This is a genomic window from Planococcus sp. YIM B11945 (assembly GCF_050864155.1).
GTDB lineage: Bacteria > Bacillota > Bacilli > Bacillales_A > Planococcaceae > Planococcus.
The window spans coordinates 1-57,671 of the sequence record NZ_JBOZWR010000007.1; the positions used below are offsets into that span (position 1 = coordinate 1).

Here is a 57,671-nt window from a genome sequence, read left to right on the forward strand (position 1 = left end):
TGTGGCCGATCACCCTCTCAGGTCGGCTACGCATCGTCGCCTTGGTGGGCCGTTACCCCACCAACTAGCTAATGCGCCGCGGGCCCATCCTGCAGTGACAGCCGAAACCGTCTTTCCGTAAAGCCTCAGGAGAGGCTCTAAACTATTCGGTATTAGCACCGGTTTCCCGGAGTTATCCCGATCTGCAGGGCAGGTTGCCCACGTGTTACTCACCCGTCCGCCGCTAAATCAAAGGAGCAAGCTCCTTCGATTCCGCTCGACTTGCATGTATTAGGCACGCCGCCAGCGTTCGTCCTGAGCCAGGATCAAACTCTCCATTATAGAAGCTTGATTGCTCATGCTGGCACAAGAACCGTTTCGAAAAACGCGTTCTTGCTTGATCTGGGTAACCCCTGATCAGTAATTGTTTGCTCCGGCCGTTTTGCGCGACCTTCGCAGAAATCCGTTTCTCGCGACAAGCGCTTGAAACGTCTTTTGTTGACGTTTTGCTGTTCAGTTTTCAAGGTTCATCATTTCAGGTTGCTTAATTAGCAACTTTATCAATATACCCTAAATCGAATTTGATGTCAACAATTTAATTCTTGTTTTCACCATTTCATTTTGGGGACAGTTATAAATATATCAGCCTTCATTAAACCTGTCAACACTTTAGAGAAAAATAATATAACGAATAAAAAGTTATTAATTTCGCTACTGTTTTTATTATAACAGAATATTCTAAAATTAAAATTACAAAAGTGTTACAAAAATGAAAGGGAGATTTTTCTTTACATTGCATCTGCTTCCGTTTTAAGGTTCCCTTCGCCTTACCCTCCTCCCAATCTGCTTGATTATCTTTTTCTTCTATATAAACTGCATTAAAGAAACCAGCTCTTCAACACCCCTTTAAATATTTCCTTACCGCTGGTGTTGGATAATTATTACGAAGCTTGCTTCGAGATACAAAAGGCATTGAAGCGCTATGCAAGTATCTGCGAGTATCGATACCGCTTGGAGGACAGAAAAAGTGTGAGCCATCCAAATCTTAGCCCAAATAAAAAACCCGCCAATATATTGGCGGGTTAACTATTTAAATTAAGAAGATAAAATACAAAACAAAAATTACAAACAATCCGTACATGATCGGATGAACTTGCTTTGCTTTGCCAGCGGTAATCATCGTTATTGGATAGAAGATAAAACCGATGGCAATTCCTGTTGCTATACTGTAGCCAAGAGGCATCGTAATCATTGTCAAGAAGGCTGGAACTGCAATTTCAAATTTCGTCCAATCGATTTGGCCTAAAGCTGAAACCATTAGCACTCCAACAATAATCAAGGCTGGGGCTGTTACTGCGCTTGTAATAACTTCTAATAAGGGATAGAACAAAATAGATACCAGGAAAAGCACTCCTGTAACAACTGCGGCAAATCCAGAACGCGCTCCTGCTGCCACCCCTGCACTTGATTCAATATAAGTATTTGTGGTGGACGTTCCAAAGATTGCCCCGCCTACTGTAGCGATTGCATCTGCAAGCAAGGCTTTACCGGCTCGAGGAAGCTTGCCATCTTTCAATAGTTTCGCTTGATTTGCTATAGCCACCAATGTACCAGCTGTGTCGAAAAAACCGACAAAAAGAAAAGTTAAAACGACTATTAGAAATTCTATATTCACCAGTGAAGCTGGGTCATTTAGAATCGGTTCGAGTGCTACGCCAAATGTTGGCGCAATGCTCGGAACACTGAAATCGACAATGGCACTTGGAAGATTAACGACGTTGAAGATCATTCCAACGATAGCAGCTCCCAACATCCCAAAGAAGATTCCGCCTTTAACACGTCTTACCATTAAAATTACTGTAACAAATAATCCAAAGATGGCAAGCAATGTTGCGCTGGCAGATAAATCACCAAGCCCAACCATAGTAGCAGGGTTTGCGACAATAATTCCGGCATTTTGTAAACCAATGAAAGTGATATACAACCCGATTCCTGCTCCCACTGCTAGTTTCAAATCCATCGGAATGGCATTAATGATTGTTTCACGAATCCCCGACAATGAAAGTACAATAAAAATAATGCCAGAAACCAAAACTCCTGTTAACGCTGTTTGCCAAGGAATGCCGTAAGTTAAAATTACCGTATAAGCAAAAAATGCATTTAAACCCATTCCTGGAGCGAGCGCAATTGGATACTTGGCAATTATACCCATCAAAAAACATCCGACTGCAGCGGCTAAGGCAGTCGCAATAAATACCGAACCATAATCCATTCTTAAGGATGCCTCAAGATCGGGAACCGAATCCAAGGTCAATGTCAATGGATTAACCACTAAAATATACGCCATGGCCAAAAATGTTGTTAAGCCACCAATTATTTCACGGCGATAGTTTGTTCCCAGTTCTTCAAATAGAAAATACTTCTTCATCTTGTTTCCTCCGTGTGTTGTCGCACACATGCCAACAAAAGAAAAAACGCATACAGCCGTTAGCCGTATGCGTTCGATTTAACCTTTCGATACTTAACAGCCGAAAGGCATCCACTTCTTTTCAAAGAAGGGATAAAAATCGTAGTCGAGTCATTTACGGTAACTCGGTAGAAACTTTCGGGCCATATTCCCGACATTATACGACAACGTTATTTAATTTCTTCTGTAGAATAACACCTTTCACCTTTTTAAACAACAAAAAACACGAACAATAAAAAAAAATCCCTATTTAAAGTTCGTGAATTTTCTATAAATATTGTATTTCCTTAAAATATAGGCACTTGTTTCTTTTCGGAAAAAAATCCCTTCTGACCAAGTCAGAAAGGATTTTTTTGTTGATTTGTTTTATTCCCATTCGATTGTTGCTGGTGGCTTGCTCGTAATGTCGTAGAGCACACGGTTGATATGCTGTACTTCATTGACTAGGCGAACGCTGATTTTCTCCAGCACGTCCCATGGAATCCGCGCCCAATCTGATGTCATGCCGTCAATCGACGTAACTGCACGAATGCCGATGGCGTAATCATAAGTACGGGCATCACCCATAACACCGACGCTGCGGATATCTGGAAGCACGGTGAAGTATTGCCAAACATCACGGTCCAGTCCGGCTTTTTTGATTTCGTCACGTAAAATCCAGTCGCTTTCACGAACGATTTCCAATTTTTCTTCAGTGATCGCACCCATGATGCGAATGCCAAGGCCAGGGCCTGGGAATGGCTGGCGCCAAACAATTTCATCCGGCATGCCCAGTTCGGTTCCAAGGGCGCGGACTTCGTCTTTGAACAATGTATTCAACGGCTCAATCAACTTGAATTGCATATCTTCCGGCAAACCGCCTACATTGTGGTGGGATTTGATCGTCTGCGCAGTGGTTGTGCCGCTTTCGATAATGTCCGTATACAATGTGCCTTGCGCCAAGAAGTCCATGCCTTCCAATTTAGAAGCTTCATCGTCGAAAACATAAATAAATTCGTTTCCGATGATTTTACGTTTTGTTTCCGGATCGCTGACGCCTTCAAGTTTTTTCATAAACCGTTCACGCGCATCAATTTTAATGACATTCATGTGGAAACCATCTGCAAAAGTTTTCATGACGCTTTCAGCTTCTCCTTTTCGGAGAAGTCCGTGGTCAACAAACATACAAGTCAATTGATCACCAATCGCTTTATGGATCAATACCGCTACTACTGAAGAGTCCACGCCGCCGCTAAGCGCACAAAGAACTTTTTTGTCGCCCACTTCTTCGCGGATTCGTTCAATTTCAAGCTCAATGTAGTTTTCCATTGACCAGTCAGCACTTAAGCCGCAAACGTCGAATACGAATTGGCGTAGCAGTTCGTTGCCGTAAATCGAGTGGCGAACTTCTGGGTGGAATTGGACGCCGTAGAAGTTGCGGCTTTCATCGGCCATCGCTGCAATTGGGCAGCCTGCACTTGTGCCTACTACATCAAATCCTGGCGGTGCTGCTGTTACTAAGTCGCCATGGCTCATCCAGACAATTTGTTCTTGAGGCAATCCGTTAAACAAAGTTGTCTCTTTAGTCAATTGAAGTTCAGCTTTTCCGTATTCACGGTTTTGCGCTTTTTCCACTTTCCCTTTCAAGTGCAGCGCCATTAACTGCATGCCGTAGCAAATGCCTAAAATCGGAAGGCCCATTTCAAAAATAGCATCATCTACAGAGAAAGCATTTTTATCGTAAACAGAATTTGGTCCGCCGGAAAAGATGATTCCAGTTGCGTTCATATCTTTGATTTCTTCGGCTGTTACGGTATGTGGATGCAATTCGCTGTAAACACCGATTTCACGAATGCGCCGCGTAATCAATTGATTGTATTGGCTGCCGAAATCTAAAACGACAATTTTCTTTTGTTCTTTTAACATTGGACTCACTGGCACTGCCTTCACCTCTTCTATTCAAATAAGTTCCCAAAATAACAAAAGAACGCGAAAATAAGACCTCGCGTTCTCCTGCTCTACATCAAAAAAGTGAATGCGCATGCCAAAAAAGCATGCAGCATCCACCTTCATAGTCAAGTCATTTCCGGGGACTTGGTAGAGACATCCGATCCATATCATCGGACATATATGAGGGCACTTGTAAATTATAATTTTCTCAATTGTACAAGCTAGACCGCTCAAAATCAACCGCTTGTGCGATTGATTAAATTTTCCCAACTTTCCTTCAGTTCATGCCAATTCACTCTATCTGCCCTGCCGCCATATACGGACTGCTCATAAGCGGATGTTAAACGGGACATTTCGTGCGTTCCAAAAAACGAATCAATATAGGCGGCATACGACTTAAGCGTCTGGCCTTCTTTTCGTTTAATGCCGTAAAGGTCCAGCTGTTTCAACAATCGCAAATACGCTTTTTCGAACGTTTGGCTGCTGCCATGTTTCGAACGATAGTAAGGAATGAGCAATTTCGGCATCCATTTGTTCCGTACTTTGTACATAATAGTGGATAACAAGGCCAATCCAATCAGGATCCAAATAATTTTTCCGCTATTGTCTGATAGAAAAGTCGACAGCCGGCTTGCCAATGAAGGGCCAGAATCCTTGTTTGCCGCTTCATCTGCTTGAGGCTCTTCTGGTTCAAGAGGATCCGGACGATCTGGCTTTTCCACCTCTTCCAGTGCTTCGCTGTCCGTTTCCAAGTCGAAATCGATATCTGATGCACCGGTAAAGCCAATTGTCGGCTCAAATAGCATCCATCCAACTCCCGGCATATACGCTTCTACCCAGGAATGGGCGTTATTGTTGGTAATTTCGTATACATCCGGGCCGCCTTGGGAATTCAATAATTCGCCTTCATTAAATCCCTTTACCCAGCGCGCTGGAATATCCAGGCTCCGCAGCAAAACAACCATTGAAGTCGAAAAGTTATCGCAATACCCGCGTTTGGTTTCGAATAAAAACTGATCCACGTAATCTTGACCTTCTTCAGGAACCGGAATATCCGTCTGACTGTATTGGAAACTGCCATTGTTAAAATAGCGTTCAACGGCCCGGGTTTTATCGTAAATGCTGTCGGATCCAGCAGTTATTTCCATTGCCAAATCTCGAACGCGCTGCGGCAATTCTGCCGGCAGCTGCACGTAGCGGTCATACTCAGCAGGCAATTCCTCCAGATCCGCTTCGGATGTTTCTTGCAGCGCCGTCAAACTAAACGTTGGTTTGGCAAATTCAATTTCATACATTTGGGGTTCGAAAACTTCTCCTTCCAAGAAGGTTTCAAACCGCTGATCCGCTGTATCATATTGGTAATTCGGCCGTTCATGCATTTGAAACGATTCGGTTCCGTATGGATATAGAACAAATGGAAAACCTTCTTCCATCGTCAGCAAAGCCGTTTGCTTTTCTTCCGGATCTCCAGGAAGAAACTCTGTCTCTACCGTTTCATCGTTGCTGTAAACCATTCGTTCCCCGATATTTTCGGTCAGCTCCCAGCCTTTGGATGTGTAAATGTCTTTCGACTCCACTTTCCAATATTGGCCCGTTTCCACTTCCGCCCGAAAGACCGGCGTATCGTCTCCTATAAACGAACCGCCCAGCTGAGAATCATCTACCCCGTAGCCAATTCTCCCGACCGAGCCAGGACCGCTTCCCCCTTCTCCGGAAAACGATGTAATATAAGGAACGGGATCAGGCCAAATGGGACCTGCTTTCGGCAAATAAAGCGCGATTGCCGTCGACCCTGCCACCATGAGGAAAAGCGGGATGACAAAACCGGCTAGTTTATCAGTCCTAACCGGAATGCGATGGGTTTCGATCCATCTGACCAAATGCAGCAGTCCAGCAAGCATTAATCCTATGACCATAATCCGGATAATTGCGGTATCTCCTTCATATGGGCTGAACGTATCCAATACGGCAATAAACACCACGGTCAATAAATAAAACAAAAAGATGCTTAAACGGAAGCTTACCCAGTAATGAATCAAATAAACAGCCATCCATAACAGCGAGAAGAACAAGACAGTTCTAAACACATCTGTTGTTTCAGCCCAATTTTGGGAAGTTAACGCGAGCAAGTTGGCCGTAGCATCCGACCAAATAAAAGCAATCGCCTTTCTTGTAAAAAACAAACTGCCTGTATAGACATAAGCAATAAACCACGCAATATAAAGAAGTTTTACAGGACCCGAAACCCACCAAGGCACTTTCAACAAAGCCATTAACAATCCAAGTCCAATAAATATAAGAAAAAGCGATTTATGGCCGGTATCTGTCAAAGTCATTACTGGAGTCAGCCATTCCGCCAACATCAAAAATACCAGCACATATAGAACCGCCATAAATACTTTGTTTTTTCGAATGGAATTCAATTTCGGCTCACCTCCGTAAACACAGTTGCAAAATTCTCAGGGCCGACTCGTTTCACGATAAATCCTTTTGAACGTGCAAATTGATGAACGGCTTCATCTTCTTCCGAAAAATGTTCACCTTTTTCCATAACTACCAGGCACATGCATTGATTTAAGTGCTTGACGTTCCGCTGGATACTGGTCACCATGTCTACCGTCAGTTTGCTTGTCACATACAAAAGACTCGACGCTTTCATATGAAGCAAGTCTTCATTCATCACTTCATCTGCTGGCCGCTCTAAATCCGCTTGGACTTTTGCCAAATGATACATGACTCGCTGCAGATGTTCTTCCGTTTGGATAACCGGAAAATACTCGCGTGTTTTGCCAACTGACAAATAAGCGACGCTTGAATTGGAACGGACGATAGCTTGCAATACAGAAGCAACCAGTTCTACTTGCACTTCGAATTTTTCGGAAGGCATCCGGTCTTCAAGTAAAAATAAATCCTGTGATTGCCGATCTTCAAACTCTTTCGTCCGCATCGTTTGCGTACGGGCAAATGATTTCCAATGAATCCATGAAACCCGGTCTCCCGGGTGGTAATCCCGGATGCCCGTAGCTGTCGTTGTATCTTTAACCAGTGTAAATGGGGCCGCCATTGCGCCCTGGTCATACCGTGCCTCAATTGGACGATACGCCATTTCAACTGCGTTTGGATAAACAAGGACCGTTTGCCTTAAAGGCAGCAGCTTAGTTTTTTTCACCCAGCCGAAAAAATCAGCGATTTCTATTTGAACGCCTTCAAAAACATGCTCCCCCCTGGGCATGTTTTCAATTTCATACGTCCAGGAGTAGTTTTTCCTAAAACCTGGAACGATCATGTTTTTGCGGTCATCTTCAATTCGTTTTCGCAAAGCGACTGAATTTGTGTTTTCACTTAGGACGGTATAAAGCAACGGAAAAGGAAATGAGCGGCGAATGTCTATCGTTGCCGAAAACCTGCCGCCTTTTCGAATATTGGCAGTATGAATTTTTCGGGACATCTGTATATCTTGAAGTGGATAGAACGTGAGCAATAAGGAGTAGAGAGCAAAAGGAAGAGCCATGTAAAAAATGAACCAGCTAACAAAGCCCCCTTGAAACATCGCAAATGAAAATGTTAATACAAGAATGAACAGCACGAAAAGAAGCCGTCCCCATAAAGCAAGGAAATTTTTTATTTGAATCATTGGCTGACATACCTTTGAACCGGCACGCGGGTTTTCGCCAAAATCCGATCGGTGATTTCCTCAGTAGTTACACCATCATACCGGGCTTCTGATCGAAGCATGATGCGATGGCCGAATACGAATTTTGCTAAATGCTGGACATCGTCAGGTGTTACAAAATCACGGCCTTTCAGCAAAGCATATGCTTGGGAAGCTTTCATTAAAGCAATCGAACCACGCGGGCTCACACCTAAATAGACATAGGGCTCTACACGCGTCTGCCGCGCTAATTCTACGATATAGCTGCGAATGGTTTCGTCCACTTTCACCAGTTTCGACTGCTCTTGAAGATCGAGCAATTCTTCCAATGAGATGACGGATTGCAGATCTTCAATTGGCGGTGAAATCTGGGAGCGGTTCAACACTTCCATTTCTTCTTTCGAAGAAGGGTATCCCATTTTTATTTTCAGTAAAAAGCGGTCCAGCTGTGCTTCCGGCAACGGGTAGGTGCCTTCATATTCAATCGGGTTTTGAGTCGCCATAACAAAAAATGGTTTCGGAATTTGCATCGTGACGCCATCAATCGTTACCGAAGCCTCCTCCATTGCTTCTAGAAGAGATGATTGGGTTTTTGGAGAAGTCCGGTTGATTTCATCGGCTAGAACGATATTCCCCATAATCGGCCCTGGCCTAAAATGAAATTCCATGTCTTTCGGGTTGTAAATCGAAACACCAATTACATCAGAAGGAAGAAGGTCAGGCGTAAACTGAATGCGCTTAAAATCCGCTCCGACTGATTTGGCCAATGCTCTAACCAACATGGTTTTCCCTACACCAGGTACATCTTCCAGCAAAACGTGGCCATGAGAAAGCATGGCTACTATGCTTAGCTCTGCAATATTCCGTTTGCCGATAATTACTTTTTCTATATTATCAATCACTTTGTCCAAGCGGTCTTTTGCCTTCATTCTGAATTCCTCCATCACGTGATAATAGCAGTTTGCAAATTGTCACATTATTTCACTAAGCATAACGAATTCCGTTGCAGAACTCAACTGTATGGCACTTAAAATCAATTTTTTCCAAATAAAAACAGAGCCTTGGAAAAAGGCTCTGCATTCATCGTTTATTTCCAAAAATCATCAAAAACCGTAATTGGCAGATGGCGCTTATGCTGGGTTTTTAAAAAATAGCCCTCAAGCTTTTCACGTGCATCTTCCGGTATTTTTTTGCCTTCTAAATAATCATCGATCATGTCATACGTCAATCCTAAAGCCACTTCATCTGGAATCCCCGGTTTATCGGCTTCTAAGTCAGCTGTCGGGATTTTCATGTAAAGGTGTTCGGGACTTCCGAGCTCTTTCAACATCGAACGTCCTTGGCGCTTGTTCAAACGGAAGAGCGGCGTTAAATCAGCAGCGCCGTCCCCAAATTTTGTGTAGAAGCCGGTAATCGCTTCAGCCGCATGGTCAGTGCCGAGCACAACCAAACCTTGCGTCGCGGCAATTGAGAATTGAACTTTCATCCGCTCGCGCGCTTTTTCGTTGCCTTTCGCAAAATCACTTAACGTGATGCCCGCTGCAACCAAGGCTCGTTCACTGGCATCTACCGCTTCTTTGATGTTTACGGTGAAGACTTTTGTCGGTTTAATAAAATCGATGGCATCTTGTGCATCGTGTTCATCAAACTGTTCGCCGTACGGCAAGCGCACTGCATAAAAGCCATATTTGGATTCTCCGGTTTCGGCGTTCAATTCGTCGACTGCCATTTGGGCCAGCTTTCCTACAAGCGTTGAATCTTGTCCGCCGGAAATGCCAAGCACAAATCCATTTAAAAAAGAATGCTTTGTTAAATAACTTTTCAAAAATGAAATCGTTTTAGCAATTTCGTCTTTCGGATTAATAGCAGGCTGCACTTTTAAATCATCGATAATTTGCTGTTGCAACGTCGTCATGCCGTTTCCCCCTCAGTCACCTGAATATTGATGAATCGAATCTCTGACTTCTTGAATATTGCGCATTTTGTTATCCCAGCATTTTTGGCTTAAATCAACCGGGTATTCTTCCGGATTCAAGGAACGTTTGTATTCATCCCATAGCAAGTCCAAGCTTTTTTTCGCATGTTTTTGCATCGCTTCTAGCGGCGGGTTCTCGTAAATCACTTCGCCGTTTTTGACGACTTGCTGGTGAATATCCACCGCTTCAAAGTTTGTTACGAACTTTGATACGTACGTATGAACCGGATGAAACATTTTCAAGCGTTTTTCAGAAGCTGGATCTTCATCGTACATCGCGATGTAATCCCCTTCTGATTTACCATTTTCCCTATCGATAATGCGATAAACTTTTTTCAAACCAGGAGTCGTCACTTTTTCAGCGTTTCCGGAAATTTTGATGGTGTCTTCCATTTCGCCATGGTCGTTTTCAATCGCCACCAGTTTATAAACTGCACCGAGTGCCGGCTGATCGTAAGCGGTAATCAGCTTCGTCCCGATTCCCCATGAATCGACTCGCGCTCCTTGCGCTTTTAAGTTTAAGATGGTGTACTCATCCAAATCATTAGACACCACAATCTGGGTATTCGGAAAACCTGCTTCATCCAGCATTTTACGGGCTTCTTTTGACAAGAAAGCGATGTCTCCGCTATCTAAACGAATGCCCAGGAAATTGATTTTATCGCCCAACTCTTTCGCCACTTGAATGGCGATTGGCAAGCCTGATTTCAAGGTATCATATGTATCGACTAGAAATACGCAGTCTTTATGGCGTTTCGCATATGAATGGAAAGCTTCGTATTCATTTTTATAGGCTTGGACTAAGGAATGCGCATGCGTCCCTGCTACCGGAATGCCAAATTTTTTGCCAGCACGGACGTTGCTCGTCGCTTCAAGGCCGCCGATATAAGCGGCGCGCGTTCCCCAAACCGCAGCATCCATTTCCTGAGCGCGGCGCGTTCCAAACTCCATGACGCGTTCGTCTTTGACGATTTGCTTGATGCGGCTCGCTTTTGTCGCTATCAAAGTTTGATAATTGACGATATTGAGAAGTGCCGTCTCAATCAATTGCCCTTCCACTAAAGGCGCCTCAATGCGGATAAGCGGTTCATTTTGAAAAACAAGTTCGCCTTCGACTACTGAATAGACATTGCCCGTGAAGCGAACCGTTTTTAAATACTCCAAAAAATCTTCCTTATACCCAACTTCTTTCCTTAAGTAGTCAAGATCCGTATCGGAAAAACGGAAATTCCGTAAATAATCCAAAACCCGCTCAAGCCCTGCAAATATCGCATAGCCGTTGCCGAAAGGAAGTTTCCGGAAAAATAATTCAAAAACAGCTTTCCGCTCATGCATTCCATCAGCCCAGTATGCTTCTGTCATATTAATTTGGTATAAATCGGTATGTAATGCCATGCTATCGTCATTGTATTCTTTTTGCATCCGAATCTCACCTTCCGCCATCATTAATGAGTCCAATTATACACTAGTAGAGAAAATTCATTAAATGAAATCCCTATTTCTTCTATAATAATAAAAGAAAATAGTCCTTTCTATAAGAAACGTTTGACTCCTTATCAAAAACCTGTTATAATTATAAAGTTAACATTAAGGTAGCATATAAAAGAATTTTGATATTCTGGCATTCTACGTAAAGTTTTTGAGAATACTTATTCACACTGGCGCGATTTGAGGATCGCAAGGACGTAAAAGAAGGTAGGGTTTACGTTGCTTAAGTTAGAAAGCATCCAGTGGAATTATGACCGCGGCACTGAAAGATAACCCTTTCTATGGAAATGATCCCCGTTTGTTCGGGTTGAAAAATTGAGTCGAAATTATTTTATGTTGCCTTACAAATCAAAGGGGCGTCCTCCCATCGAGGACGCCCCTTTTCCAATTCCATCTTTGCTTCTATATAAAAAAGCTGCCCGATTTCGGATACCGAAACGGGCAGCTTCTTTTTATTAGTTTTTCAAAACCCACTCTTTATTCCATAGTTGCTCCAAATGGTCCGGCGGATAAGGGCGGCTGTAAAAATAGCCTTGGCCAATGACATTAAATACTTTAAGCGCTTCTGATTGATCTTTTGTTTCAATTCCTTCAATCACCACATCGGTATGCAAGCTTTTTCCAACTTCAATAATTGCCGTTAAAATCGACATATTGCGCTGGTTGTCCAACACTTCATCAATTAACGATTTATCGATTTTTAACGTATCAATTTCAACATTTTTAATGACGTTCAACGAAGAATACCCTGCACCAAAGTCATCAATGGCTATTTTAATACCGAGTCTTTTCAAGTCCTCTATCAGTTTTGAGGATTCCTCAATATTCAGCATAACGCTTTCCGTAATTTCGATTTCAAAAGAAGACGGATCGACTTTTTGCTGCGCCAAAATGCCTCTTACTTTTTTACTGAAATTGTGGTCTTTGAATTGGCGGGCGGAAACGTTGACCGAGATCTTCACTTTCCGGAACCCTTTGCTTTCCCATTCTTTCATTTGCCGGCACGCCTCTTCAATTACCCACTCGCCAATCGGCACAATGAGGCCCGTCTCTTCGGCCATCGGGATAAACTCAGCCGGAGAAATCACGCCAATACCGGAATGCCAGCGAATCAATGCCTCTAAGCCAATCAAGCGGCCTGTCTGCAAATCAATCTGCGGCTGGTAGTATAATTGGAACTCCTGCAACTCAATCGCTTTTCTTAAGGCATTTTCCAATTGCAATTTCCGTGTGATTTGGCTGTTCAAATCTTCCGTGAAGAACTGGAAATTGTTCTTCCCTTTTTCTTTGGCGGAGTACATGGCAATATCGGCATGGCGTATCAACATTTCGTCATTACTTGTGCATTCCGAAAGCATGCTGATTCCAATGCTTAACGTCGTCAAAATTTCATGGTCAAAGAGGAAAATCGGACGATTCATTTCCCTTAAAATCCGATCTGCCAGTTCGGCTACTTCTTCCGTCGAAATATCTTCTATCAGAACAATGAATTCATCGCCGCCCAGGCGTGAAATCTTATCCTGTTCGCGCAGACATGCACTGAGCCGTTTTGAAACTAGGCGTAAAAACAAATCCCCGCCATGATGCCCTAATAAATCATTGATGCTTTTAAAATCATCAAAGTCGATCAACAACATGGCAATGGAATGATTTTGGCTTTTGGCTTTTTGGACCATTTCACTGACATTGTTGTAAAACCAATGACGGTTAGGCAACCCCGTCAAATGGTCCGTAAATGCCAATTCTTGAATTTTCTTTTGCGTTTGTTTTTTTTCGGTCACATTACGAACGATAGAAAAAGCGCCGTCCACTTTCCCTTGTTTTTTAATCGGTACAGCACTGACATCTACTTCGATCAAATTGCCGAATCTATCGATGAGCTTTTGGTCAACATACAGAGAGTTGCCTTTTTTTACTTTCAAAAAAGACTTATAGACACTTTTCACATCATCTAAAATAAGGGATGGATATGACATGCCGTATAACTCTTCTTTTGAGTATTGAATCAATTCTTCCGCTTTTTTGTTGACGTTTTTGAAAGATCCATCCAATGCGATTTCAAAAACAGCATCCAAGTTATGATCAAACAACGAGCGATATTTTTCTTCATTCTCTTCCAGCAACTGAAGGGCTTGTTTTTCACTTGAAATGTCTTTGGCAATGCCAAAAACACCGGTTATTTCACCGTCTACCATAATCGGCAAATTGGTGATATCCAACGGAATCGGATGCCCCTTTTTATGAACGCCAACAATTTCATAATTTTGCGGTTGCCCCTGCAGCGCTTGTTCAAAATGCAACCACGATAACGCAATGTTTTCTTTTGAAATCACTTTATCAAAGCTCATCGTAATAAATTCATTTTCCGTATAACCAAGAATCGCTGTTATGGACCGGTTCACATTGGTAATGCATCCTTCTCGGTCCACAGAATAAACAATGTCCGGGTTGTATTCAAACAAAGACAAATAAAGCTGTTGGCTTTCTATCAATTCTTTTCTTGTCTTTTTTTGTTCAGTGACGTCTCTTAAAATAAGTTGGATTGCTGGTTTCCCATCAAATTCAATGCCAATCCCACTAATTTCGACGTCCATATAATTCCCATCGGGTGTCGCAACTTTTTCTTCTAACGGCTTTCCTTTCAAGCCGTTCTTCATATCTTGTATGCGCTCTTGGACAAGCTTTTGAAACTTAGGATGAACATAATCCGTTATGGATTTACCAATAAACTCATTTTTGTCTGTCCGTTTGATCATTTTCAGACATGCTTCATTTACAAAAACAATTTCTTTTCCGCTATGGATGACAATGGCTTCAGGAGAAGCTTCGATAGTTCTCCGAAAACGTTCTTCGCTTTCTTGCATTTTCGTTAATAAAACCCGTTCAGTTTGGATGGATTGAAAATCCAGAAAAGCGGAAAAAATAGCCACTGCCAAAATGATCAACACGCCCATGGTCGTAATCAATGCCATTGTTTCGTTATGAATTCCCGAAGGCAATTCTCCTGAAATCCGGGCAGGATGGACAACGGCTTTTACACCCAAATAATGAACGATCGAAATGGCAGCGCCTAGCAGAGCTGCTCCAGCCCATCGTGCACCGAACGAGCTATGCGGATTTTTTCCGAAGAACACCATTAAAGCTAGTGCACAAAATCCAACGGCAATTATTATGGACAAGATAAAGTAGAAAGGTTTAAACTCCATGCCAGCCTGCCCTAGTTGAGAGTAAATCCCGATATAATGCATCAGAGCGATAGCTAACCCCAAAATGACCCCACTGGCAAAACGCCTCTTTTTACAGAACGGCGCGTAAACTAAAGCAGCAAAAGCCCCCCACGAAGCGATTGTTGCTGCACCATAAGACAGAAACAATAAGAGGGGATCGTAACTTAACGGCGAATTATGCTGAAAAGCCATTAGCCCAATAAAATGCATCGAAAAAATGCCAGCCCCCATAATAAATGAAGCCGAAAAAGTTCTGATGGCTTTTTTCTTTGTAGGAAACTCCACAATTCGTTCAACAAGGACAAGGGATGTATAAGATGAGATAACTGCTATAAAGACAGAAACAGTTACCAAAAAAAAGCTAGCTGATTCAAACAATTTTATTTTCCAACTCCTATTATTTAGAAAGAACTAAGACCATTATACCCTATTAAAACCAAATATTAATAAAAAAATATTCTTCTGCTTTTTTTAGTTAAATGGATTCTGCCATTCCATTAATAAGGCATAGTGATGCGACTCTTCATCTTTTAAATAATTGGGAAGCAAACACATTGGCATACGGCCGCAGCGCAGTAAAAATGTAATAACGGGATCGCGCAGCTTGCCGGCAATCACTTGGTCGATATATTGCTGCGGCGAAAAATCGTCCGCGTGGCGGTGGTACCCCGGCATCCGCCCGCCGCCGAGCACGCGGTCTAAGTTGTCATGAACGACTCGTTCGTACATGGCTTGCATTAAGAGTTTGCCTAAATCTAATCGGCGAAACGCCGGTTTGATGCAAACATCAACTATATATAAGGTTTTGCCCTGAGGCTGGTGCGTGGAAATAAAGCCGCTTCCTGTCACCTCTTCCCACGAATGCTGGGGATTTTTCAGATCAAAATTGATTAGCAAGCTTGTGATCGAACCAACAAGTTCTCCTTTGATTTCCACACATACAGCTCCATCCGGATAATTTTGCACGTGGCTTCTGAGCTGGTCCTCACTCCACAAAAGATCTGGCGGAAACGGCGGAGGAAAACTTTCTCGCTGAACTGAAATCAATGCTGGAAAGTCTTTTTCCTCGTAGTTGCGCACGACAGCTTTCACCGGTTTTTCTCCGTCAAAAACAAAGCATTCTTTTTTGTACATAATCGGCTCCCTCTCCTTTATAAGCTATTTTCCTTACTATACATTTCTTGTTTAGTGAATGCACCGGCTTTTTTAAGTGAAGAAATAAAGAAAAAGGCAAACCCGAAATCGGTTGGCCTTCTTTTCCTTGACTCTATTTAGTTTTCTAATACCAATAAGGCAGCGCCTAAAATGCCGGCTTCGTTTTCAAATTGAGCTACTTTAACTTCTAATGGATTTAACAATAGCGGTTCTAAGTGGCCCATAAATTGGCCCCACCAATGCTCAGCCGACTCAGAAACGCCGCCGCCGATTACTACAATGTCCATGTCAAAAGCCGCTTGAAGCGAACTGATGATGAGCGCCAAATCTTTTGTGAATCCTGCTACAACTTGCTGCGCCGCAACATCCGTTTTGGCCGTTGCAAAAAGTTCCTGAGGCGAAATGGTGAGCCCCGCTTCTTTGATTCGGCGCACAAGCGCTGTGCCGGATACATATTGTTCATAACAGCCGTCTCGGCCGCATGTGCAGCGCACACCGTTCGGGTAAAGAATCATATGGCCAACTTCAGCAGCGCCGCCGTGTTTGCCGCCGCTCAATAATTTGCCGTCCCAAATAATGCCGCCTCCAAGTCCAGTTCCGAGCGTTAAGCAAACAGTACGCCCGTAGCCTTTGGCCGCCCCAAACTTCGCTTCTGCCAGCGCGGCTGCATTGGCGTCGTTGTCTACCGCCACCCGTTTTCCGGTTGCTTGTTCCAATTGAGCTTTTACCTGCGTTCCACTCCAGCCGGGCAATGTATCGGTTGCGTAAATGACTTTGCCTTCCGCTGGATCGACAAAACCATGCGTGCCGATGCCGATTGCTTCGATTTCTGGATCTTGCGCAAGAAAGCGCAGCACTTGTTTTTCCAAATACGGATAAAGCGGAAACTCAGTCGGCAATTTCTCGTCCAACGTGATTGTTCCAGCTTCGTCTACTACGCTTATGCGAATTTTCGTTCCACCAATGTCCACACCTAATACTTTTACCATAGTTACCCTCTTTCTTTTGCAGCTTCACAAATACTCAAGCTTTGTTTTGCCAGATTTCGGTCTTATTCAATATGGTATAGATAATCCTTTTATTCATCAAGGTTCTTTTCTGCAGAATGCCCATTAAGTTGCTAAAGAATGGGTAAAGAAAAAGAAAACTGTTTCGGGAGGCGTTTGCTTTGATTAAAAAATGGCTTAAAGAGTCTAATTATACAGTTGTCTTCACGGGTGCCGGCATGTCGACGGAAAGTGGGCTGCCGGACTTCCGCTCTGCGAATCAAGGATTATGGGAACAAAAAAACCTCGCGGAAGTCGCGAGCATTCAGTCGCTCCAGCAAAACCCGGAAGAATTCACCGATTTTTACCGGAGCCGCATGGTTGGGTTAAAAGAATTCGCCCCTCACAAAGGGCATTATTTATTAGCAAAATGGCAAAAGCGAGGGTTCTTGAATTCGATAATTACGCAGAATGTGGATGGCTTTCATCAATTGGCAGGCAGCGACAACATAGCGGAACTGCACGGCACGCTGCAGAAGGTGTTTTGCCAAAACTGCGGAACGGTTTATGAAAGTGACATTTACTTAGAAAAAACCAATCAATGCACAGCGTGCAGCGGAATGCTGCGGCCTTCTATCGTGCTTTTTGGGGAAATGCTGCCGGAACAACCGTTTGAAATGGCGCTCGAAGAAGCAAGCGGCGCCGAATTGTTTATCATTCTCGGTTCTTCTTTGAGCGTTTCGCCGGCCAACCAATTTCCGCTCATCGCCAAAGAAAGCGGCGCCCGCGTCATCATCGTCAACCGCGAACCGACGCAGCTCGACAGCTATGCAGACGAAGTGGTGCACGACCGCAATATCGGAGATGTATTGGAGGAATGGGACGGGTTTTTAAAATAGAAAAAGCCCTTGGCAACGGATTGCCAAGGGCTTTGAAACTTATAGAAAGACGATAATTGCGAGAATTGCCGCTAACACAAGGCGGTAAATCGCAAACGGCATTAACTTGATGCGTGAAATCAATTGCAGGAAAAAGCGGATTGAAATCAAAGCGAAGACAAACGCGCTGATAAAGCCGACAACGTAGAACGATAAATAATCCATTGACAGCTGATCCAAGTTTTTAATAACGGATACGAGGCTTGCTCCGAACATGATCGGCACTGCCATGATAAACGTGAAGTCCGCCGCCGTCCGGTGATTAAGTCCGAACAGTACGCCGCCTGAAATGGTAGCGCCTGAACGGGAGAATCCTGGCCATAGTGACAAACATTGAACCAAGCCGATTTTAAACGCCTGTACATATGTAATTTCATCCAATGAATTGATATGCGGATTTTTTGGTCCGAATTTGTCGGCAACGATCATGAGAATCGCTCCAGCGACCAATGCATAAATGACCGTCTCGACGCCAAACAAATGGTCATCGATCAAGTCTTTGAAAGCAAATCCAAGTACCACTGCCGGCAGCATGCCGATAATAACGTGAAGCAAGTTGAAGCGGCCGCTCGTTTTCTGTCCTTCTATTTTATACAAGCCGACAAGACTGAAAAGGCGTTTCCAAAATACAACGACTACCGCTAAAATCGAACCTAATTGTATAACGATTTTAAATGTGTTCGCAGGATATTTCCCTAGAAATTCCTGTGATTTCAACCACATATCATCAACGATGATTAAATGCCCCGTTGAAGATACTGGCGCAAATTCGGTCATGCCTTCTACAAAGCCTAAAATCAATGCCTTTAATAAATCAAATAATTCCATAACGTAAGTTATCCCTCTTTCTGCGAAAACGTTTTTTTCGTAGACGCTGTTTTCTATTATGGCATAAACCAATGTTGAATTGGTGGCCATTTTTTATTTGCTCGACTTCCCCATACATGTCCCACCTTAGTACAAGACGTTGCGGATGCTGTGGAGGATGCGGGAAACGGCCAACTTATTCGTAAAAAATCCGCTTCCGGCATCGGAAACGGATCTTCTTCCTGCTCAGTCTTCAAAAACTTTTGCTGCAAAGCCGGCGACGTAATCGCTGCCGCCGTTGTCTTCCACGTTTTCGATCATCATCGCCAGGATGAATTCCGGATTTTTGGAGTCATACGTAACGAAAAAGCCGTTTTGCGCGCCGCCTTCTTCATCCAATGAAGCTTTCAATTCTGCTGTTCCGGTTTTGCCGGCCAGCGGAACTTTTTTGCTGTTTGCCGATTGGGCATAGCCGTCCACGACAACATTGCGCATGCTGCTGCGCAGAATTTCAGCGTTTTCCCCGCTGATCAAGTTTTCTTTCCATACTTGCTGGTCTTCTTCCTCTAAAAACAAGGTTGGCTTGTACATCGTGCCATCGGTTAAGAATGGTTCGTACATGGAAGCCAAATGCAAAATATTTGTCAGCATTTGCCCTTGGCCGAACGCCGTATCCGCCAATTGCCCTTCAGAACCGATCTTGCCGTCATTTGAAATTTGCGGAGCTTTCAATCCGTAAGAGTATGGCATGTCTTCGCCAAACCCAAACTTTTTCAATCCTTCCGCAAACGTTTCATAACCCATTTTCAACCCTTGCTGGGCAAAATAAATATTATCCGAATAAACGAGCGCTTTGTTCAAATCGATCGGGTTTGGTGCATCGGGATGCACGCGCGCCACGCGGTAATTGCCCCATGACTTGTCTTTTTGCCACGTGGCTCCGTTGATTTCCAATCCTTCAGCTGGATTCAATAGCCCGGATTCCATGCCGATGGCTGCAGTGACCGGTTTGATGGTCGAACCGGGTGCGTAAGTTGCTGCAAAGCGATTGAACAATGGATTCAATGGATCTTCCTGCAATTCGGCATAGCGGTCTCCGCTCATGCCGACGATAAACTCGTTCGGGTCAAATCCAGGAGAGCTGACAAGCGCAAGCGTTTCACCCGTTTTCGGGTTTACAGCGGCACTCGTTCCCGCTTCGCCGTTCATTGCGTCATACGCTTTTTTCTGCAATTCGGCATCGATTGTCAGTTTGACCGTCTCGCCGTCAACCGCTTTCGTTTCCGCTACAGTGATCGTTTCAGCGCCTTCTTGCGGTTTTTCAATGTAAATGCGCGCTCCGCCAGTTCCACGAAGACGGTCTTCTAATAAAAATTCCAAGCCTTGTCGGCCGATATAATCATTTGCTGTATAGCCGTCCGCTTTGCGTTCTTCCAATTGCTCAGCCGTAATGCCGGCAATATAGCCGCTCAAGTGGGATAACGCTTTTCCATAAGGATATTCCCGCATGTCCACACCTTGAAGTGCAACGCCTTGCAAGGCATCGGTTTTTTCCAGCAAGTCTTTGTCGTTTTTTGAAGCTCGGGCAATCGGCACGAAATAATTAGGCTGCACCCAGCTTTGCTTGAGCTTGTTGTCAATAAATTCACGGGAGACGCCAAGCATTTCCGCCAGCTCATCTTTCACCGATTCATCTTCGATTGTTTCAGGCACGATGCCAATGTCAAAACCGCTGCCATTTGCGGCAATCTTGTTGCCGTTGCGGTCCACAATTTCACCTCGTGCCGCTTCCGTACGTGAAACGCGGAGCGCGTCGCCCGCTTCGAGCTCAGGGAAAATATAAGAAGGATTCCATTCAACAAACCAATTGCCTTCTTCTTTTTCTTTTGCCTCGTGAAGCAGCGTCAAGGTCCGTTCAAATTCCACCGGCCCGGCGAGCGTTTCCATGCTTACTTGAATGCGGAAATCCGCCGGTTTTTCCGGATCCCATTCTGTGTCTTCTGCAGGTTTCGTATACGCCACTTTCAAGTTTTTAATGCCAAGATCTTCTTGCAGCTTTGCCTGCCGGTCCGCAAAATCTTCTTTGCTGTAGGTCATTTTCGATCCTTCATTCAAATACTCCGCATACATCTCCGAGAAGTTTCCTTCATTCCACTGCCCTATGTATTCTTTCAGCCGATCTTCCGGTGTTGCCTGTTTCTGGCATGCCGTTAGAACGAAGAGACATAACAAGGCGAAAACTGCGAGCACTCGCTTGTTCATTCCAAAACCTCCATTTTCTTCTTGTTCCCTTTATTTTACCAGTTCACAGGCTGACTAAAAATTAAAATATCAATTTCTCATTATACAGGATATAGAGACGAAAAAAAGGAGCAGCCGGTTTCAGCTGCTCCTTTTTTAATTTACTTTGTATAAAGCGCGTTTGATACCAAGCGGAACAAGTAATCGGTATGGTCACGGAACGCCGGCTCTAGTCCAATCAACGTCACGTCTTTGCCCGTTTCACGGATGATGACTGGCTGGCCGGTGGCTTTTTCATTGCCTTTCCAGTGCCCTGCAACAAAAAAGTCGCTTTCATCGTATGCGGCAAGAACTTCTTTTTCTTCAACGCCGCCATACCAAGTCGGCCGATACACGAATCCAATGTCATCTTGGCCATAACCTGCCGTCACACCGGTCCCATCATAGTCGACGTTGACGATTCCGTTGCTGTTGGAATCACCGGTTTGGACAGTGGCATCGGTTAAGCCCAGCGTTTTCGCGGCATGTGATCCACCTGCTCCGGCTGCGATAAATTTGCCGCCGCTATCAATGAAGCTTTTCACTTTTTGCTGGAATGCGGTAAACTGCGCTGCATTTTGGAAACCAAACTCCAAGTTGGCTGCATTCAATTTCGTGGAAATCAGATTTTCCGTGCCGTTGTAAATAAAAGCATCATAGGATTTCAAACCGTATTTCGCTACTTCAACAGGCGTGACTTCTTTTGCGTCAAAACCTAAGCGCTCAAGCGCCAGCGTCATTCCCGAATGCGTTTGCTGTTTGTTCATGCCGCCGTCTTCCAGAAGTGCGACTTTCAATTTAGACAGCTTTTTCGCATCAAACGGCACAACCCCGCTCTCGATATTCAAACCGGATTTTTTCACTGCTGAATAAATGGTTTTCGCTTTGGCATTCACATAGAAATCGCCTTCGCTGTCGCGTCGAACTGAGACGCCGCGCTTCAGCAGCGTATTTACGAGCTCAACCGCTTTAACAGAAGAATTTGGCACGACATACGGCCCTTTTCCTGAAAGCGATCCTTCCCCGTCGACTTGATGGACGTTTTTAGCCGGCACGTTGACTTCTGTGCTTACCGGATTTGCTTCAAAGCCCCATAATTCCGGCAAACTCCATGCGGAAATGTCATACATCGAAGGCGTATCATCCGTAATGTCTTCCCCGTCCCACAACATCGTATTGGCAAGGCCCGCTTTCGCTTGGTCCATGTGAACAATATAAGTGCCTTTATCGTATCTTACGCCGCCCGCTTTAAAGCTCGTTGATGCACGGACCACGTCGATGTCATTGCGGATCAAGTGGTTGACCGCTTTTTCAGTCACTGTCGGATCGTCTTCATCGACAGGAAGCACGTACGCTTCCGGGAAAAATCCTTCTTCGTGGTTCGGGTGGTCAAAATTGATGCCACGCTTGAAGATTTCGATTTGGTCGGACAGCATCTCTTGTTTATTTTCTGTTGCATATTGAAGTGCACCCATGATGGCGTCATTCATCCACTTTACGCCGTCTTCATCGTTTGTCGGCGCTTCTAATGTATGGCCATAAGCTCCGTGGTACATGGCGTACATCGGTGTAAAGATCGGCGGGTAATCGTCCCAGCCTGCCTCGTCATCGCGCTGCGGCACGTAAACGCCCGTCATCTCTTTATACAAGTCTCCTTCGAACTCATCTTTGTTTCTCATAATTGAGCTTTCCATCGCTTCCGCTTGTTTGAATGCCCATTTATTGTACAAATCGTATTCATAGTTCGGGTTATGCGGCGGCGTGCAAGGCTCGATCAACCCTTGCTTGTTTGGCGCGTAATTTTTCACGTAGCCGTGCGTATCCAAAAACACCATTGGGTTCCATTCTGTGATCAAATCGACCGTATGACGCGTTTCTGGCTGGGACTGAGTAATAAAATCACGGTTCAAATCAATGCCCTCACCGTTAAAGCGCGTGGCGTCGACCCGGCCGTCCGGGTTCGCTACGACATTGAAAATGAGAATGTTGTTTTTCAGAATGGTTTTGGTCGTTTTATCGTTTTGCTTGGCAAAGCGTTCGATCAAATCAAGAACGGCGTCGCTGCCGACAAATTCCGTGCCATGTATCGACCCGTTGATCATAATTGGAACTTTGAAGTCTTTGTTTTTTTCAATCCACGCTTGTGCTTTTTCTGGGTTTTTGATCATTTGTTCTCTTAGCGCTTTGTTTTCATTCATGCTGCCGCCAGATTTGGGATCGTTGATGGTGACCACATATAACGGCAACCCATCGGAAGATTTGCCCGACACTTCCACTTTGATGCGATTGGATGATTTCGCGATTTTTTGAAGTTTCGCGCCGATTTCCGAGAACTTCACAAAATCATAATTCTCCGTGTTGAACTTGCTGCCATCCTGCTCCTCAAGTTTCTTAATATATGTATTCGGAGAATGTGCCACTGCCGTAGACAACGGTGCAGAAGCGAGCAAGCTGAATGCCAGTAAACCACTAATTGTTTTTTTCATCGTTCCATTCCTCCATTTTTTTGATGTTCGTATAAATATTTACCAAATATAATATTAATAGAAATTTACAAGGATTCCCATCATTCTATGGAGCTATATTTTTCAGTGAATTCAGGTAAATTTGACATATATACAAAGTTTTCAGAAGAAACTTTTTATTCATTTCTATACTTTTTAGTTGTTAAGAGGCTTATTAACGCTTCTTTGTGTTAACCAATTAACAAAAAAGGTTGACTGAAATCTCAATTTTTTTTATACTTTTCCTATACTGAGCACGGAGGAACCTATATGACCATTACAGCAACACGATCGGCCAATCACACCCGCACCTTACAGCTTGTACAAATTGCCATGTTTGCCGCATTGATGGCAATCGGCGCCAACATTTCTGCCTTTCTTGTCATCGGTGGAGTGCCAATCACCCTTCAAACGTTTTTCGCAATATTAGCAGGCATTTTGCTTGGCAGCCGGCTTGGTGCCATTGCAATGGCCGTTTACGCATTTATCGGCTTGGCCGGCCTGCCGGTTTTCGCCGAATTTTCAGGCGGCATGGACACACTAATCAGCCCCACTTTCGGTTTTATCGTATCTTTCGTTTTTGTCGCTTTCATTACAGGTATGATCGCCCAAAAATTCCCGTCGCGCACCGGCTTTATTGCTGCTGCGATTGTGGGAACCGCAGTCAATTATTTAATCGGGACCAACTGGATGTATGCCGCATATAAATTGTGGTTTGCTGCTCCGGAAGGCTTTAGCTACAAAATGGCATGGGCCTGGATGGCGGTGCCGTTGCCAAAAGACTTGATCCTTGCCGTACTTGCCGGCATTTTCGGCTTCCGTTTAAAACCGTTGATTCGAAAATTCCAATAAATACACGATCAAAACCCTTTCGCCGATTTGCGAAAGGGTTTTTCAATGGAAAAGAAGTTGGACTTTTTTGTCCGTTATTGCTACAACGGAAAGAGACAAGAAAATTGAAATTTGAGGAGGGCCACGATGAACGTATTGCGTTATTCATTGTTCGATGTATTTACTAAGCAGCCTTTCGGAGGCAACCAACTCGCCGTCTTTCATGAAGGCGATGGCCTGTCAGCCGAAACGATGCAAAAAATTGCCCGAGAACTTAACCTTTCAGAAACTGTTTTTCTTTGTGCACCGCACCATCCAAAAAACCAAAAAAGCTTGCGGATTTTCACCCCGCAAATGGAATTGCCGATGGCCGGCCATCCTACAATCGGAGCAGCGTTCATGATGGCCGATCAAGAATTGATTCCAACGGACGAAGGGCAAAACGACTGGATTTTGGAAGAGACGGTTGGGGACATACCTGTCATGGTCCATAAAAAAGACGGACGAATTGCTCGGGTTGAAATGAAGCAGCCCCTTCCAACGTTCGGAGAGGTTTTTCCGGAGAGACAATTGGCCGCTGATTTATTGTCTTTAGCCGCCGAAGAGCTCGATCCAGGCCTTCCTCTTCAAACCGTATCTACTGGAGTGCCGTTTTTGTTTGTTCCAGTGAAGTCGCTTGCTTCTATCCGAAACATTAATTTCCGGTCGGACGTTTGGGAAAAACATTTTAGCCTCCATCCAAATGCGCAGCATATTTTTGCCTTCACAACTGAAACAGAAGAAATGGATTCCACCGTCCACAGCCGGATGTTTGCCCCTGCTATGGGAATTCCGGAAGATCCCGCAACGGGTGCCGCAAGCGGTCCGCTCGGCGCTTATTTGGTGGAGCATGGCGTCGTGCCATTTGAAGAAAGCGGCAATTATGCAATTCGAAGCGAACAAGGCATGGAAATGGGGCGCCCGAGTTTCATTGAAATAGCCATCAGGAAAAACGGGACGGAATTCCAAGAAATCAAAATCGGCGGTACTTCTGTAGCCGTTGGCAACGGAGAACTTTATGTAGGGGATTTTGTTTAATCACAAAAAAAGCCGTCTCCAGTCTGTTAAGACCGGAGATGGCTTTTACTTTTTATATTTGGTCGGCATGGATTTCCATTGGTCTTCCAACCATCGGTCAAAGTCTTCACCTTTATCGCCTTTATACGTATCGTAAATATCAGAACGCATTTTTTGCAATTTCACTTTGTACTCTTCGTACGTGTGATCTGCCGGCAAGCTTTTTTTGATGCGCAGCAACACTTTTGATGCGTCTTTGATCAAATCAAATTTCTTTCGTTCCGGCAATTGCACGTCTTCGCCAAATCCTTTTAACGCCTCATAAGCGGCTACCTGCACTTGATACACAGGATCGATTTCCATGCGGCGCGTCAGCATATCAACTGTCTGTTCGCTTTTCCACTTGCTTAGTTCTTCCACTGCAGCCAAACGTTCTTTCCAGTTGGCATTGCGGTTTATCGCTTTTTTCAGTTCGTCGTAATTTGGCGGTAAGTTGTTAGTGTTTTGTTCAGTCAAAATGTCATTCTCCTTTTTTCATTTTCTTTTGCAGAAAATGGGTCGATCTCCCGTTCACAGAACAAGTTGTTCCCATTATACCATCTTCGGGGGTAAAAGAACAAAAGGCGAATTTTGCGATTACATATGTGTTCTTTTCATTGTTCGATTTCTGAAAATCCCATACACCACTAGCGCCCCACAGAAAAAAGCAAGGCCAATAAAAATAGCGGTGTCTCCTCTATTCCCGAGACTATAGTTTTGATATGCAAACACACCCATAGCAACAGCGCTGATCGTCAGGCTCAATAGAATCGACGGATGGATTTTGATTTTTTCTGCCAACCTTTAAAGTGCCGCTACTGCTTGAATCAAGCGGTCCACTTCTTCTTCGGTGTTGTAAGGAGCCAGCCCGGCACGAATCCAGCCGCCGCTTTTATTGATGTCTATGCGGTCCGCTAAGGTAGATGCATAGAAGTGGCCAGAAGCGATGAAAATGCTGTGCTCTTCAGCCATGATTTTGCACACTTCTTCCGGTGCAACGCCCGCTACCTGGAAAGCGATTGTGGGTGTTTTTGGAACGTCATGTGCAGCTTCAAACAATGTTACGTTAGCCAATGCGCGCAGTCCTTCGCGTAAGCGATCAGCCAAGCTATTTTCATGGGCTTCAATGTGTTCGATGCCAGACAAGATGCGTTCTCTCGTTGTCGCTCCTTCACCAAAGCTTTCGAAAAATGCAATCGCCGGTGCAATGCCCGCGATGCCTTCGTGGTTTTGCGTGCCTGTTTCCAGGTTGTCTGGATAATTGCTTGGGGCAGGCACCAGTTTATACGGTTCGAGCTCTTTAAAAGTTTCTTCTCTTATTGCAGCGATTCCAATATGCGGGCCGAAAAATTTATAGGCAGAGCACAACAAAATGTCGATATTTTGCTGGTCGCGGTCGATGGCGATATGCGGCGCAGCGTGAACGGCATCTGCAGCGACAAGCGCGCCGACTTCCTTGGCGCGTTTCGTAATCGGCTCCATATCAACGATTGTTCCTACAGCATTTGAAGCCATGCCAATCGCGACAAGACGCGTGTTTTCATTGATGACTTCGTTTAAATCGCTTAAATCCAATGTCAGGGACTCGGTATTTACTTTAATCCAGCGCACTTTAAGGCCTCGGTCTTCTGCTAACAATAGCCACGGATCAACATTCGCCCGGTGGTCCATTTCAGTTACGACAATTTCATCGCCCGCTCCCCATTTTTTTCCGAGCGCGCGCGAAATAGCCAACGTCAACGTCGTCATATTGGCGCCAAATGCCACTTCATTCGTTTGAACGTTTAAAAAATCTGCCACTGCTTGCTTGGCATTCGCAATAATTTCTTCCGTTTCCCAGCTTGACGGAAAAGAGCCATGAAGATTCGCTCCGCCGTTTTCCATATAGCGCGCAATGGCATCAATCGCGAATTTTACGACTTGCGAACCCCCTGGTCCGTCGAAATAAGCGACGCTGCGGCCATTGTATGTACGTTTTAATGCAGGAAATTGTTCCCTCACTTCATTGATTGGAAAAAGCGTTTCTGTTGTTTTCATCTAGTTCGCTCCTTTTATGGTGAAATGGATAACCGTTACCTCTGTAAGTATAGTTAATAGTCTGAATTATTTCAATTCTGCAATTCACTCTACTTCTATTGAAAACGCCCAGTTTCCATCGCCTTGCTTCCAATTTGCCACTACATGATAGATGTAAATCCCTTTTTCATTCGGAGCCCGTATAACGTCATTTTCTATTTGAATGGCTTGTACATTGTTTTCATCAATCCATTGATTTACTTGCAGCGTTTTAGAAATCGGCTTTTTCTTAAAGTCGATCGTGACTTCTTCATTTGGGGAAACGATCGTCGGATTGTGTTTTTGTGCCATTTCCATCGGTGTGGTATAGACATAATCCACACATTGCCCACGCAAAAGCCCCATCCAGCAGTACGACCCCTGGGTAAGCGGAATACCAGTGTTTTCGGTGGAAACCTCAGGTGAAGGGGGCGCTGAACGAAACGGCTCAAAAATGATGATTCCTATCACAATCAGTCCAATGGCAATAAATAAAATAGCTTTTCTCATTGGCTTCTCCCCCCTTTCACAAATAGACGTATGAAATGGGGAAAAGTCTCGAAAAAAAAACTGCTCTTTGACTCGTCGTTAAACGAGCAAAAAGCTGCTTTTTTGAATCAATTTGCGATGGATGCTTTTGTACAGGCTTCGACAAATGCGGTGAACAAAGGCATAACCTCCGGCACGCGTTCCGCCATCATTTCAGGATGCCACTGAACAGCGCAGACAAACCGATCGCCTGTCCATTCCATGCCTTCCACTAAGCCGTCAGGAGAAAACGCCGCTGCTTCGAACCCTGTCCCTAAGTCTTTCACAGCTTGGTGGTGGTAGCTGTTGACGGGCAGTGTTTCCGTTTGATAGATATGGGCCAGCTTTGAATTTTGATCGAGCGTGACATCGTGGACCGAATGGTAGATAGGCGATTTAACGACCGAGTGGTTAAAGCAATCCGGACGCTGCTTGCGTAAATCTTGAAAAAGCGTACCTTCGGCTGCGACGTTCAACAGCTGCATTCCCCGGCAAATCCCTAAAACCGGAATATCACTGTCGAATAAAACCTTTTTAGCCAGCGCCACTTCATGCAGGTCACGTTTCGGCTCAATTTCACCCAGCTCATAGCTTGGGTATTCTCCGTACAGGCGGGAATCGACGTCAGAGCCGCCAGTGAAAAGGATGCCATCTAATTTAGCTAGCAGCAATTCTGCCGTTTCAGCGCTCTCGGTAACCGGCAAGATGACTGGAATGCCACCTGCGCGTTCAATTGACAATATGTAATCATCCGACAACAGCTGCCACTCTTGCCCCGGCAGGCCCAATCCTGTTTTTAACCCAGCTGAACTTTCCGATGAATAGTTGGCGCATATTCCGATTAATGGTTTCATTTATGATTTTCGCTCCTGTCTTGTTATAGCCATTTTGCTTATTAGTATAATGGACTTTCGCACGTTTTTCTTCTATCTTTGCTTCGTGTTGGCTGCTTCTTTTGCGATGGCAAACGCCAATTCGTGATCGTCCATTATATAGGGAATTTCTTCCGGCTCCACCCAAATGCGGCTCAACGTTTCGTTTTCCCGTAAAAATGGCAGGCACGCTTCAATGTCTACCCGGTAAAATAGCTGGTAGCCAATTTTCGGATAAAGCCCGCCTTCGATAAAATACGGATTATCGGTATGATCCACTTCAATAGCACCTATGTATGACGCATTTCCTTCAACGTACGCTTCTTCGTAAATTTCCCGGTGCAGCGCTTCTTCCGGTGACTCGCCCTTTTCCACATGCCCGCCAGGCACGTTAAACCCCCGCCCTTTAACATGCACAAGAACGATTTTCCCTTGATCAAAGCAGTAGCCGTGGACGCTCGTCACTTGATCGGTTTCTTTAATCTCCTTTGACGGTTGCCAGGTTAAGGAAATTACCTGTCCACCCCAATTCACAACGGTTTGATTAAGCATACGGCTTCTCCTTTTGTTTTTAGCGTAAGCGACGAACGACTCCTCCATTACGCTTCAATATACGAAAGAACTTCATCCAAGTAGGTTTCCAATGCCTGCCCTGAATCCACGACTAAGTGTTCGACATTTAACGGCTTTTGGCTTAAGTTCACGTATACCGCAAAACTTTCTTCGGAATGCGCTCGCTCGATTTGGCTTGCCAGCCGTTTTCTTTCCGATAATCGCCGGTTGATTTCCTGAAAATCCGGCAAGTAACATTCGACATATTTGTATTTGGCGTTATGCTGCTCGGCTAACCGCATTCCGTTGCCCAACATTTCTTCATATAAACAAGGGCTGTCAAATATGACCGAGTGGCCTTGGGCAAGATGGAAGCCAATTAACGACCATTCAATTTGATAAGAGATTTTTCCTGCTTTGTCGGAATTCACTTCATTCGCTTGGAGGGATTCCAGCAATGCTGTTTTGACTATGTCGTGATCGACAATGACAGCACCCGTTTTGCTGGCTATTGCACGGGCAAGCGTCGATTTTCCGGAACCCGGAAATCCAGCCATTTGCAGAAAGAACATGTTAACAACCTCACTTTTTTCTCACTTGTTGGAACCAGCAAGTCTTATAGCCGACATGGTCCATTAGATTTTATTCGCTGTGTTTTTTAATTCCCCTTCTTTTTACAACCAACCCCGATCAGCCAATAGACGTCAAAATTTTTCTCACAACCCGGAAATTCAAACTAGAAAACCGTTGCCGGCAATCAAGACTGTCAGCAACGGTTTTTAGTTAGCTTTGGAGAATCGCTTCAATTTCATCCATTAACTCGGATTCAATCCGGATTTCCGCTGCCGGAATATTCGATAACACTTGCTCCGGTTTTTTCCCTCCCGGAATGACGGCATCCACGCCGGGCTGTTCCAAAAGCCAAGCAAGCGCCAAATTGGAAACGTCCGTGCCTTTTTTATCCGCAATCTTTTTCAACTGCTCTACTTTGCCGATGTTCTTCTCAAACGTGCCCGACTGAAACAGCGGAAGGCTTTGGCGCCAATCGCCTTCTTCCAGCGTAAAGTCGGTTGAGTATTCTCCGCCAAGAATTCCATAAGCAAGCGGGCCGTATGCCACAACTGAAATATTGTTTTGAACGCAATAAGGAAGAAGGTCTTCTTCAATGTCCCGGTGGAACATATTGTACGGCAATTGCACCGCCGAAATTTCAAGGCTGCCATTCGCTTCTTTCAACTGCTCAAGCGACACATTTGAAACGCCGATCGCCTTAATTTTCCCTTCTTGTTTTAAGCGGGACAGTTCAGCCACTGCTTCGCCAAGCGGCGTTTTCCCGTCCGGCCAATGAATGTAATACAAATCTACGTAATCCAATTGAAGCCGTTTCAAGCTATCCTCCAGGGCGTTTCGAAGATAAGCTGGGTCGTTGTTTTTCGTTCCGTTGCGCCAATCGCTGCCGCCTTTTGTCGCAATGACAAATTGATCGCGCTTGTATTCCTTCAGCACTTCGCCGACCAGTTCTTCTGAGCGGCCTTCGCCGTAGACGTCTGCTGTATCGATAAACGTAATGCCATGGTCGATGGCTGCGCGCACCAAATTCTTTCCGTCTTCTTCTCTTAACCCTTGATAAAGGTTATGGCCCCCCACTGCGTTTGTGCCTAGGCCTAAAGAAGAAATTTGAATGTCCGACTTTTTTAACGTGGAAAAATTCATGTAAACACCCTTTCTTTTGGATTATTCCCATTAATTATAAAGCTTTGAAAATTAGAATGCTCGAAATACCCACTCGAAAACGGCGCATTTATCCCGCTGTCACAGAATAGAAATGATTAACTTTCCGTTAAAAGGGAATTGCAGAAGAAACAGCAATTTTGAATGGAGGAACTTGAATGCAGAAATACACAACCCAAAACATCATTTACGCCGGAGTGGCGGCCGCCAGCATTTATCTTTTATTGCGCAATTATAAAAAACAAAAAAATACGTACTGGATTTATGCAGACCATGATATCCGAAACAGCAACGAAGTCGACCACCGGGAAAGCCCGAATGCTGCATACGACCATGCAGAAATCGGATTGACGGAGTTGGACGCAACTTACCGTTCCGAATGGGTATCTATGGGCTATCCTTTAACGAACCGTGAATTACGAGAAAATGAAAACGTGCATGATTGATCATAAAAAGGAGAAGCCAAAGTGCTTCTCCTTTTTTCTTTTGCTTCTATAGTCTGCTTGTTCACCAAGTATCTCCACCAGATGGAGGCGGCCAAGCCCCGATGGTTCTTCGGGCAAAGACGGCCTGTCCGGCATGGTACGTGTTATGGAGCATGATGGAAAGCAGGCAGTCAGCACGGGTTCTTTCCGGGCCGCCAAATCCTTGTTCCAATAAATCTTTTGCCGCTTCATGCTCGCCTTCTTTCAAGCCATCCAAGAAATGGACAATCGCAGACTGCCATTCTTCTTCGCTCGCCGGCGCTGGGGAGTCCGGCCAAGATTCTGAAGCGTGTTCCGGACTTTTAGGCGTTTTGCCTTTTAAGTAAGACAGCATAAAATCTTGCCAATAATTCATGTGGAACAAGGTTTCCCAAACTGAATGCGGGCAATTCTCGGGTTTTTCTCCCGCCTTTTGCCAGTCCAATCCATCAAAAACAGTTGAGGTGTCCACATGCACCCCTTTGCCGTGGAAGCCTTTTAGAAAAAGTTGTTCGTCCATACTGTTCCTCCTCGCCGTTTTCTTTTAATACCCATTCCGCTCTTTTTTTCAAAACCCTCTTCTATTTCGGCTTTATTTCCGCTCATCTGCCGCTAGTTCCATCGTTCCCGTAATTTCAATGCCGTTCAGCGCTTGTGTGGCGAGCCGATCCGCTTCCGCATTCTGTTTCCTTGGCACCAGTTCATACTCCGGCTGGATGCCCAGTTTTTTTAGCTTCCCATCTATCCGGTCAGCCCAACTTGCCAGTTCTTTTTCAGGAACTGCCCAATCGCCGCTCATTTGATTGATCACCACGTTGGAATCTCCAACAAAGCGAACAGGCAAATGATGGACATCTAACAGTTCGAGTTCTTGGATGCCTAAGTAAAGCGCAGCGTACTCGGCTTCGTTATTCGATTCAATCTCAGAAGCCGAAGCGTTTTGCCGCAAGCGGTACGCTTTGCCGTTTTGTTCGTAGTAAATGACGCAGCCCAGCCCCGACTCTTTCGTCTCCCGGTCATAGCCTCCGTCAAAAAACACCGTGATGTTATGCGGCTCTGTTTCAATTCCTTTTACATAGGCTTTCAGTTCCTTGAGCGTCCACGTGCTGTCATAGCTGTCCGTAAACGACAGCAGTTTCGTCCGTCCGGTTCGTTCCAAATCTTCTGCCAGCAGCAAGGCTTGCGCCGGCGGCATGTCTTCAGAGCGGAAGAGCGTCTCTGTTCCTTTAGGAGTACGGTAGTTCCAATCGATTCGAATCTTCATCTTCACTCCCCCTTGATTTCTCTTATTGCCGATTCGACATCTCTTAAACGCTTTCATCTTAATCAGCGCCCACAAAAATAATTCGCAGCCCCTTGATTATTCCGTTGATTTTTAGCTTATAATAAATGTAAAAATATTTGGTTTTTTCTTTCAACAATCTGCCTTAATGGTAAAAAGCCTTTACAAAATAAAAGCGGAAGAGGAGATGGATGGCCCATGCGCGTAACCAAATTCGGCACCCTTTACCAATTGTCTTTTATGCCTCGATTCTTTCCCGTCAACTGTTATTTAGTCGAGGAAAACAAGGAACTGACCTTGATAGATGCAGCACTGCCGTTCAGCACAAAAGGCATTTTGCGGGCAGCCAATAAACTCAAAAAGCCGATTACCAATATTGTATTAACCCACGCTCACACCGACCATGTTGGCGCGCTCGATGCCTTAAAGGCCGCTCTTCCGCATGTGAAAATCAGCATTTCTGAACGGGACGCCCGCTTGTTGGCAGGTGATAACAGCTTGCTTGAACACGAAGCCGGCACGTCCATTCCGGGAGGGGCACCGAAAAACATCAAATCGAAGCCGGACCGTCTTTTAAAAGAAGGCGACCGCATCGGTTCATTGGAAGTGATTTTCACGCCTGGGCACACGCCCGGCTCCCTCTCGCTTTTGGACCTCCGGAATGATTATTTAATTGCTGGAGATGCCCTTCAAACGAGAGGCGGAATTGCTGTTTCCGGAACGCTCAAGCCGCTCTTTCCTTTCCCGGCGCTTGCCACTTGGAACAAAGAAGCCGCTCTTGAAAGCACCAAAAAGCTGCAAAGCTTTTCTCCGCGCCTGCTGGCAGTCGGCCATGGAAAAATGATTCAACAGCCTGAAAAAGCTTTGGTGAAAGCAGTCAAAGCAAGTGAACGAAATCTAAGATGAAGCTGGTTTTAAATCCATTTTTTTGATTTTTTCCCGATGGCATTCATTTTTTTGCGGATCCAGCTTTTTACATAAAAATACCAATAGATCGCTTCGACAAGCTGTTTGACTATCGCATAGCCAAGCAGCTTTTTCTCGATGGTGCCTTTGAAAAAATACTCCAGCTTCTCGCTGACGCGCTCGTCCCACATAATTTTCAATATATGGGTGTTCACTTGCCTGTGTGTTAACGTGCTGTACGGGTGAAACAGGTTATTAAAGCATGCCACAATCCGAGATGTATAAAATTCTTCGACATATTCTTTGTTTTCCCCCGAATAAACCCCATGCTCCCGCAAAAACTCCCTAGTTTTTTCAAACAGCATCTGCTGATTCTCAAACAAATTAGGGCGGAACGTGCTGGTGATTGATTCGCTGTTGGAATTCAAATAATTGTAAAACGGCTCTTTAATAATGCGTATTCTGCTGCAAAGCTCCAAATAGCTGAGGTTGAACAGCATGTCTTCTCCGCGGATCACTTCGGTGTCAAACGATAAGTGATGTGTTTTCAAAAGAGAGGCACTGTATAGTTTATTCCAATTAAAATGAATAAAGTAATCGCGGTACAGTTCGCCGAAATACGCCAGCAGCTCGGCTTTTTCATAACTCCCAGCTTTGGAGAAACTGAAACTTTTTTCCGGAACCGGCTTGCCGTCTATTTCCAGCATGTTTTTGTAACCGCAAATGACCAGCTGCTCATCTGGCGCCAAGGCGTTCACCATCGTTTCCGTCATTTCGGGATCGATGCTGTCGTCGCTGTCCACAAATTGAATAAACGTTCCGCTCGCCTCAGCTATGCCGCGGTTTCTTGCTGCAGATGGCCCGGCATTTGGTTGATGGATCACGTTCACGCGGGGATCTCTTGCAGCGAACTCTTTGCAAACTTTACCGCTGCTATCCGTGGAGCCATCGTCGATAAGAAGCAATTCAATGTGTCCATAAGTTTGGCTTAATATGCTCTCCACGCACTGGCTTATATACTTTTCCGCGTTATAGACAGGGACGATGATGCTGACCAGCTGCTTTTCTTCCACGTTTCGCCATCCCCCTTCTATAAAGTAACGCCTATGTCTCCTGATATTCTCTATCGATTACGCGAAACCCTGCTCGTTTACATGTTCTTTAAGAATAGAATAAAAACAGCCGGCATCCCAAGTGGATGCCGGCTGGCGGTTGTCTGTCACCAATATTTTTTCGTTTCAAGCGTCAATTCGTGAAGGTTTGCTGGAAGCGGGCGGTTGAAATAATAGCCTTGCCCTTCGTCGCATTCTTCCCCAATCAGGTAAGCCAATTGCGTTTCGTCTTCAATGCCTTCTGCAATGACGCCCATATTCAATTTATGGGCGAGAGCAATGATGGTTGACGTGATTGCTTTTCCGTTGGAATCACTATTAATGTCGCTAACAAAACTGCGATCGATTTTCACCCGGTCAAACGAGAACTGCCGCAAATAACTAAGCGAAGTATAGCCTGTGCCAAAATCATCAATCGACATGGAGATGCCCAATGCTTTCAAATTTATTAGGCTTTCTTTTAATATTTTTGTGTCTTCCATTAAAATGCTTTCCGTGACTTCCAGTTCCAGCCATCTTGACTCCAGGCCAGTTTCTTCCAAAACGGATTGAACCACTTTGACAAAATTCGGATGCTGCAACTGAATCGTGGAAATGTTGACGCAGATTTTAAAAGGCGGAAAGCCGTGATCTTGCCATTTTTTATTTTGAGAACAAGCTGTCTGCAAGACCCATTTCCCTATAGACACAATTTGCCCGCTCTCTTCTGAAATCGGGATAAAATTGTCCGGCGGCACTAGACCCAATTCCGGGTGGTTCCACCTGATCAAAGCTTCCATAGCCTTGATCTCCCCTGTTTTCAAATCGACAATCGGTTGATAATGAAGAATGAATTCTTCATTGGAAATAGCTGATTTCAAGCCTTTTTCAAGCGTCAACTTGTTCTCATTTGTCAATTCCAGTTCCTCTGAATAGACCGTGTAGTTGTTTTTTCCGTATTTTTTCGTATAGTACATTGCAATGTCAGCTTTTTTGATCAATCCTTCTACGGTTTCTCCGCTGCCTTCACTAAATGCCACCCCAATGCTTGCCGAAGCTGAAACGGAATGCCCTTCGATGTCGAACGGTGCTGAAAGTGTTTGATTGAGTTGTTCAGCCAATTGGATCGCTTTTTCTTTTTCCGCATGGGGCAATAAAATCGCAAATTCATCTCCCGCAAACCTTCCAACGGTTGCGGCTTTTCCGACAAGCTCTTTCAAACGGAGCGATACTAGTTTTAAAAATTCATCGCCTAAATGGTGCCCGAGTGAATCGTTGATGAATTTAAAGCGGTCCAAATCCAAAAAGAGAACAACAGGCTGATGCTCGGTTTCGTTGGAAAACTTCAACACTTGTTCCAAACGATCTTCGAACAATTTCCGGTTTGGGAGCTTGGTCAACATATCATAAAAAATCAAGTCTTCCATTTGTTTTTGATGTTCAATTTTTTCAGTGATGTCTTTTGCGATGCCATAGGCGCCAATAATTTCTCCTGCTAAATACATCGGAAAATTTGTTACGCTGATTCTTCTTCTTGCTTCATCTTTACGCGTGATCGTCACTTCGTATGTGCGGGTTCCGCCTTTTATCGCTTCTTCAAAATTTTGAAGTGCAATTGCTAAATCTTCGGAAACAATGAGCGGAGCAAACGACATTGCGAACAATTCTTCTTCTGTGTAGCCCGTCAAAAGTTCACATGCTTTATTGTTGTCGATAAACATCCCTTTTAAATCGAATGAAAAAACAGCATCCGGATTGTTATAGAAAAGAGAGTGAAAGCGTTCCTGGTTTTCTTCCAAGCGCATTTTTGCCGTAACTTCATCGGTCACGTCGAATACCGTTCCAAACAATATTATTTTTCCATCCACTACTGATTTCGTAGCATGCACTTCAACATACAGCAACTCGCCATTTTTCTTGAATGCGCGGGCACGGTAGCGTGCATTTTTCTCTTTGCCACCCATTCGTCTTTTGACACTTTCATGCACCAAAGGCAAATCATCCGGATGAATGATTTGTTCGACCGTGATTTTCCCTTTGATAATTTCTTCTTCTGTGTAGCCAATAAGTTCGGTGAAATGGCTGTTGACGAATTTATACACCCAATCTTCTAATACGTACATACTGACTGGGGCATTTTGAATGAGCGTCTCGAACATTTCTTTATAATACAAAAAATTCTTTGCTTCCGCTTCGCCTTGCAATATTGCCGTATTCATTGTTGAAGTAAGGGAATTTGATTTTGCATGCTCTTTTCCCATCTTACTGGCCTCCTAGTAGTTGCGCTCGACTTGTTATTTAACAAATAATTTAAAAATTCGTTTTCCTTTAATTACATAATATCAATTAACTGTAATTAGAAACAGTAATTAGTAAAAAAGTTTTTGAATATCTATTTATTTCCATTCCATATTATTTTTTCTCACTAGCACACCTCCGCGAGATGTTAGACGTTTGCCATTCGGGGTAAACAAAATACTAAACTATTCTAAGGAGGCCGTCAGTTTGAAGAAAACCGCAGTCATTGCCGGGGCTACAGGCGTCATTGGCAAATACATCATTGATTATTTTAAAGAACAAGAAGGCTGGAGCGTCATCGGCCTTGCCCGCAATGTGCCAGAAGATGAAGCGAACGTCACGTATATTTCGGCCAATATGCTGGATGCTAAAGATATGAAAGAAAAATTGACGGGCTTGTCTTCTGCTACCCACTTCATCTACGCAGCTTATCAAGATTACGAGACAGATACCAAGAAGCAAGTGGAAGTAAATTTGGCGATGTTCAAAAATTCCTTGGATGCCGTCGAACAGCATGCACCGCAGCTGGAACGCGTCATTTTGATGCAAGGCGCAAAAGCTTACGGCGTCCATCTTGGCCCCATTAAAACACCGGCCAAAGAAAGTGATGCACGGCATATGCCGCCGAATTTCTACTATAGCCAAGAAGACTATATGAAAAAAGCCCAGCAAGGGAAAAGTTGGACGTGGACGATTTTACGGCCTGACGTGGTTTGCGGCTTTTCAGTCGGCAAACCGATGAATCTCGCCATGGTGATCGGAGCTTATGCCTCTATTTCCAAAGAACTTGGCTTGCCGCTCCGCTTCCCTGGTACGGCTTACTCATATTTGGCTCAAATGACGGATGCGACTTTATTGGCGCGCTGTACATTGTGGGCCGCATTGGAAGACAACTGTGCCTTCGAGACGTTCAATGTAACGAATGGGGATTTTTTCCGATGGGAAAACATGTGGAAGCAAATAGCCCTGTTTTTCGAAATGGAAGCAGCCCCTCCTGAACCGCCGATTTCGCTGACGCGCATGATGGCGGATAAAGAAGAATTATGGCAAGAAATCGTTGATAAGTACCAGCTGCAAAACATTCCGTATGAAAAGTTAGCGTTATGGGGATTTGGCGACTTTATTTTCAACTGTAATTACGATGTCATGTCTGACACGACCAAACTCCGGAAATTCGGATTTATGGAATTTGTAGATACCGAAGAAATGTTTATAAAGCTATTCCAGGAATTCCAAGACAGTGCAGTGCTGCCCCGTATCAATTAAAGTAAAAAACGAGTTGTCCCGCTTTTCATCAGCAGGGCAACTCGTTTTTTCTTACGTTATTTTCTAGCATCCAGCTGCATGATCCATCTGCGCATTGTACGGCGCGGGCGCTTTTCTACCGGCAGGATTTCCTTTGCCCGTTTTAAGAGATCATCAATTTTCTCTTCGATTGCCAAATCTTCGTGCCAGCTGTATTCGTATAAAAAGTAATGAAGAAGCTTGATTGCTTCCATATAGCTTTCTTTGTTATAGGGGAGCAAAAAGTTAATGTCGTCCAAAATGATTGACGCCTCATCATCCTCTTCCAAATCTTCCTTTTTTGGTCCATACGCATAGCAATATTCCAACATTTCATCATAAAGCTTTTGAAGTTCTACCGGAAATGCAGCCGTCATAAAGGATTCATTTGAACTCATCAACATTTTCTTTCCCCCTCTAATTTGTGTGGCATACAACTGATTAAGCAAACTCTCATTGTGATTTCTTTTCTTTAATTTATTTATTAAAACAATTCGACATCAAAGTGAAAAATCCCTGCATATTTATTTGTTTTACCGAATATTTTTTAACTAAACTTTCTCTCGCCTTTTTTTGAATTCTTCTCATTTTGTCCTCCCTACTTTCATTTACAGATTCCTCTCTTGTTCTTATCAGCCTTTTCTTTCCAACTAATCGAAATAAACATTTTTGCGTCATATTCCTAATTATTTGTGATATTTCACTAAATAAAGAATATAATGATCTTATAAAAATCGAAATTATATCTTTCAATAAAACTTAAGCAAGCTTTTTCACACCCGTTTCAAGAAACCTGTTTTTTGAAGAGAGACGCCTTAGCAACTTGTTGAGGAGGAGCCATCTTGAAAAAGTATGTACTGGACTTTCAGGAAATTGAATCACAAGACCTGCCGCTCGTAGGCGGAAAAGGACTGAACCTTGCTGAATTGGTAAAAATCCCAAGAATCCGGGTTCCGCTGGGCTTTTGCGTGACGACTGAAGCTTTTAAAAAAATGCTGGAACACTATCCGGAAATCAACGAATTGCTTGAGCATCTCGCGCCTTTAACTGCAGAGGATACGGAAGAGATTCGGGAACTCTCCCAAACAATCAGGGAAACGATTGAAAAAACGGTAATCCCTGCCGTTGTGTCGGCAGATATTCTCCGCTATTTCTTAGATTTCGGGGAAAATTTCTTTTATGCCGTCCGCTCGAGTGCAACGGCTGAGGACTTGCCCGGAGCCTCATTTGCTGGCCAGCATGATACGTATTTGAACATTCATGGCCAAAAAGATCTCATGCAGCATATTCGAAAGTGCTGGGCCTCCCTTTTTTCGGAGCGGGCGATTGTGTACCGAATCCAAAATGGTTTTGACCACCGAAAAGTTTATTTGGCGGTCGTCATTCAGCGCATGGTTTATCCCGAAGCCTCCGGCATTTTATTTACAGCGGATCCCGTCACTTCGAATCGCAGCGTCGTATCGATTGACGCAAGCTTCGGGCTAGGAGAAGCGTTAGTAGCTGGAATTGTCAGTGCTGACAATTACAAAGTCAAAGAAGGAAGGATTCTTGGAAAAACGATTGCTGAAAAAAAAGTAGCCGTTGTTCCGCTAGATCGTGGCGGCGTGGACAAACGGGAAATCTCCATTGCCCAGCAAAAAAATCAAACTCTCACCGATGAGCAAATCCTGCATTTGGAGGAACTGGCAAGAAAAATTGAAGGCTATTTCCGCTCGCCGCAAGACATTGAATGGTGTGTAGCCGATGAGGTAATTTATTTTGTTCAAAGCCGCCCCATTACCAGCTTGTATCCACTGCCAGATAAAATGGATGGCAAAATGCGCATTTTTTTGTCGGTCGGCCATCAACAAATGATGACTGAGCCGATCCGGCCGCTCGGCATGTCGTTTTTTAGTTTTCTTGCAGAATATCCGATCAACAAGGCTGGCGGCCGCCTATTCGTGGATTTGACGCATGATTTGGCTTCCCCTCTTGCGCGCCGGGCTATCCTGTCGTCCATGCGGAGAAATGATCCGCTTGTCTATAATGCCCTGCTTACTTTTTTAAGCCGGAAAAATCCGCTCCCAAAAGGAAAGCGAATGCTGCAAATGGGCAAAGAGCGATTTTCATGGGCTTTGCCGGGTGAATTAGTAAAGCTGTACCGAAACAACGACATCCAGTTCGTCCAGCAGCTGATCAAGGATAATGAAGCTTCCATCAAACAACTCAAACGCGACATTCAGATGATTTCAGGGGATGAACTTTTTGCTTTTATTGAACAGGACCTAAAAAAAGAGCTGGTCCGAATTTTGTACAACCCAAAGAGTATGGCCGCCATCTTGATCGGTGTGAATGCTTCTTATTGGCTCAACGACAAAATGGAAAAATGGCTGGGGGTTAAAAATGCAGCGGATGCATTGACCCAATCGGTTCCGAATAATGTCACTTCTGAAATGGGTTTGGCATTATTGGATGTCGCGGACGCCATACGTTCCTATCCACAAGTAATAAACTATTTGGCACGAGCCAAAGGCGAGAACTTTTTCGACGAATTGGAAAAACAAACGGGAGGCATTGAATCCAGCAAAGCCATACAGAGCTATCTTGAAAAGTACGGCGTACGCTGTTCCGGGGAAATCGATATTACCACTCCGCGTTGGAGTGAACGGCCCACCGCTCTCGTTCCGGCTATTTTAAGCAATATCCATAACTTTAGACCGGGCGCCCGGCTGGAGAAGCTGGAGAAAGGCCGGAAGGAAGCAAAACAAAAAGAACGGGATTTGCTGAAACAACTGGAACAGCTGCCACAAGGCAAGAAAAAAGCCAAAAAGACTCAAAAACAAATAAGCCTTTTGCGAAATTTCATCGGTTACCGCGAGTATCCAAAATTTGCGTTTATTCAGCGGTTCTTTTTTTATAAGAAAGCATTGATGAAAGAAGCGGCAATTTTGGAACAAAAACACGTCCTTGAAAAAAAAGAAGATGTCTTTTATTTGAGTTTTGACGAGTTCCGCAAAGCAGTTCGAACCGGACGCGTTAACGCAGCCACCATTCAAAAACGAAAAGTGGAGTATGCGTATTACGAAAAACTGGCGCCTCCCCGAGTCATGACTTCAGAAGGCGAAGTTTTTTCCGGGCAGTTTATAGTCGAAAATCTGCCGGATGGCGCATTGGCCGGAGTCGCCGTTTCCTCAGGTGTTGTGGAAGGACGTGCCCGGGTCGTCTTAAAAATGGAAGACGCCGTTTTCGAAAAAGGCGATATTCTCGTTACTGTTTTTACGGATCCAAGCTGGACGCCGCTCTTTGTTTCGATCGAAGGGCTAGTCACGGAAGTTGGCGGATTGATGACGCACGGGGCTGTGATTGCCCGGGAATACGGGCTTCCTGCCGTTGTCGGCGTGGCCAACGCAACGACACAAATCAAAGATGGCCAGCTCATCCGGATCAACGGTTCTGAAGGCTATGTGGAAATTTTAGAGAATAGAGACATGTAAAAAAGGGCTGTTTCTCAGCCCTTTTTCACGTTTAATATGTGGTTATTCTACTGATTGTCAAGACGACATCACTACTCTGTCTATGCGTTCTCGAAAATGTCGCCGAGTCGTTTTCTTCCATAAAAAAGGAGCCTGTATAAGGCCCCTTTCCTCAAATTCTTTGTTATTCAATCATAATGCGGTGACCGCCATCTTGGCCATTTTGTTCGTTCGGACGCGGCACTTCAAGCAGCAATACACCTTCTTTAAAAGATCCGCTGATTTTGTTTTGATCGATTTCACCTACGTAAAAACTGCGTCTGAACGACCCGTATGAACGTTCCTTGCGGATAAACCGGCCGTCTTGCTCTTCCATTTCACGCTTTTGTTCTTTTTTGCCGCGGATTTCCAAATAACCGTCTTTGTATTCCACGTCAATATCGTCTTTCGTAAAGCCTGGCAAATCGACTGCAAACTCGTATTGGTTGTCTTTTTCTTTAATGTCTACTTGTGGAAAATGAGTTTCCCCGAAAAATTTATTAAAAAAGTCAGTTTCCAACCCACTTCCGAAAAAGCTGGGAAATAATTCATTCCGTCTTCTTGGAAATAATGTGTTCATGGTTACCTTCTCCTTTATTGAATTTTTCTTTGTGCAAGGCTAAATAGACAAATATCAGAGTGACTGCCTACTTGCGTTGAAGGCTGGCCGCGCAGCGTTGTGCCTTCCCACTCCAATAACTTCTTGGCCCACATTGCCGTGCCGCTCCTTTCTCCTCTAGATATCACATTGTTATTTTCTAATCAAAATTATATTCATTTTCATTAGGTTGTCAATTGATTTGGTGCGTTTTTTCTTCAATAATTCAACAGAATTTTATCCGTTAATCAAAGAAGAAAAATAGCTGAGCGGCACCGACAAACGATCGTTTTCAATATACCATTCAGATGGATCCTGCTCTTCTGCAACCGCCGCTTTTACTTTATTCATTTCCAAATGGATCCGCTCCATTTTCTGGTCCAGCTGCGCTGCCGATTCTGCAGCATCTTTTAATTCTTTCAGCAAGTTTTCAGGAACAGCGCGGTTGTATTTGTAAAAGATTTTATGTTCAAGGCTTGCCCAAAAATCCATGGCAATGGTCCGGATTTGAACTTCAATGCATACATTTTCCACGCGGTCCGACATAAAGACCGGCACCTGCAAAACCAAGTGCAAGCTTTGGTAGCCATTGGCTTTCGGAATTCGGATATAATCCTTGACCGCCAAGGTTTTGATGTCTTTCTGGTTTTGCAGCATTTCGCAAACCTTGTAAATATCAGAAATGAACGAACACGTGATGCGGATTCCAGCGATGTCCTGGACATTTTCTTTAATTGAAGCTAGTGACAACTCATAGTTTTTCCGGTTGATTTTGTCCAAAATGCTTTCAAACGTTTTTAACCGGGATTCAACGTGTTCAATGGGATTGTATTCGTGTATGTATTCAAATTCCTGTTTTAAGATATCGATTTTTGTATTCACTTCATCAAGCCCAAATTTATAGGCCATCATAAAACGGGTAATCTCCGTTTTCATGATTTTCATTTCTTCTGCATTCATCGTTGTTTTTTGCACCACAACTATCGGCCCTTTCTTACTTCCACGATTGGCGATCATGCCTTTTGCATACTTCGGCATGAATGCCTTTGTTTTTCAAGCTTTCCACAATTTCATTGGACGATTTTACGCGCGTAATGTTCCGTCGGCTTCCTTCTGTGAATAAAAACAACGAAATCTTGCCGTCTTTTGTGTTATTCATTGCCCTCAACCTCCTAAAGGCTTTGTTTCACCTTGCCTACAGTGTAAAGGGTAAATATGAACAAACTATTAACGCAAAATGTCAATCATGTGAAATTGTTGGATGCGGTGCAGTTTTCACGTATTTGAACGGGCTGTCCTCCAAAAAAAGCTTGCTAAACTCTTTTAGTTCCGTGACCAGTAAACCAAGGCGTCTCCGAATGTCCTCTTTGTTGCCGAACCGGATTTTCCGAGCTTTTGAAAGCTCTTCTTCAAGCATTTGGTGGTGGGTGAACACCGTTTCATGCAGCTGCAGCAGCTGTTCTGCCCGCACCTGCCTTTGGATTTCCTTGTCACCGCCGCTATAGCCTGCTAAGAACCCTTGTGCAACGGTGTGAAGTTGATCAGTATAAGCTGCAAACTGATGCTTTTTGTAACGTTCCGTATCTGATAAAAGAGCAAAAAGAGTTTCGTACAAGTTCATGAAATTTCCAGCCATTCCGCGGGGATAATAAACTATTGGAAACGGATCGATCAAACGGACTCTGCCGCCGTCTAGTAAAATGTTTTCAGGGGAAGCATCTTGATTGGTGAGGCAAACTTCCGTAAAAGCTTGCTCACGAATCTGGGCAGCTTCTTCAAGCGCAGCTTTAATCGTTCCGCCAGCAAATTCCGGAATGGCCTGGCTTAACAAATCACAATCGCTTAAAAATTCTTGGCTTTCTTCTACCAAAAGCTCAAGCGGATTTTCTTTTAACGACCCCATCAGCCCGCCTTCTTCGCTCCAGCTCAAGTAGCCGCATCCTTCCAATCCATGAGGAATTTCTTCTGTTTTGCGGTAAATGCTGCCCACTTGCTGCCCGATTTCAAACGCTTTTTCCGGAGCTAAAGCCCGAAAGTTCACGCTGTTGCCCGCAAAGGATTCCAACGTGTACGTCACTTCTTCCGATACGTGAAAACAAAAAAATTCCGGCGCCGCCCCTTGAACGGCCCGATTAACGTTCTGGTAATACAACTCGGTTCCGGTATATTCCTGCATGGACTCCTGTTTGTCATAGGCGACCGCTTCGCCGTAAGCAACCGGTTTCGGTATCCGCAAAACAAAGTCTCCATTTTTTGCTGATACTTTCCATGCATAATGCCACGCACCTTCCCCTAAAAAGGAGGTGTTCGATTTGTCTATTCTGGCATGCGCTAGCGCTTTTGCTAAATTCGCCTCTTGATTCATGTTCTTGCTCCCTTCGGCATATATCGAATATTTTGCCATCTTTAGTATTACTATATATGAATTAGGCAGCTTTAAATAAAAAGTTTAAGCAACTACTTCTTTTTTTGAAATACGTTGGCGCCATTTTATGGTTTTAACGAAAAAACCGCTTTGCCCCTTGGCAAAACAGTTTTTTGAATTTAGAAATTATGCTTTTTTATTCGCCAGCACTTTTTTCACTTCGTTTTCAAATGATTCGGGTTTGTCTTTTGGCGCGTATCTTCCCACTACATTGCCTTCTGCATCCACAAGAAATTTTGTAAAATTCCATTTTACGCTGTTAAGCAGCAAGCCCTTGCTGTGCTCGGTTAAATACTTGAACAACGGATGGGCATTTTTCCCGTTGACGTCGACGATGCCATGCATTGGAAAACTGACGCCATAGCTCATGCGGCAAGCTTCTGCAGCTTCTTCCGCGCTTTTCAATTCTTGGCGGAACTGATCTGATGGAAATCCGAGAACGACAAGCCCTTCCTCTTTGTAATTTTTGTAGATTTTCTCCAGGCTGTCGAATTGGTTGCTGAAACTGCATTTTGTTGCCGTGTTAACAATCAGCATCGGCTGGCCTTTGTATTCGCTCAGTGAGTAGGCTTCCCCAGTTGCTTTTTCCACGTCGATATCGTAAATGCTCATATTTTTTCCCCCTTCCAGTTGAGGTTATAAATCCATTTCAGCAAAGGCTGCATTCAAGCTTTTTAAATTCTTCATCAGCTCGATTGCATTCGTATCGATGATATTGCAGCTGACCAATTTATCGTACACCGCTTGCTCAATTGCTTGCTGTTCGCTTTTGGCTTTTTCTGTCAACGAAATCACAAATGCGCGTTTATCCGTTTCCGATTGCGCCTTCACCAATCTGCCTTGGGCAATCATGCGCCCGATAATCGGATTCAGCGTTCCAATGCCAAGGCCAAGCTGCTCGCCGATTTCTTTTGTCAGCAGTTGGTCTTTTTCCCATAACACGAGCAGCACCAAGTATTGCGAAAAGGTCAGCTGAAAAGGCTGCAGCACCCGTGCGTATAATTTTGTAAAATTACTTGAAGCTTTGTAGACTTCAAAACAAAGTTGTTGGTCAAGCTTTGAGGGCATGGCCATATGATCCCACCTATCCAGTAAGTTAGAGAACGACAATCTCTACATCGACTGAATTTTTGATTGCTTTTGAGTATGGGCAGTATTGATGCGCTTTTTCCACATACTCCCGCTTTTGCTCTTCATTCAGGCCGACAATATCGACTTCCAGTTTCGCAGCTAATTTCACGCCGCCATTTTCCGGATCGCCGATCAAAGCGATTGTCGCTTTCACTTCGTTTTTTTCCACTTTCACCTTATCACGTTCCAATACCAATTCCAATGCGCTATTAAAGCACGCGCTATACCCCGCTGCGAACAGCTGCTCCGGATTGGTTGCTGTTGTGGAATCTCCGCCTAACGCTTTTGGTTTCGCTACATCCAAATAAAAGATGTTGTCTTCCGTAAATACCGACCCTTGTCTGCCGCCTGTATTGATTACTGTAGTTTCGTAAAGTGGTTTCATTAATCTTCCTCCTTATTTATATCGTATACGATATAAATATAAACTACATCGTTTGCGATGTAAATGAATATGCTTTCAATAAAAAACAGGCGATGAAAAATCAATGATTTTTCATCGCCCACTTTTTTGAGACGGCCTTTTGCTCACCTGCTTTATATGCAGGAGCATTGTCAACCAGCCATTCCATTTACTTATCTGCAGTCTTTCTAAAATCAAAAAATCCACTTTTGGTGGAATATCCTTTTCTTTCATATTCTACTGTTTTGTAAAACCGGATTATGATTTCACAATAAAAACAATATAGCCAACATCTTCAGCAAAATCCCAGTCCAGGAATGCTTCGGAAACCGGCCTTTTAAGAATGTCTTCGAATTCAAGGCCGCTTAATATCTTTTGCTCTAATTCCCATTTCGCCCGTTTCAATTCCTCTGCGTGGCCATTGTTGATCAATTCTTTTTCAATTGGCAAGAGAATATTGGAGCGCTGGACGAGAATGGTGCGGTGATCGAGCCAATAAATTTCTTGGTCTTCCGGCGACTTTTCCGAAAGGATGCTTGCTTCAATTAACTGATTGCGAAACGCTTCTTCGTCGAGATCTTTTGGCCATGTTAAACTTTGGTCTTTTTCATTGCCATCCAATTTTCCGATGATGATTCCTGTTTTATTTTCCAAATTCCAATCGGAATAAATAGCCGTTACGTTGAGTTCCCCAATTTCCCAAAGTTCATCGACAACTTCTTTTTTCATGTTCTCCATTAGCATTTCCCGGGTTTCTAAAATGCGTTTCGTTTCGTTTTGCTGCAATAGAAATTTATCCATGGGCGTGACAAAATCCCGGAAATGCATAATGATATATGGGCTCTTAATAGCTACATATACCGATTTCGGCCCTTTTCCAAAATATGTCCGCAACAAGCCGGAAATATAGGATCCCACTTCTATTTGCAGTTTTCTTTCATTCTCCATCCGAAACCTCCTTTCTTGTCTGTTTCTTCTTTCCGATTGGCTATAAGCAAAGTTTTAACCATATAAAAAAAGCCGAAAAGCCCTCCTTTAATCGGGAGTTCTTTTCGGCTTTGCTACAGCTCTATTGTCTGCATCACTATACCAACACATTTAATTGTATTTTCACAATAGCATCACTTGAGCAATCGTTTTAGAAAGATTTATACACAGATAAAGTAAGTTGGAAACTCTATTGTTTTCCAAGCAAATTCATTATACATGATTCAAATATACTAAGACAAGCTGTTCTTTTTATACTTTCTGAAGGCTACTCTACTTCAACCGATTTTCCTTTTTCAAGAACCAGCGGAGCACCGTTATGAGACAGGGTAAACCGGTCTCCTTCCACTAGTGTGTAGACGGTAGCTTCTCTCGTTTTGTGGACTTTTAGCAAGCGGCCCTGGTATTGCAACTGAAACGTCAGGGAATTCCACTCTGCCGGCAGATTAGGAGCAAGCGAAAGGCCGCTTTCTTTCAAGCGCAATCCTGCAAATCCGTAGACAATGCCAAGCCATGTTCCGCCCATATTAGCCATGTGCAGCCCGTCTTTTGTATTTTTGTGCGTATTCTCCAAATCCAAGCGGGCAGTTTCGCTGAAATAATCATAGGCTTTTTCCTGGTAGCCCAGTTTTGAAGCCATGATGCTGTGAACGCACGAGGACAATGAAGAATCATGCGTCGTAATTTGCTCATAATAGTCATAAGAATTTTTGATCGTTTCGAAGTCTTGTTCGTCTTCAAGCAGGAAATGAGCAAGCACCGTATCCGCTTGCTTTAACACTTGATACCGGTACAACGTCAACGGATGGTAATTCAACAATAGCGGAAATTTTTCCGTTGGCGTGTTTTTCAAATCCCAGCGGGCCTTTTGCAAAAAGCTGTCATCTTGGGCATTGATGCCAAGCGTTTCGTCGTACGGCAAATACATGTTATCGCCTGCACTTTGCCAAACGCTAACTTCCGTTTCCGTCAGTTCCAGTTGGCTCGCCAATTGCTTCAAGCTTTCATTATCTGCTTCTTTCAGCAGCCCATACACTTTTGATGCCCACAACAAATTATGTTTCGCCATGGCATTGGTGTAGTAGTTGTTGTTGACGACACATGTGTATTCATCCGGCCCTGTGACCGAATCAATGCGGAACTGGCCGTTTTGCATATGTCCGGCATCCGCCCACAACCGAGCCGTTTCGAATAGCACTTCAGCCATGTAGTTTTTCAAAAAGTCTTCGTCTTTGGTTGCCAAGTAGTATTGAATATAGCTATAGGCAATATCGGCGCTGATATGGTATTGTGCCGTTCCTGCAGGGAAGAATGCCGAGCTTTCCGATCCAGTAATCGTGCGCCATGGGAACAACGCGCCTTTTTCATGGCCCATTTCTTTCGCGCGCTGCCTTGCACTGTCGAGAATCGAGTAGCGGTGCAGCAAGAGGTTTTTGGCGATTGCAGGATTGGTCATCAAGAATACAGGGAAAATGTAAATTTCCGTATCCCAGAAATAATGGCCTTCGTAGCCTTCGCCGGACAATCCTTTTGCTGCAATATTGCTGGCCGGGTCTTTGCCGACCGATTGCAAAAGGTGATACAAGTTAAAGCGGATGCCTTCTTGCACTTGTTCGTCGCCATCAATTGCCACGTCTGCAATTGCCCAGTATTTGTCTAAATAGGTTCTTTGTTCTGCCAAGAGATCCTCGAACGTTTTGCTTTGCTGTTGCTGCAGTATTTGGACCGCTTCTTCAGCGACCGCTTCGCCGTGCCGCAATGTATCGGTATAAACATTGTATTTCGTAAAACGGATGGGCGCTGTGCTGTCGCATAGAAAAGTTTCTTCTATTTGCGCATCGGTCAGTTTGCTGTCGTATGTATGTTTTTCGGAGTCGATAATTGAAGAAGAAGCGCATGCCACTTCCAATTTTGTTACGTATGTTGTATCTTTTACCAGGCTGATTCTGCCGTCTTGCCGCACGTCCGTCACATGAAGCCGCTTGGCGTGTCCGGAAGCCAGGCGCGGATCTTCTTTGTCGACAAAGTTTGAAACGTCGCCATTGATTGAAGAAACGAATTTCACTTGATGAATTGGTGAGATCGGCTCTACGGTGATGTCTATGGCAAACAATTCTTTTGTCGTGAAGGAAACGAGCCGCTTAAAGGAAATCTTGACTTCTTTGCCTTTCGGGGAAATCCAGTGGACAATGCGCTCCGCAAAACCGGCATCCATGTGCAAGTTGCGTTCGCAGAAAAGGGTTTCTCCTTCAAATACGGAAAATCGTTCTTCATCCAAGTAAATTTGGACCGTTTGGGCATCGATCACGTTTAAAATCTTTTGCTGCGTTCCCGGGAAACCGTACAGCTTTTCGCCATAATTGATTTCCGTTTCATCATGAAACGCATTAATATATGCGCCTCGAATGGATTTAAAATCTTCTTTATATCCTTCTTCGAAATTCCCTCTGACCCCTAAATAGCCATTCCCTAAAGATAAAAGGCTTTCATTTATCAGCAAGTTTTGGTTATCCAGTTCAAACTTCGTTAATTTCCAGGTCATTTCCTGTTCACTCCTTGCTTGTTTCTCATTTTTCCCGCTCTTGCTGCGTTTGGTACTGTTTGATGATTTCATCGAACATCAATGCGGAAGTATCCGCTACTAAGTAATGGGCATGGGATAAATGAGCAGGATCCCCGACGCCGACGGAATACATATTCGCTTTATTTATAGCCTCTACTCCAGCGGCTGAATCTTCAAGTCCAATACAATCCGGGTACGAAATTCCTAAAGCCTCTGCTGCCGTGGTGAACGTTTCCGGATCCGGTTTTCCTTTTTCCACTTTTGATGCATCCACGATATAGTCAAAATAGCTTGTTAAGCCAAGTTTCTCCAAAATTGCCGGTGCATTTTTGCTGGCTGAACCAAGTGCAATTTTGACGTTTGCGGCTTTATTCGCCTTTAGCAAAGTTTCAATTCCCGGAAGGATGTGCGATGGATTGATCGCTTCTATCAATTCCAAATAATAGTCGTTTTTGCGGGCGGCCAGCTTTTCTTTTTCTTCAGAAGAAAATTCAGGCTGGGAAGCGTCCAATTGTAAAATTCGGTCGAGTGAATCCATGCGGTTGATGCCTTTTAGCTGTTCGTTAAATTGGCGGTCGAACAAAATCCCCAATTCCTCGGCAAGTTTTTGCCAGGCCAAAAAATGAAATTCCGCTGTGTCGGTAATGACTCCATCAAGATCGTATATAAAAACTTTTGGATAGTGTGTCATGCAAGCAAGTTCCTTTCTTTTTCAAGCGCTCAATGGCTGGACAAGGTTTTTACGCTGTCCCGCACCATCAACTCGTGTTTGACCCATATATGCTGGCGCTCTAACTTGTTCTCTTTTATGTCTTGAAGCAATTTTGCGGCGGCTTTTCCAATTTCAACAAAGTCTTGTTTAATTGTAGTAAGCGGCGGCGTTGTAAAACCGCTAAAAACCAAATCATCAAATCCGGTAACAGAAACGTCTTCAGGAATCCGCAAGCCTGCTTCTTTCACAGCCTTCATAACACCAAAAGCCATTAAGTCGCTAAAGCACAAAAAGGCGGTCGGCTGTTTCGTTTGCAAAAAAGCTTTGGTGAGTTCATAAGCTGCTTCTTCCGAAAAATCGGCATCCAATACGTCTACATCGCTTAAGCTCATGCCGTATGACTGCAGCGCCTCTTCTAGCCCGTTCATCCGTTCCTTGTTGACGTATGTTTCTTTTGTGCCACACATGACGGCAATGCGCCGGTGATTTCGGTTCAATAAATGAAGCGCCATTTCTTTGCTGGCTTGGGCGTTTTCAATAGAGACGCTGCCGATCATGCCGTTTTTCGTTTCGTTCATAATATCAAGGACCACACACGGAATATCGGTGTTGATCAATTCTTTGTAGTACGGGTCATCCGTCCGTATGCCCTGCAAAATGGCTCCGCCAATATTGCGCTCGCGGCAATATTGCACATAGCTTTGCTGTTTTTGTTTTTGGGAATCGATGAGGTAAATGGACAACTCAAATCTACTTTCCGAAACTTCCCGGTAAACCCCTTTGAAAATATCAAACGCGTTATTGTCTTTTACGTTATCGTTAAGGACGCCTGAAGAAATCAGCCCAAACGTCATTTGCTTTTTAGAAGATAAATTTTTTGCAACGATGTTCGGCGTATAATTGAGTTCTTTTGCGACAGTGAAAATGCGCTGCCGTGTTTCTTCGCTGACGTCTACATAATTATTGAAGGTTTTTGAAACCACGCTAATCGATACGCCCGCTTTTTTAGCCACATCTTTAATGGTAGCCATGCTCATCACATCCTGAAAAATAATAGCTCCTGCACGGAGGCCAACTCAATAAGCGGATGCCGCTTTACTAGCAAATTAGCCCTCTTTTCTTCCCAAAGCCTTTTTCTCCACTTTTAACGCAAAGCGGTAGAAAGCCAAAAAAGAAAGAAACGCGCTGACCGTTCCTGCAAAAAGCGGCAGTAAAAACAAAAGCTCCGTAGCGCTTACATAAAACACTGATAAGTTGCTGACCAAGATGAACAGGCTTAAGAGCGGATTGCCAAGCGTCACAAAAAAAGCATTTTTCATCAATTGCTTATTGCTCATTTGATAATGAGCATTTAATGAAAAGAAATTGATCGTGAAGATAAACAAGATCAATCCAATGACAACAAAAGCCATGCTTAGCACATCGTTTTCATTTTTGAAATACAGGAAATCCAATAGCCAGACGAGCCAAAAGACCATCAATGCTATACCGGAACCAAAGCTTTTTTTATACGTAGCCTTCAAATGAGAAAAATACGTTTTTATTAAAGAAACTTGGTCTTTTTTCAAGATCCATTCACGCACTGTGGCAAACATGGCTGCGGTGCTTGGAACGAACAAAGCAGGCAATAATACCACGAGCGGCAGCAAATAAACCATCTCACCGCTTTTTCCCTCTCCCAAAAAGAAGCTTGCAACGGTAAACATAATGGGAATGTTGAGAATAAACCACAAAATATTAATGACAGAAAAACGCATGATCCATTCAGTGGCAATGTATAAAGTTTCCGTTAGTCCTGAAAAATCACGCATGTGGTTCCCTCCTGCATGTATAAACTTACTTGACTGCCCCTTCTCCAATTCCTTTGATGATATGTTTTTGGGCCAGTGCGTAGAAAATGACGACGGGAATGATGGTCAATGTCAAACCGGCCATCGCCAAATTCCATTGAATTGAAAATTCTCCGAAGAAATAAAACGTCGATAACGGAATGGTCCGCAGCCCGGTATCAATAAGCGTTAACGAAGGCAAAAGGAAGTCATTCCAAATGCTGATAACGTTTAAAATCATAACGGTTGCCGTAATGGGTTTTAGCATGGGGAAAATGATTCTCCAGAAAACGCCAAACTTTGTCGCGCCGTCAATGGTCGCCGCTTCTTCAAGCGTGATGGGAATCGATTTGATAAAACCGTGATAGAGAAACACTGAAAGGCTCGCGTGAAAGCCAACATTCATGAAGATGAGCCCTTCGCGCGTATTGTACATCGGAATATTCAAAGTCTCTGTGATCGTGCTCATAAATTGCATCAAAGGCATCATCAAGGTTTGAAAAGGAATAAGCATAGTGGCGATAAACGTCATGAAAATCACGGTGCTCCATCTGCTTTCCGTCCGCACTAACATCCAAGCGGTCATCGAAGACAACACCACAATGATCAATACCGAAACAATCGTCACATAAAGCGAGTTGCCAATTGCGCTCAAGAAATTCATTTTTTCCATCGCTTCCATGTAATATTGGAAACTGAAATTAGTAGGAAACGATAATGCGTTATCGTAAAGTTCCTGCCGATCTTTAAAAGAGTTTACAAAGATGATGTAGATGGGAGACAAAAATAGCAAAGCAAGCACCACAAGCAAGGCGGCTCTTATATATCCAGCGAATTTCCCCATCACATTTCCACCTCTCTTTTCTTCGTAATATACACTTGAGTCAGCGTAATGGCCGCTACAATGATAAAGAAGGCGATGGCTTTCGCTTGGCCAAAGCCATAGTTGCCGCTGCCGAAAATCTCGTTGTAAATATTCATCGCAAACATTTCGGTAGCATTGGCCGGTCCGCCTCCGGTTAACGACAAGTTGACATCGTAGATTTTAAACGCTGAAGAAAGCGTTAAAAACAAGCTGATCGTCAAAGCCGGCATCAACAAAGGCAGCGTGATTTTTCTGAAGCGCTGCCAAGGGCTCGCTCCGTCGATTTTCGACGCTTCAATGACATCATTCGGTATGCCTTGCAAGCCGGCAATATAAATGATCATAATATATCCAGCCATTTGCCACGTGAACACAAAAACCAATCCATATAAGGCAAACTGTGGATCGACCAGCCAATTGAAGAAGACATTGTCAAGACCCGTAATTTCACCAAACAGTTCAAAAACATCCAAAAAGACGAACTGCCAAATATAGCCCAAGATCAAGCCGCCGATTAAATATGGCATAAACAACATGGTGCGCGCTGCATTTGCTGTGCGGATTTTAGACGTCACCAGCAAAGCAAAAACAAGGCCCACTACGTTGATGGTAATCACTGATAAAATAGTAAATAATGTGGTCAGCCATGCCGATTTGAGGAACCGCTCGTCTTCAAACAAATTTGCAAAATTTTCAAATCCGACAAACGTTTTTGGATTTGCTGCAATGCCGTCCCATTCAAAAAATGCATAATAAATTCCGATAATGAAAGGAATGATGACAACCGTTATAAAAATGACCAATAAAGGACCTGTAAACAATAAAAACCACTTTTTCTTATTTTTGCCTGACATGTCCACCCCTTCTTTCTATTTGTTTTTAAAACCTATTAAAGTAAGCAGTGGACACGCCAATAATGGCGTGTCCATGCTTGTGCTTACTCATATTCTTTTAAAGGTTCTTTTTATTGAGCGTTTTGCCATGCTTTATCAAATTCTTCGACAAATTGCTTAGCGTTCATGTCTTCAGAGAAGAACTGCTGCGCAAATGGCGTCAAATCATTTGGAACAATGTTCGCTGGGAAAGCATTTTGTGCCCAAGGAATTGTTTCGCCACTGTTTGAAGCGTCAGAAACTGCTTGTGACAATGGATCCAAGTCGCCTGGCTCAATTGTTGTAAGAGCTGGAACAAATCCAAATTCTTCTACAATATAGCGTTTTCCAGTTTCACTTGTATGCATCCAGTTCAAGAAATCTTTTGCTGCTTGAACTTCTGCTTCATCTTTTTGGCTGTTGATCGCCCAGTTGTTTCCTGTTCCGACAGCCAGTTTGTCATTTCCGTTTAACGGGAATGGCAGCATGCCGTATTCAAAGTCCACGTCAAATTCTTTCAACATGCCTCCAGCCCAGTTTCCTTGGTGGATCATCGCTGTTTTGCCTGATGCAAAATCACCGACTTGCTGATCGTAAGTAACGCTCAAAGGTGTAGGTGTGTTGTTTTTAATTGCTTCCATAAACTGTCCAAATTCCTGGAATTCTGGTGTTTCAGCCATAGTGACCTCGCCAGCATTCAATTTAGAAATGAAATCTGTTGGATCCGGCTGCAATGAGAATGGGTAGTTGCTGATGTGGCCGATCAAGAAATAAGCATCTTGAGCTAAGCTAAAGCCATTGATGTCCTGGCCTTTGAATTTTTCTAATGTGCTTGTAAATGAAGCCAAGTCTTTTACATCTTCCGGTTTCACCAAATCTTTGTTGTAAATGATTCCGAAACCTTCAACGCCGTATGGAATTCCGACAACTTTGTCTTCCAATTTCAATTCCATGTTTGGTGCAATGTCTTTCACGTATTCTTCACCGCTTAAATCCACTACATACGATTTCAGCTTTTCAGCTTCCATCGCGTGCTGAAGGCTGAAAATAGACGGTCCTTGGTTGCTGTTCAAGCGGATTTGCAATTGCTGGAAGTAGTCATCCCCTGTCGTACCTAAAACTTCTACTTCAACGCCTGTTTCTTCTGTGTACTCTTTAGCTAATGCTGAAAGCTGATCAGAAATTTCGACTTTACTTTGGAAAATCGTAATTTTCTTCGCTCCGCCTTCTTCACTGCTTGTCGAACCTTCGTCGCTCCCGCCGCCGCATGCAGCCAACAAAAGCAATACGAAAACTAATACCAAACTGCCTAACGTTTTTTTCTGGAATTTCATGTGAATTCCCCCTTATATAATTTGAGTTGCTATAGTAAATAAAATGAAATCCATCATTTTATAACTACCGAGTTAAGTTTTCTTGCATGAACGATTTCCCGCTTTTCTTAAGCAAGCGAAATCTCGGTATAGCCCTTGCACTCATGAATAAGATTATTCGCCTCGAACGACAAAACCCCTTCATTTTCCACTTCGACCGACAACATCTTCGGTGTGATGGAAATCTTCACCCGCTGTCCATGCCATTGAATGGCGAACTTCATTCCTTGCCAATTCTTCGGCAATTTCGGATTGATCCGGAGCCGGCCATCAGCCAGCCGGATTCCTGCAAAACCAAAGACGGCCGCTTTCCAAATTCCGCCGATCGAAGCGGCATGAATGCCTTCATCTGAGGTTTTCATCGAAGGGCCCAAATCAATTTCCGTCGACTTTTGAAACAACTCATAAGCCAAATCAGCCTTGCCGATGTCATTGGCCAAGATCGAGTGGGTAACCAAGCTGAGCGACGAATCGTGCAGCGTCTTCGGTTCGTAGTAGTGAAAACTGGCTCGTTTTACTTCTTTTGAAATACGCGGATCGTCGTGCAAGAAAGTTTGCTCCAGCAAGTACAATAAAATCAAAGCATCTGCCTGTTTGGTCACTTGAAACGAATTGATTTGTTCGGAATTAAAATCCCGGTAAATCGTCCGCACTTTTTCTTGGTTTTTGTATTTTGTCAAATCGATTTCTTCCAATTGCAAATACGTATCATCTTGCGGGATGACTCGGTCTTCTTCACGGGGCTCCGGCAAGTAAAGCTTGCCAGCCTTTTCCTGCCAGTCCGGGTAAGCTACGGCTAATTCCAATGGCCCTGCAAATTTTTCAAGCAATGCCGGGTTTTCTTCCATTAATTTTTCATAATAGCGCATGGCCAGTTTTAAGTTGAAATACGCCATGTAATTCGTGAACGCGTTGTTGTTTACGTGTTCTTTGTATTCATCGGGGCCGATCACATTGGAAATCTCGTAGCGCCCTGTCTGTTCGTTCCATTCCAAGCGGCTTGCCCAAAACTTGGCGGTGTCAAAAACAATTTCATACCCAAACTGATCCAAAAATTCTTGATCGCCAGTTACTTCATTGTATTGATAAACCGCAAACGCAATGTCTGCGGATATGTGCTGCTCGATTGCACCGGACCAGATTCTGGATTGTTCCCCGGTAACAATGTCAATATCTCCCCATACAGGCGTTACTTCTCCGTCGGTCGGCCAAGCCATTTCCCATGGATACATCGCGCCTTTAAAGCCGTTTTCGATGGCTTTTGCTCTCGCTCCAGCCAAGCCAAGATAGCGGTAAGTCAACAGCGATTTGGCAACTTCTGGATTGGAAAAAGTGAAAAATGGCAAGATAAAGACTTCCGTATCCCAGAACGAATGGCCTTTATAGCCTTCGCCGCTCAATCCTTTTGCCCCAATTCCCATGCGTGCGTCATGTGCTGGCGTCATCACCGTTAGATGATAAAGCGCAAAACGCAAACCCAGCTGGTCAAATGAATTGGCACTGTTGATTTCTATGTTGTAAACATCCCACACCTTCTGCTGCCAAGCTTGTTGATGTGCGTCAAACAGCGATTCATAGCCTTGAAGTGCAGCTAATTTCAAAGCTCCAAGTGATGACTCGCGCAATTGCAGCAAATCGTATTCCGCTTCCGTTGCATCCAAATCACGGCTTGTATGGATGGTCGTAAATTTCTCTACGGCCAGACGATCGTGCGGCTGTAAATTGATAGAATAACCGAGCCAGACTTTCCGCCGGGACATGTCCATATCCGGTTCGACTTGCAGCTCTTCGCCTTTCACCTTGATGGTATGGGTGGTATTCACCACGACATCTACATTCGATTCATTGGTTGTCTGCACCAGTTGGATCAACTGTTTATCAAATACCCGGCGCTCGCCTTCAAGAAAATGCTGCGATCCGGAGTTGTTCATTTGTGCATTAATGCCAGATTCAAAGGAAAACTCAACAGAGTGAGTCAAGCTTTCTACTTCCATTTTCGATGCCAGCAAATGCAAATTGGCGAGTGATGCAAATCGCTGAAAATGA

Annotated in this window: 48 protein-coding genes, 1 rRNA gene and 2 riboswitches (1 of these 51 running past the window's edge); of the genes, 7 read left to right on the plus strand and 42 right to left on the minus strand. The window is 44.1% G+C overall.

Annotated elements, in window-relative coordinates; all coding sequences use genetic code 11:
- From ACRRQV_RS13535 to ACRRQV_RS13585, 11 genes are all read right to left on the minus strand, one after another.
- Nucleotides 1–321 (minus strand): 16S ribosomal RNA (locus ACRRQV_RS13535); the annotation flags it as partial.
- Between the two features lie 748 nt (nucleotides 322–1,069).
- Nucleotides 1,070–2,407 (minus strand): NCS2 family permease, encoded by a 1,338-nt coding sequence (locus ACRRQV_RS13540; protein ID WP_432531733.1) that lies wholly within the window; start codon nucleotides 2,405–2,407, stop codon nucleotides 1,070–1,072.
- Nucleotides 2,408–2,529: 122 nt separating this feature from the next.
- Nucleotides 2,530–2,631, minus strand: a riboswitch (purine riboswitch).
- 181 nt (nucleotides 2,632–2,812) lie between these two features.
- Entirely contained in the window at nucleotides 2,813–4,351 is a 1,539-nt protein-coding gene (gene guaA, locus ACRRQV_RS13545; RefSeq protein ID WP_432531735.1) for a glutamine-hydrolyzing GMP synthase, read from the minus strand.
- Nucleotides 4,352–4,477: 126 nt separating this feature from the next.
- Nucleotides 4,478–4,579, minus strand: a riboswitch (purine riboswitch).
- A gap of 32 nt (nucleotides 4,580–4,611) precedes the next feature.
- Nucleotides 4,612–6,798 carry a transglutaminase TgpA family protein gene (locus ACRRQV_RS13550; protein WP_432531737.1) on the minus strand — a complete coding sequence of 729 codons (2,187 nt, stop codon included), beginning with the start codon at nucleotides 6,796–6,798 and terminating at the stop codon, nucleotides 4,612–4,614.
- A complete protein-coding gene (locus tag ACRRQV_RS13555) occupies nucleotides 6,795–8,009 on the minus strand; it encodes a DUF58 domain-containing protein (RefSeq protein ID WP_432531739.1) in 1,215 nt (404 codons plus the stop codon). The genes ACRRQV_RS13550 and ACRRQV_RS13555 overlap by 4 nt, the downstream gene beginning before the upstream one ends.
- A complete protein-coding gene (locus ACRRQV_RS13560; RefSeq protein ID WP_432531741.1) occupies nucleotides 8,006–8,956 on the minus strand; it encodes an AAA family ATPase in 951 nt (316 codons plus the stop codon). Before ACRRQV_RS13560 ends, ACRRQV_RS13555 begins: the two co-directional genes overlap by 4 nt.
- A gap of 158 nt (nucleotides 8,957–9,114) precedes the next feature.
- Nucleotides 9,115–9,942, minus strand: coding sequence for an ammonia-dependent NAD(+) synthetase (nadE, locus tag ACRRQV_RS13565; RefSeq protein ID WP_432531743.1), 828 nt, complete (start codon nucleotides 9,940–9,942; stop codon nucleotides 9,115–9,117).
- A 12-nt stretch (nucleotides 9,943–9,954) separates the two neighbouring features.
- Nucleotides 9,955–11,424, minus strand: coding sequence for a nicotinate phosphoribosyltransferase (locus ACRRQV_RS13570; protein WP_432531745.1), 1,470 nt, complete (start codon nucleotides 11,422–11,424; stop codon nucleotides 9,955–9,957).
- 521 nt (nucleotides 11,425–11,945) lie between these two features.
- Complete coding sequence (locus ACRRQV_RS13575) at nucleotides 11,946–14,948, minus strand: EAL domain-containing protein (protein ID WP_432531747.1); 3,003 nt, start codon at nucleotides 14,946–14,948, stop codon at nucleotides 11,946–11,948.
- A 240-nt stretch (nucleotides 14,949–15,188) separates the two neighbouring features.
- Nucleotides 15,189–15,851: a GNAT family N-acetyltransferase gene (locus tag ACRRQV_RS13580; protein WP_432531749.1), complete on the minus strand. Its 663-nt coding sequence runs from the start codon at nucleotides 15,849–15,851 to the stop codon at nucleotides 15,189–15,191.
- A gap of 137 nt (nucleotides 15,852–15,988) precedes the next feature.
- Entirely contained in the window at nucleotides 15,989–16,861 is an 873-nt protein-coding gene (locus tag ACRRQV_RS13585; protein ID WP_432531751.1) for an ROK family protein, read from the minus strand.
- Between the two features lie 179 nt (nucleotides 16,862–17,040).
- Between ACRRQV_RS13585 and ACRRQV_RS13590 the strand changes: the two genes are divergently transcribed.
- A complete protein-coding gene (locus tag ACRRQV_RS13590; protein ID WP_432531753.1) occupies nucleotides 17,041–17,757 on the plus strand; it encodes an NAD-dependent deacylase in 717 nt (238 codons plus the stop codon).
- 39 nt (nucleotides 17,758–17,796) lie between these two features.
- On the opposite strand, the gene ACRRQV_RS13595 is transcribed toward ACRRQV_RS13590, so the two are convergent.
- The 3 genes from ACRRQV_RS13595 to ACRRQV_RS13605 all read right to left on the minus strand — a co-directional run bounded on the left by ACRRQV_RS13595 (nucleotide 17,797) and on the right by ACRRQV_RS13605 (nucleotide 23,369).
- Nucleotides 17,797–18,624, minus strand: a complete 828-nt coding sequence (locus ACRRQV_RS13595; protein WP_432531755.1) for an undecaprenyl-diphosphate phosphatase — start codon at nucleotides 18,622–18,624, stop codon at nucleotides 17,797–17,799.
- A gap of 225 nt (nucleotides 18,625–18,849) precedes the next feature.
- Nucleotides 18,850–20,865, minus strand: a complete 2,016-nt coding sequence (locus tag ACRRQV_RS13600) for a penicillin-binding transpeptidase domain-containing protein (protein ID WP_432531757.1) — start codon at nucleotides 20,863–20,865, stop codon at nucleotides 18,850–18,852.
- 140 nt (nucleotides 20,866–21,005) lie between these two features.
- Nucleotides 21,006–23,369, minus strand: a complete 2,364-nt coding sequence (locus ACRRQV_RS13605; protein ID WP_432531759.1) for a M14 family zinc carboxypeptidase — start codon at nucleotides 23,367–23,369, stop codon at nucleotides 21,006–21,008.
- Between the two features lie 288 nt (nucleotides 23,370–23,657).
- Between ACRRQV_RS13605 and ACRRQV_RS13610 the strand changes: the two genes are divergently transcribed.
- Nucleotides 23,658–24,239 (plus strand): biotin transporter BioY, encoded by a 582-nt coding sequence (locus tag ACRRQV_RS13610; RefSeq protein WP_432531761.1) that lies wholly within the window; start codon nucleotides 23,658–23,660, stop codon nucleotides 24,237–24,239.
- A gap of 126 nt (nucleotides 24,240–24,365) precedes the next feature.
- On the plus strand, nucleotides 24,366–25,295 hold the full coding sequence (locus tag ACRRQV_RS13615; protein WP_432531763.1) for a PhzF family phenazine biosynthesis protein: 930 nt from the start codon (nucleotides 24,366–24,368) through the stop codon (nucleotides 25,293–25,295).
- A 45-nt stretch (nucleotides 25,296–25,340) separates the two neighbouring features.
- On the opposite strand, the gene ACRRQV_RS13620 is transcribed toward ACRRQV_RS13615, so the two are convergent.
- From ACRRQV_RS13620 to ACRRQV_RS13650, 7 genes are all read right to left on the minus strand, one after another.
- A complete protein-coding gene (locus ACRRQV_RS13620; RefSeq protein ID WP_432531765.1) occupies nucleotides 25,341–25,790 on the minus strand; it encodes a HEAT repeat domain-containing protein in 450 nt (149 codons plus the stop codon).
- A gap of 327 nt (nucleotides 25,791–26,117) precedes the next feature.
- Nucleotides 26,118–27,350, minus strand: coding sequence for a cysteine desulfurase-like protein (locus ACRRQV_RS13625; RefSeq protein ID WP_432531767.1), 1,233 nt, complete (start codon nucleotides 27,348–27,350; stop codon nucleotides 26,118–26,120).
- An 84-nt stretch (nucleotides 27,351–27,434) separates the two neighbouring features.
- Nucleotides 27,435–27,878: a hypothetical protein gene (locus ACRRQV_RS13630; protein WP_432531769.1), complete on the minus strand. Its 444-nt coding sequence runs from the start codon at nucleotides 27,876–27,878 to the stop codon at nucleotides 27,435–27,437.
- A gap of 107 nt (nucleotides 27,879–27,985) precedes the next feature.
- On the minus strand, nucleotides 27,986–28,750 hold the full coding sequence (locus ACRRQV_RS13635) for a gamma-glutamyl-gamma-aminobutyrate hydrolase family protein (RefSeq protein ID WP_432531771.1): 765 nt from the start codon (nucleotides 28,748–28,750) through the stop codon (nucleotides 27,986–27,988).
- Nucleotides 28,751–28,822: 72 nt separating this feature from the next.
- Nucleotides 28,823–29,320 carry an NUDIX hydrolase gene (locus ACRRQV_RS13640; RefSeq protein WP_432531773.1) on the minus strand — a complete coding sequence of 166 codons (498 nt, stop codon included), beginning with the start codon at nucleotides 29,318–29,320 and terminating at the stop codon, nucleotides 28,823–28,825.
- A gap of 47 nt (nucleotides 29,321–29,367) precedes the next feature.
- Entirely contained in the window at nucleotides 29,368–29,892 is a 525-nt protein-coding gene (locus ACRRQV_RS13645) for an AAA family ATPase (protein WP_432531775.1), read from the minus strand.
- A 211-nt stretch (nucleotides 29,893–30,103) separates the two neighbouring features.
- On the minus strand, nucleotides 30,104–31,033 hold the full coding sequence (locus ACRRQV_RS13650; protein WP_432531777.1) for an aldo/keto reductase: 930 nt from the start codon (nucleotides 31,031–31,033) through the stop codon (nucleotides 30,104–30,106).
- 176 nt (nucleotides 31,034–31,209) lie between these two features.
- Here ACRRQV_RS13650 and ACRRQV_RS13655 point away from each other — a divergent pair, with 176 nt between their 5' ends.
- Nucleotides 31,210–31,497, plus strand: coding sequence for a hypothetical protein (locus ACRRQV_RS13655; protein WP_432531779.1), 288 nt, complete (start codon nucleotides 31,210–31,212; stop codon nucleotides 31,495–31,497).
- A gap of 61 nt (nucleotides 31,498–31,558) precedes the next feature.
- Here ACRRQV_RS13655 and ACRRQV_RS13660 read toward each other — a convergent pair whose 3' ends face one another.
- Complete coding sequence (locus ACRRQV_RS13660) at nucleotides 31,559–32,035, minus strand: DinB family protein (protein WP_432531781.1); 477 nt, start codon at nucleotides 32,033–32,035, stop codon at nucleotides 31,559–31,561.
- Nucleotides 32,036–32,107: 72 nt separating this feature from the next.
- On the minus strand, nucleotides 32,108–32,779 hold the full coding sequence (locus ACRRQV_RS13665; RefSeq protein ID WP_432531783.1) for a ribonuclease H family protein: 672 nt from the start codon (nucleotides 32,777–32,779) through the stop codon (nucleotides 32,108–32,110).
- Between the two features lie 216 nt (nucleotides 32,780–32,995).
- Here ACRRQV_RS13665 and ACRRQV_RS13670 point away from each other — a divergent pair, with 216 nt between their 5' ends.
- Nucleotides 32,996–33,703 (plus strand): MBL fold metallo-hydrolase, encoded by a 708-nt coding sequence (locus ACRRQV_RS13670; protein ID WP_432531785.1) that lies wholly within the window; start codon nucleotides 32,996–32,998, stop codon nucleotides 33,701–33,703.
- A gap of 8 nt (nucleotides 33,704–33,711) precedes the next feature.
- Here the strand turns inward: ACRRQV_RS13670 and ACRRQV_RS13675 are convergent, their stop codons facing one another.
- Together ACRRQV_RS13675 and ACRRQV_RS13680 are read right to left on the minus strand one after the other, a co-directional pair.
- The gene (locus tag ACRRQV_RS13675) at nucleotides 33,712–34,776 is read right to left on the minus strand and encodes a glycosyltransferase family 2 protein (protein ID WP_432531787.1); all 1,065 of its coding nucleotides are present in this window, start codon (nucleotides 34,774–34,776) and stop codon (nucleotides 33,712–33,714) included.
- 146 nt (nucleotides 34,777–34,922) lie between these two features.
- The gene (locus tag ACRRQV_RS13680) at nucleotides 34,923–37,055 is read right to left on the minus strand and encodes a sensor domain-containing protein (protein ID WP_432531789.1); all 2,133 of its coding nucleotides are present in this window, start codon (nucleotides 37,053–37,055) and stop codon (nucleotides 34,923–34,925) included.
- Between the two features lie 244 nt (nucleotides 37,056–37,299).
- Here ACRRQV_RS13680 and ACRRQV_RS13685 point away from each other — a divergent pair, with 244 nt between their 5' ends.
- Nucleotides 37,300–38,358: an SDR family oxidoreductase gene (locus ACRRQV_RS13685; RefSeq protein ID WP_432531791.1), complete on the plus strand. Its 1,059-nt coding sequence runs from the start codon at nucleotides 37,300–37,302 to the stop codon at nucleotides 38,356–38,358.
- A 56-nt stretch (nucleotides 38,359–38,414) separates the two neighbouring features.
- On the opposite strand, the gene ACRRQV_RS13690 is transcribed toward ACRRQV_RS13685, so the two are convergent.
- Nucleotides 38,415–38,780 carry a hypothetical protein gene (locus ACRRQV_RS13690; RefSeq protein ID WP_432531793.1) on the minus strand — a complete coding sequence of 122 codons (366 nt, stop codon included), beginning with the start codon at nucleotides 38,778–38,780 and terminating at the stop codon, nucleotides 38,415–38,417.
- 438 nt (nucleotides 38,781–39,218) lie between these two features.
- Here ACRRQV_RS13690 and ppsA point away from each other — a divergent pair, with 438 nt between their 5' ends.
- Nucleotides 39,219–41,849, plus strand: coding sequence for a phosphoenolpyruvate synthase (ppsA, locus tag ACRRQV_RS13695; RefSeq protein WP_432531795.1), 2,631 nt, complete (start codon nucleotides 39,219–39,221; stop codon nucleotides 41,847–41,849).
- A gap of 163 nt (nucleotides 41,850–42,012) precedes the next feature.
- On the opposite strand, the gene ACRRQV_RS13700 is transcribed toward ppsA, so the two are convergent.
- The 16 genes from ACRRQV_RS13700 to ACRRQV_RS13775 all read right to left on the minus strand — a co-directional run.
- Complete coding sequence (locus ACRRQV_RS13700) at nucleotides 42,013–42,447, minus strand: Hsp20/alpha crystallin family protein (RefSeq protein ID WP_432531797.1); 435 nt, start codon at nucleotides 42,445–42,447, stop codon at nucleotides 42,013–42,015.
- Between the two features lie 255 nt (nucleotides 42,448–42,702).
- On the minus strand, nucleotides 42,703–43,425 hold the full coding sequence (locus ACRRQV_RS13705) for a GTP pyrophosphokinase (RefSeq protein ID WP_432532409.1): 723 nt from the start codon (nucleotides 43,423–43,425) through the stop codon (nucleotides 42,703–42,705).
- A 34-nt stretch (nucleotides 43,426–43,459) separates the two neighbouring features.
- Nucleotides 43,460–43,624 (minus strand): hypothetical protein, encoded by a 165-nt coding sequence (locus ACRRQV_RS13710; RefSeq protein WP_432531799.1) that lies wholly within the window; start codon nucleotides 43,622–43,624, stop codon nucleotides 43,460–43,462.
- Between the two features lie 81 nt (nucleotides 43,625–43,705).
- On the minus strand, nucleotides 43,706–44,830 hold the full coding sequence (locus ACRRQV_RS13715) for a hypothetical protein (protein ID WP_432531801.1): 1,125 nt from the start codon (nucleotides 44,828–44,830) through the stop codon (nucleotides 43,706–43,708).
- 186 nt (nucleotides 44,831–45,016) lie between these two features.
- Complete coding sequence (locus tag ACRRQV_RS13720) at nucleotides 45,017–45,502, minus strand: glutathione peroxidase (RefSeq protein ID WP_432531803.1); 486 nt, start codon at nucleotides 45,500–45,502, stop codon at nucleotides 45,017–45,019.
- A 24-nt stretch (nucleotides 45,503–45,526) separates the two neighbouring features.
- Nucleotides 45,527–45,964 carry a MarR family winged helix-turn-helix transcriptional regulator gene (locus ACRRQV_RS13725; protein WP_432531805.1) on the minus strand — a complete coding sequence of 146 codons (438 nt, stop codon included), beginning with the start codon at nucleotides 45,962–45,964 and terminating at the stop codon, nucleotides 45,527–45,529.
- Nucleotides 45,965–45,986: 22 nt separating this feature from the next.
- Entirely contained in the window at nucleotides 45,987–46,406 is a 420-nt protein-coding gene (locus tag ACRRQV_RS13730) for an organic hydroperoxide resistance protein (protein ID WP_432531807.1), read from the minus strand.
- Nucleotides 46,407–46,682: 276 nt separating this feature from the next.
- Nucleotides 46,683–47,372: a Na-translocating system protein MpsC family protein gene (locus ACRRQV_RS13735; RefSeq protein WP_432531809.1), complete on the minus strand. Its 690-nt coding sequence runs from the start codon at nucleotides 47,370–47,372 to the stop codon at nucleotides 46,683–46,685.
- Between the two features lie 307 nt (nucleotides 47,373–47,679).
- Nucleotides 47,680–49,953 carry a glycoside hydrolase family 65 protein gene (locus ACRRQV_RS13740; RefSeq protein ID WP_432531811.1) on the minus strand — a complete coding sequence of 758 codons (2,274 nt, stop codon included), beginning with the start codon at nucleotides 49,951–49,953 and terminating at the stop codon, nucleotides 47,680–47,682.
- 25 nt (nucleotides 49,954–49,978) lie between these two features.
- Nucleotides 49,979–50,665, minus strand: a complete 687-nt coding sequence (gene pgmB / locus ACRRQV_RS13745; protein ID WP_432531813.1) for a beta-phosphoglucomutase — start codon at nucleotides 50,663–50,665, stop codon at nucleotides 49,979–49,981.
- A gap of 29 nt (nucleotides 50,666–50,694) precedes the next feature.
- Nucleotides 50,695–51,717 carry a LacI family DNA-binding transcriptional regulator gene (locus ACRRQV_RS13750; RefSeq protein ID WP_432531815.1) on the minus strand — a complete coding sequence of 341 codons (1,023 nt, stop codon included), beginning with the start codon at nucleotides 51,715–51,717 and terminating at the stop codon, nucleotides 50,695–50,697.
- 75 nt (nucleotides 51,718–51,792) lie between these two features.
- Nucleotides 51,793–52,497: a YesL family protein gene (locus tag ACRRQV_RS13755; protein ID WP_432531817.1), complete on the minus strand. Its 705-nt coding sequence runs from the start codon at nucleotides 52,495–52,497 to the stop codon at nucleotides 51,793–51,795.
- Nucleotides 52,498–52,522: 25 nt separating this feature from the next.
- Complete coding sequence (locus tag ACRRQV_RS13760) at nucleotides 52,523–53,359, minus strand: carbohydrate ABC transporter permease (RefSeq protein WP_432531819.1); 837 nt, start codon at nucleotides 53,357–53,359, stop codon at nucleotides 52,523–52,525.
- Nucleotides 53,359–54,234, minus strand: a complete 876-nt coding sequence (locus tag ACRRQV_RS13765; protein ID WP_432531821.1) for a carbohydrate ABC transporter permease — start codon at nucleotides 54,232–54,234, stop codon at nucleotides 53,359–53,361. The genes ACRRQV_RS13760 and ACRRQV_RS13765 overlap by 1 nt, the downstream gene beginning before the upstream one ends.
- A 110-nt stretch (nucleotides 54,235–54,344) precedes the next feature.
- A complete protein-coding gene (locus ACRRQV_RS13770) occupies nucleotides 54,345–55,586 on the minus strand; it encodes a sugar ABC transporter substrate-binding protein (protein ID WP_432531823.1) in 1,242 nt (413 codons plus the stop codon).
- A 107-nt stretch (nucleotides 55,587–55,693) separates the two neighbouring features.
- Nucleotides 55,694–57,671 carry the 3' portion of a glycoside hydrolase family 65 protein gene (locus ACRRQV_RS13775; RefSeq protein ID WP_432531825.1) on the minus strand. The gene runs 386 nt beyond the window's last position, so the window shows 1,978 of its 2,364 coding nt (coding positions 387–2,364); its start codon lies beyond the right edge, outside the window — the gene reads right to left on this strand; its stop codon occupies nucleotides 55,694–55,696.

What these genes read in the sequence shown, in the direction of transcription:
- ACRRQV_RS13540 (WP_432531733.1), bottom strand. Translation starts at nt 2,407, where the DNA reads ATGAAGAAGTATTTTCTATTTGAAGAACTGGGAACAAACTATCGCCGT.
- guaA (WP_432531735.1), bottom strand. Translation starts at nt 4,351, where the DNA reads ATGTTAAAAGAACAAAAGAAAATTGTCGTTTTAGATTTCGGCAGCCAA.
- ACRRQV_RS13555 (WP_432531739.1), bottom strand. Translation starts at nt 8,009, where the DNA reads ATGATTCAAATAAAAAATTTCCTTGCTTTATGGGGACGGCTTCTTTTC.
- ACRRQV_RS13560 (WP_432531741.1), bottom strand. Translation starts at nt 8,956, where the DNA reads ATGAAGGCAAAAGACCGCTTGGACAAAGTGATTGATAATATAGAAAAA.
- nadE (WP_432531743.1), bottom strand. Translation starts at nt 9,942, where the DNA reads ATGACGACGTTGCAACAGCAAATTATCGATGATTTAAAAGTGCAGCCT.
- ACRRQV_RS13570 (WP_432531745.1), bottom strand. Translation starts at nt 11,424, where the DNA reads ATGCAAAAAGAATACAATGACGATAGCATGGCATTACATACCGATTTA.
- ACRRQV_RS13575 (WP_432531747.1), bottom strand. Translation starts at nt 14,948, where the DNA reads ATGGGGGCTGGCATTTTTTCGATGCATTTTATTGGGCTAATGGCTTTT.
- ACRRQV_RS13580 (WP_432531749.1), bottom strand. Translation starts at nt 15,851, where the DNA reads ATGTACAAAAAAGAATGCTTTGTTTTTGACGGAGAAAAACCGGTGAAA.
- ACRRQV_RS13585 (WP_432531751.1), bottom strand. Translation starts at nt 16,861, where the DNA reads ATGGTAAAAGTATTAGGTGTGGACATTGGTGGAACGAAAATTCGCATA.
- ACRRQV_RS13595 (WP_432531755.1), bottom strand. Translation starts at nt 18,624, where the DNA reads ATGGAATTATTTGATTTATTAAAGGCATTGATTTTAGGCTTTGTAGAA.
- ACRRQV_RS13600 (WP_432531757.1), bottom strand. Translation starts at nt 20,865, where the DNA reads ATGAACAAGCGAGTGCTCGCAGTTTTCGCCTTGTTATGTCTCTTCGTT.
- ACRRQV_RS13605 (WP_432531759.1), bottom strand. Translation starts at nt 23,369, where the DNA reads ATGAAAAAAACAATTAGTGGTTTACTGGCATTCAGCTTGCTCGCTTCT.
- ACRRQV_RS13610 (WP_432531761.1), top strand. Translation starts at nt 23,658, where the DNA reads ATGACCATTACAGCAACACGATCGGCCAATCACACCCGCACCTTACAG.
- ACRRQV_RS13615 (WP_432531763.1), top strand. Translation starts at nt 24,366, where the DNA reads ATGAACGTATTGCGTTATTCATTGTTCGATGTATTTACTAAGCAGCCT.
- ACRRQV_RS13625 (WP_432531767.1), bottom strand. Translation starts at nt 27,350, where the DNA reads ATGAAAACAACAGAAACGCTTTTTCCAATCAATGAAGTGAGGGAACAA.
- ACRRQV_RS13630 (WP_432531769.1), bottom strand. Translation starts at nt 27,878, where the DNA reads ATGAGAAAAGCTATTTTATTTATTGCCATTGGACTGATTGTGATAGGA.
- ACRRQV_RS13635 (WP_432531771.1), bottom strand. Translation starts at nt 28,750, where the DNA reads ATGAAACCATTAATCGGAATATGCGCCAACTATTCATCGGAAAGTTCA.
- ACRRQV_RS13640 (WP_432531773.1), bottom strand. Translation starts at nt 29,320, where the DNA reads ATGCTTAATCAAACCGTTGTGAATTGGGGTGGACAGGTAATTTCCTTA.
- ACRRQV_RS13645 (WP_432531775.1), bottom strand. Translation starts at nt 29,892, where the DNA reads ATGTTCTTTCTGCAAATGGCTGGATTTCCGGGTTCCGGAAAATCGACG.
- ACRRQV_RS13650 (WP_432531777.1), bottom strand. Translation starts at nt 31,033, where the DNA reads ATGAATTTTTCCACGTTAAAAAAGTCGGACATTCAAATTTCTTCTTTA.
- ACRRQV_RS13655 (WP_432531779.1), top strand. Translation starts at nt 31,210, where the DNA reads ATGCAGAAATACACAACCCAAAACATCATTTACGCCGGAGTGGCGGCC.
- ACRRQV_RS13660 (WP_432531781.1), bottom strand. Translation starts at nt 32,035, where the DNA reads ATGGACGAACAACTTTTTCTAAAAGGCTTCCACGGCAAAGGGGTGCAT.
- ACRRQV_RS13665 (WP_432531783.1), bottom strand. Translation starts at nt 32,779, where the DNA reads ATGAAGATTCGAATCGATTGGAACTACCGTACTCCTAAAGGAACAGAG.
- ACRRQV_RS13670 (WP_432531785.1), top strand. Translation starts at nt 32,996, where the DNA reads ATGCGCGTAACCAAATTCGGCACCCTTTACCAATTGTCTTTTATGCCT.
- ACRRQV_RS13680 (WP_432531789.1), bottom strand. Translation starts at nt 37,055, where the DNA reads ATGGGAAAAGAGCATGCAAAATCAAATTCCCTTACTTCAACAATGAAT.
- ACRRQV_RS13690 (WP_432531793.1), bottom strand. Translation starts at nt 38,780, where the DNA reads ATGTTGATGAGTTCAAATGAATCCTTTATGACGGCTGCATTTCCGGTA.
- ACRRQV_RS13700 (WP_432531797.1), bottom strand. Translation starts at nt 42,447, where the DNA reads ATGAACACATTATTTCCAAGAAGACGGAATGAATTATTTCCCAGCTTT.
- ACRRQV_RS13705 (WP_432532409.1), bottom strand. Translation starts at nt 43,425, where the DNA reads ATGAATGCAGAAGAAATGAAAATCATGAAAACGGAGATTACCCGTTTT.
- ACRRQV_RS13710 (WP_432531799.1), bottom strand. Translation starts at nt 43,624, where the DNA reads ATGAATAACACAAAAGACGGCAAGATTTCGTTGTTTTTATTCACAGAA.
- ACRRQV_RS13715 (WP_432531801.1), bottom strand. Translation starts at nt 44,830, where the DNA reads ATGAATCAAGAGGCGAATTTAGCAAAAGCGCTAGCGCATGCCAGAATA.
- ACRRQV_RS13720 (WP_432531803.1), bottom strand. Translation starts at nt 45,502, where the DNA reads ATGAGCATTTACGATATCGACGTGGAAAAAGCAACTGGGGAAGCCTAC.
- ACRRQV_RS13725 (WP_432531805.1), bottom strand. Translation starts at nt 45,964, where the DNA reads ATGGCCATGCCCTCAAAGCTTGACCAACAACTTTGTTTTGAAGTCTAC.
- ACRRQV_RS13730 (WP_432531807.1), bottom strand. Translation starts at nt 46,406, where the DNA reads ATGAAACCACTTTACGAAACTACAGTAATCAATACAGGCGGCAGACAA.
- ACRRQV_RS13735 (WP_432531809.1), bottom strand. Translation starts at nt 47,372, where the DNA reads ATGGAGAATGAAAGAAAACTGCAAATAGAAGTGGGATCCTATATTTCC.
- ACRRQV_RS13740 (WP_432531811.1), bottom strand. Translation starts at nt 49,953, where the DNA reads ATGACCTGGAAATTAACGAAGTTTGAACTGGATAACCAAAACTTGCTG.
- pgmB (WP_432531813.1), bottom strand. Translation starts at nt 50,665, where the DNA reads ATGACACACTATCCAAAAGTTTTTATATACGATCTTGATGGAGTCATT.
- ACRRQV_RS13750 (WP_432531815.1), bottom strand. Translation starts at nt 51,717, where the DNA reads ATGGCTACCATTAAAGATGTGGCTAAAAAAGCGGGCGTATCGATTAGC.
- ACRRQV_RS13755 (WP_432531817.1), bottom strand. Translation starts at nt 52,497, where the DNA reads ATGCGTGATTTTTCAGGACTAACGGAAACTTTATACATTGCCACTGAA.
- ACRRQV_RS13760 (WP_432531819.1), bottom strand. Translation starts at nt 53,359, where the DNA reads ATGGGGAAATTCGCTGGATATATAAGAGCCGCCTTGCTTGTGGTGCTT.
- ACRRQV_RS13765 (WP_432531821.1), bottom strand. Translation starts at nt 54,234, where the DNA reads ATGTCAGGCAAAAATAAGAAAAAGTGGTTTTTATTGTTTACAGGTCCT.
- ACRRQV_RS13770 (WP_432531823.1), bottom strand. Translation starts at nt 55,586, where the DNA reads ATGAAATTCCAGAAAAAAACGTTAGGCAGTTTGGTATTAGTTTTCGTA.